Raw genomic sequence first — 57,264 nt, forward strand, 5'->3', positions numbered from 1 at the left:
GCGCCAGGCCGGCGACCAGCTCGACCAGATCCTGGCCGCCTCGCAGAAGGTCTCCGCCACCATCGCCGATATCTCGGCGGCCTCCGGCGAGCAGGCCAACGGCATCGACGAGATGAGCCAGGCTGTCGCACATCTCGACGAGATGACCCAGCAGAACGCCGCGCTCGCCGAGCAGAGCGCCGCCTCCGCCTCCTCTCTCTCCGGACGCATCGGACAGCTCAACGACCTCGTTTCAGCCTTCCGAACAAGGCGCGACGGACCGAGCGATCTTAGCGTGGCCAGAGCTGCCTGAGGCTTTCCAAGCCAAATCCCGCAAGACCAGGCGGCGCCCGGAAGGGCGCCGTTTCCTTTTCAGGTCGCGAGAGGGCACGCGGTGCCGCAGCTTCCGCTTCTCGAACACTGAGCGCGACAGCTTTGCCAAGACTCAAAGCGCGACGCCGGCGCACCCGAAGGCGTTCACCCAAGCACCTCTTAGCTGGGCCAAGATCGCGTATCGATGCTGGGCTTTGGGAGAAGCTGCCGGGGTTTCCTTCGTGGAGTTCTGCGCTCGACGATGTATCGGCCGCGGGGCTTCGCCGCTCGTTCGCGGATGACGGTGCCGCGTTTCTGCGAAGTCAGCATGCTCAGAGCATCCTGCTTTCGCACGGAACCGCCGCGCCGACCCCGGATCAATCGTAGAAGGGGGAGTCCTACGATGAATCCCGGCGCTCCGCCTCGCTACGACCGGGATGACGCGGAGAACCTAAAGGCTCGCCACCACAACCAGCCGCCTCACCTCGCCGCGCAGGAAGGCCTGCAGGAAGCGCTCATAGTCCTTGAAGGAGACGCAGCCATTGGAGTCGCCGCGCGGGCCCAACAGATAGGTGTGGGCCAGCAGGCCGGCCCGGCCGTGAATGGCGCCGCTGCCGCCGACCGGGTTCAGCCGGATGGCGCGCACGCCATGGAACAGCGCCTCGCGCTCGGTCAGGGTGTAGGTATGCGGCGGTGTGACGCCCTTCATCCGGACATGGGAGTAGCGGACGTCATCCATCATCTCGCCGAGACCGGAATGGGCCTCCAGTCTCTCACCGTTCGGCATATGGACCGTCTTCGCGCTGATGTCGTAGATCGCGGTCCCTGCCTCGGCGGTGCGCGGCGGCGCGCCTACCGAGGGGCTCATCCGCGTGATGCGCGAACGGTCGACCACGTCGTCCTGCGGCGCGGCGTAGGCGAGCGCGGCTCCCGGAGGCGGCTTCTGCACGCCGAAGAGCTTCTCGAAGAAGTTGCGGTTGTCCTCCGGCGTCGGCACCGGCGCGGTGGTTGCGTTGCGATTGCTGCGACGGGGCGTCGCCGGCTGGGCCAGGCGCGGCTGCAGCGGCACGGGCGGCAGCAGAAGATCAGAGGGGCGCGGCGCCGGCATTGGCACGGCGCGCGCCAGCGTGACTGGCGCAGGCTGGGGCAAGGGCAAACCGGAATCGGCCGATGCGACTGACGTTGCAGCAGCCGGCGCAGCAGGCTGGAAGGCCGAGCGAACCGGAGCGCTGCCGGAGAACGACGTGGCCTTGCCACCGGACAGAGCGGGATCGAGCAGGCCGCTATAGGCCGGTGCAGGCTGTGGCGACAGGCGGGCGACGGAGGCTTTCCGCTGTGTCGGGGCGGCGGCTTCCTCGATCGAGCCTGGAGCGCCCTGCCCCAGCATCCAGAAGCCGGACATCGCGCCGAGGCCCAACGTGGCGGCGAGGACGATGCCTTTCATCCCGGACCGGCTACGGTTGCGGCGAGGCCTGACATAGGGCGCCCCGCCTTCCCGCACATAGGTCGCATAACTCATTCGCCGCACTCTCGACACGCTACGCTACGACCAGCCGGCATGGACATGGCTTCGCCCTCGCCCTCCCCGAGGAGAGAGCGCGATCTGCGTCGCGATGGAACCTAGTTTGCCGGAGGAGCTCGAAATCCGCTCTGACCGATAAGGCGCTTTGTTGGTTAATCGCCAGTGAACCGCAGCGATCTTTTTTGCCCGATCGCGGCGCCTGAAAGCCATCGAAAGGCGGCGTCATCAAGGCGCGGCACCGGCAAAGCTCCGTATCGTTTTCCGCCCCCCGCCTCGCACCTTGCCCCGATTGGCCCATCTTTTCAGGCGAGGTTTACGTTTCGCGTCCCCGTTTTTTCCAACCCGGCTCTCGAATCGGATATGTCGCAAGATGCGCAGCTGCAGGGATCGCGGCCCCAAGAACCGCCCTCCCGTGGAGATGAGGCCTTCGCAGCGGCTGCGGAGGGGGCGGACAGCAACGTGAGCCAGGCAACCGAGCCGAGGACGAGCTCCATCGCCGCGCTGGGCGCGATCGTAACCGGCGCGCTGATCCTGCAGATCGGCTCGACGACAGTGAACACGGTCGTACCGCTGAAGATGGCGCTGGAGCAGAAGGCGCCGTTGCTGATCGGCATCGTCGGCTCGGCCTATTCCGTCGGCTTCCTCGCCGGCTGCTTCATCGTGCCGGGTTTCATTCGCAGCATCGGCCATATCCGCGCCTTCGCGGTGTTTGCCGCGCTGCAGGCGGTGCTGACGCTGAGCTTTGCACTGACGCCCCTGGACGCCTGGGGCGTGTGGAGGCTGGGCATGGGGCTGGGCGGCGCCGGCCACGCCATCTGCATCGAAAGCTGGATCAGCGGACAGGCCAAGGCCGGCCAGCGCGGAAGGCTGTTCGGGTTCTACCAGATCCTCAACCGATTGGCGCTGATCTCCTCCCAGATCGCCATCGGCTATGTCTCGCTGCAGTCCAACAACATCTTCCTGATCGCCAGTGCGGCCTTCTCCATCGCGCTGATCCCCGTCGCCATGACCCATGCCAAGGGGCCTGAATCGGCCGAGGTCATCTCGGTGCGGCTCAACACGATGTGGCAGTACGCACCGGCTGCCGTCATCGGATGCCTCTATGTCGGACTGATGGGCGGGGCGCTCACCAATGTCGCGCCGGCCTACGGCATCCTGATCGGGCTCGACCAGAAATGGGCGATCCTGCTCACGGCCGGCATACAGATCGGCGCGCTGATGCTGCAATGGCCGCTCGGCCTGCTCGCGGACAGGGTCGAGAGCCGCATCATCATGCTAAGCGCCACGGCCTCGGTCGTGGTCTGCACGCTGGCGCTCGGCGCGGTGTTCTGGCTCGCCCTGCCCCATGGCCGGTTCTGGCTGTTCGGCCTGTTCGCGCTGATCGGCGCCGGCAGCATGCCGATCTACACGGTCGCCGTCGCGCATGCCTATTTCCGGCTCGGGCGCGAGCGGGCGCTCGGCCTTTCGGCGCAGCTCCTGTTCCTCTGGGCGGCGGGCTCGGCGGTCGGACCGATCGTAGCGGCAGCCTTCATGCAGTTGACCGGGCCGAACGGTCTCTTGGCGTATCTCGGCCTGCTCTCGGCCGCGACGGCTGCCTATCTCGCCTTCCGACTCCGGCGGAAGCCTCCATCGGCCGAGCCCTTCGCCGAGCGGCCCGCTACGGCTCCCACGATCCCGGACGTCGCGCCGTCCGGCCGGACGGCGCATCCCGAGCCGAAATAGGCGGCCCTTACGCCTCCACCGCGTGGCGGCTCGGCCTCGCCTTGAGCTTCAGCGCCTCCAGTTCCTCGCGCTCGCGCGGGGTGTTGCGCATCAGCTGGTCCTTGCCCATCGCATATTGAACCGGCTGGGCGAGATCGACGCCATACCAGGCGGCCGCGCGCAGCACGAAGGAGGGGTCGGCCAGATGCGGCCGGCCGAGGGCGACGAGATCGGCGCGGCCGGCGGCGATGATCGTGTTGGCCTGATCGGCCGAGGTGATGTTACCGACGCACATCGTGGCGACGCGGGCTTCGTTGCGGATGCGGTCCGAGAACGGCGTCTGGAACATCCGGCCATAGACGGGCCGCGATTCCTTGACGGTCTGGCCGGTCGAGACGTCGACGAGATCACAGCCCTCGGCGGCGAAGGCCTCGGCGATGGCGACCGAATCCTCGTCGGAAAGCCCGCCCTTTGCCCAATCCGTCGCCGAGATGCGCACCGACATCGGCTTTTCACGCGGCCAGACCTCACGCAGCGCCCGGAAGACCTCCAGCGGGAAGCGCAGCCGGTTCTCGACCGAGCCGCCATATTCGTCCGTACGCCTGTTGGTCAGCGGTGAGAGGAAACTCGCCAGCAGGTAGCCATGGGCGCAGTGAAGCTCCAGCATGTCGAAGCCGGCGCGCTCGCCGCGCTCCGCGGCGGCGAGGAACTCGGACTTCACCCGGTCCATATCGGCGCGGGTCATCTCGCGGGGCACTTGGCTTTCGGGATAATAGGGCAGCGGCGAGGCAGAAACGATCGGCCAGGCGCCTTCCGGTAGCGGCCTGTCCATGCCCTCCCACATCAGTTTCGTCGCGCCTTTTTGCCCGGCATGGCCGAGCTGGAGGCAGATCTTCGCCGCCGAATGGGCGTGGACGAAGGAGACGATGCGCTTCCAGGCGGCTTCCTGCTCGTCATTCCAGAGGCCGGTGCAGCCGGGAGTGATGCGGGCATCCGGCGCGATGCAGGTCATCTCGGTGAAGATCAGCCCCGGCCCGCCGATGGCGCGCGAGCCGTAGTGCATCAGGTGCCAGTCGCTCGGCAGGCCGCCCTCGGCGGAATACTGGCACATCGGCGCGAGCGTCATGCGGTTCTCGACCTGCATCTCGCGCAGTCTGAAAGGCTGGAAGGCCGGAGGGACCGCCGAGCCATCCTTGCGGCGTTTCGCCAGAGGCCCGAGCTCATCCGCGACGAGTTCGTCGACGGCGGCGACCATGTCCGGGGCTCGCAGGGCCAGATTGTCGTAGGTGATTGCCTTGGAACGGGTCATCAGACCGAAGGCGAAGCGCAGCGGCGCGAACTCCCAGAAGCGCTTGAGCTGCTCGAACCAGACCAGCGAGACATCGGCCGCGTGCTGAGTCTTCTCAACCTCTTCGCGGCGCTGCTTCTCAAAGAGGGCGAGCCCGGTGGCGACATCGAGCTTCGCCTGCCCCATCGCCCTGTGCAAGGCGATGGCGTCCTCCATCGCCAGCTTGGTACCGGAGCCGATCGAGAAGTGCGCGGTCGCCTTGGCGTCGCCGATCAGCACGACGTTGTCGGCAACCCAGTGGCGGCAGCGGATCGCCGGGAAATTGCGCCATTGCGAGCGATTGATCTGCAGGCGATGGCCCTGCAGCTCCTCGGCGAAAACACCTTCCAGGAAGGCGGCCGACTGCGCCTCGTCCATGGCACCGAGCCCCGCCTTCTCGAAGGTCTCAGGGTCGGTCTCCAGCACCCAGGTCGAGCGGCCCGCCTCGTATTGGTAGCAATGGGCGATGAAGAGCCCATGCTCCGTCTCCTTGAAGAAGAAGGTGAAGGCGTCGAAGGGGCGGGTCGAGCCCATCCAGGCGAATTTGTTCGGCCTGAGATCGACTTCGGGCTGGAAGCGCTCGCGCCAGTTCTCGCGGATGCGGCTGTTGATGCCGTCGGCGGCGACGACGAGGTCATATTCGTTCTTGAGCGCCTCGACCTCGGCGATGTCCGCGCCGAAATGCAGGCCAACGCCGAGGGCGCTGGCGCGCCCCTGCACCAGCATCAGCAGCGAGCGGCGCGAACAGCCGCAGAAGCCGTTGCCCGGCACACGATGCAGCGTCCCTTTGAAGCGGATTTCGATGTCGTCCCAATAAGCGAAGTTGTCGCGAATCGCGGCGTAGCTCTCCGCATCCGCCGCCTTGAAGATGTCGAGCGTCTGGTCGGAGAAGACGACGCCGAAGCCGAAAGTGTCGTCCGGCTGGTTGCGCTCGAAGACGTCGACCGCGATCTCCGGCCAATCCCGCTTCATCAGCAGCGCGAAATAAAGCCCCGCCGGCCCACCGCCCACGACCGCGATACGCATCGACGTCTCCCTCCACGGAGCGGCCTAACCGGCCTGCGTAAATATTTTAAGTCTGAAATATTTTTTCCCGCAAGCGGTTTTCATAGCGCCCTGACTGCCGCCTTGGAGATTTCGCGATATGAGCAAAAACGCATCATACTGCATTTCAAAACGGCACTATCCGGCTATTTCTACGCCGATCCTTACGCTTGCAAATTACTTCAGACTTGAAATATCTTTTAACTCGGAGGTCGAGCGACCATGGTTCTGCAGGGACAGCATGCGCTGGTGACGGGCGGCGGGCGCGGCATCGGCCGGGCCATAGCCCAGGCACTGACGGGAGCCGGGGCGCAGGTCGCCATTCTCGGCCGCGACGAGGCTGCGCTGCGAGAAGCGGTGACCGCAGGAGCGGCGGCTGATTTCGCGGTCTGCGATGTTCGCGATGCGGCTTCGGTTGCCGAAGCGGTCGCCAAACTGGCCGGAGACAAAGGCTTCGACATCGCGGTCGCCAATGCGGGCGCGGTCGAGACTGGCCCCTTCCTGCGCAGCGACGCCGAACGCTTTCGGCGCATGCTCGACATCAACCTGATCGGCACGGTCAACCTGTTCCATGCTGCGCTGCCGGCGATGCTGGAGCGCCGCCGCGGCCGGCTCGTCGCCATCGCGTCGACGGCGGGGCATCGCGGCTATCCTTACGTCAGCGCCTATGCGGCGGCGAAGCATGCGGTGCTCGGGCTGGTGAAGTCTCTGGCGCTGGAGACGGCGCGCTCCGGCGTCACCGTCAACGCCGTCTGCCCCGGCTATGCCGACACCGACATGGTCGCGTCCGGGCTCGACGCGATCGTAGCCAAGACCGGCAAGAGCCGCGAGCAGGCAATGGCCGAGATGGTCAGGGACAATCCGCAGGGGCGCCTGATCGCGCCTGAGGAGGTCGCGGCGTCGGTGCTCTATCTTTGCGGACCCGGCAGCGATGCGGTGACCGGCCAGTCGCTGCTCATCAATGGCGGGGAGTTCTGAGATGGACAGCGCCGTCTCCGCCCTGCCCCTCGACCGCGAGACCAAGGCGAGCGAGCGGCCGGGCGATCACAAGGATGAGTTGCGGCTCTGGCTCAGGCTGCTGACCTGCTCGACGCTGATCGAGACGGAGATCCGCAACCGGCTGCGCGAGGAATTCCGCACCACCCTGCCCCGCTTCGATTTGATGGCGCAGCTCGAGAAGACCGTTGTCGGGATGACGGTCGGCGAGGTCTCGCAGCGGCTGATGGTCTCGAACGGCAACGTCACGGCCGTCGTCACCGGGCTGGTGGCCGATGGGCTCGTCGACAAGCGCTCCGCCCCGCAGGACCGGCGCGTGCAGATTCTCACGCTGACCCCACAGGGCCGCAAGGCCTTCAAGGCCATGGCCGAGCGGCACGAGGAATGGATCGCCGAGCTCTTCGCCGGGCTCGCTCAACCGGATGTCGCGCAGCTTTTCCGGCTGCTCGGAGACACCAAGACCTCGCTGCATCGCGCCATCGCCGACCGGGTGAAGGACGCAGCAAGCGAGGCGTTGAAGGGAGATGCCTGAGATGACGACCGCCAACGCCACAACCCTGCCGCTGGCGAGCTTCACGCCGCAGCATTTCGGCCTCTCCGTCTCCGGTAAGGTCGCGACGGTGACGCTGAACCGGCCTGAGAAAAAGAATCCGCTGACCTTCGCAAGCTATCGCGAACTCACGGATTTCTTCCTCGCCGCGCAGAAGGAGGAGGAGGTCAAGGCGATCGTCGTCACCGGTGCCGGTGGCAACTTCTCGTCGGGCGGCGATGTCTTCGAGATCATCGGGCCGCTGGTCGCGATGGAGACGAAGGAGCTGCTGAAATTCACCCGCATGACCGGCGAGCTGGTTAAGGCGATGCGCGCCTGCCCGCAACCCATCGTGACGGCGATCGACGGGGTCTGTGCCGGGGCGGGCGCCATTGTCGCCATGGCCTCTGACCTGCGCCTGGGCACGGCGGGAGCCAAGATCGCCTTCCTGTTCAATCGCGTTGGCTTGGCCGGCTGCGATATGGGCGCCTGCGCGATGCTGCCGCGCATCATCGGCCAGGGTCGCGCCGCCGAGTTGCTCTATACCGGCCGCGTGCTGAGGGGCGATGAAGCCCAGCGCTGGGGCTTCCTCAATCGGCTCTGCGCCCCCGAGGCGGTGCTGGCCGAAGCGCAGGCGCTCGCGGCGGAGCTGGCGGACGGGCCGACCTTCGCCAACGCGATGACCAAGCGCATGCTCGAGATGGAATGGGCGATGTCGGTCGAGAGCGCCATCGAGGCCGAGGCCGTGGCGCAGGCCCTGTGCATGCAGACGGAGGATTTCGCCCGCGCCTATCACGCCTTCGCCGCGAAACAGAAGCCGGTCTTCGAGGGTAACTGAGATGACGGAAACCCCGAAGCTCGGCCTCGACATTCTCGGCGACACGCTGGATTGGCCGTTTTTCGAGGAGCGGCACCGGGCTTTCGCCGCCGAGCTCTCGGGCTGGGCCGATTCCTATCTCGCCGACCTGCCACATGACGATGTCGACGAGGCCTGCAGGGCGCGGGTCGCAGCGCTGGGGGCGGCCGGTTTCCTGAAGGCCGCCGTGCCGGCGGAATATGGCGGACTGTCCGATAGGCTTGACGTGCGCACGCTCTGCCTCGCGCGCGAGATTCTGGCGGCGCGCGACGGGCTCGCCGATTTCAGCTTCGCGATGCAGGGACTCGGCACCGGCTCGATCAGCATCGCCGGGTCCGAGGCGATGAAGCGGCGCATCCTGCCGGATGTCGCGGCAGGCAAACGCATCGCCGCCTTCGCGCTCTCCGAGAAGGAGGCGGGCTCCGACGTCGCCGCCCTGGCGACGACCGCGACGCCGGACGGCCCCGGCCATGTCCGCATCGACGGCGAGAAGAGCTGGATATCGAACGGCGGCATCGCTGATCACTACGTCGTCTTCGCCCGCACGGGCGAGGCTCCAGGCGCCCGCGGGCTCTCCGCCTTTCTCGTCGAGGCCGATACGCCCGGTCTTTTGGTCGCGGAGCGCATTGAGGTCATCGCGCCGCATCCGCTGGCGACTTTGCGCTTCGAGGGCTGCCGGGTGCCGCTCGAAAACCGCATCGGCGGAGCAGGCGAAGGCTTCAAGGTCGCGATGGCGACGCTCGACATCTTCCGCTCGACGGTCGGTGCTGCCGCGCTCGGCTTCGCGCGCCGGGCGCTGCACGAGACGATCTCGCACGCCAACGCCCGCAAGCTCTTCGGCGGGACGCTGGGGGATCTCCAGCTCTCGCAGGCCGCCATCGCGGAGAGCGCGGCGGAGGTCGATGCGGCTGCGCTGCTCGTCTATCGCGCCGCCTGGACCAAGGACCGGGGCGCTGCGCGCGTCACGCGCGAGGCCGCGCTCGCCAAACTCATCGCAACGGAGAATGCCCAACGCGTGATCGACCGCGCCGTCCAGATCCATGGCGGGCTCGGCGTCACCAAGGGCGTCAAGGTGGAGGAACTGTACCGGGAGATCAGGGCGCTGCGCATCTACGAGGGCGCCAGCGAGGTCCAGAAGGTCGTGATCGCGCGCGAGCTTCTGAAAGCCAAGAACTGAAAAACGAGGGGTACGGCAATGCACTTCCTGCGCTCGGGCCATATCGACAGTTTCGCGCGGGACAACCTGCCCCCGCCGGAGCTCTGGCCGGAGATCGATCTCGATAAGGCCGGGCTTTGCTATCCCGAGCGGCTCAACGCCGTGACGGAGCTGGTCGACAGGCATGTCGCGGAAGGCCGCGGGGGGAGGCCCGCGATCATCGGCGACCATCTGAGCTGGAGCTATGCCGCGCTGGCGGAAACGATCAACCGCATCGCCAATGTGCTGACGCACGATCTCGGCATGGTGCTGGGGCATCGCGTGCTGCTGCGCGCTGCCAATACGCCGATGATGGTCGCGGCCTATCTCGCGGTCATCAAGGCCGGCGGCGTGGTCGTCGCGACCATGCCAATGCTGCGCGCGGGCGAGCTCGCCTATCCGCTGCGCAAGGCGAAGATCGCACTGGCGCTCTGCGACTTCCGCCTTCTCGACGAGCTCGAAAACGCCAAGGCGCAAGTGCCCGAACTCGAACGCATCGTCGCCTTCGGCAGCGCGGACTGCGAACTCGAAGCGCTGATGGCGCAGCCGGGCTACGAGCATTTCAAGGCGGTCGATACGTCGAGCGACGATGTCTGCCTGATCGGCTTCACCTCGGGCACGACCGGCGAGCCCAAGGGCACGATGCATTTCCAGCGCGACCTTTTGGTGATCTGCGACGCCTATGGCGCCAAGGTGCTGAAGGCCTCGCCCGACGACCGCTTCATCGGCTCGGCCCCGCTGGCCTTCACCTTCGGGCTGGGCGGCATGGTGCTCTTCCCCTTCCGCATCGGCGCGGCCGCGGTGCTGCCGGACAGGACCGGCCCGTTCGACCTGATCGATGCCATCGAGCGCCACAAGGCGAGCGTGATCTTCACGGCGCCGACCGCCTACCGCGCCATGATGGGCAAGCTCGACGGGCGCGACATCTCCTCGCTCAGCATCTGCGTTTCGGCCGGCGAAACCTTGCCGAAGACGGTGTTCGAGGCCTGGGCCGAGCGCACCGGCATCGAGCTGATGGACGGCATCGGCGCAACCGAACTGCTGCACATCTTCATCGCCGCGTCGCGCGGCCGGCTCAAAGCCGGTTCGACCGGCATTCCCGTGCCGGGCTACGAGGCGATGGTGGTGGACGAGGACGGCAAGTCTGTGCCGGATGGCACACCGGGACGGCTTGCCGTGCGCGGGCCGATCGGCTGCCGCTACCTCGCCGACGAGCGTCAGGCCCGTTACGTCCAGAACGGCTGGAACATCACCGGCGACACCTATATCCGAGATGCAGAGGGCTACTTCTGGTATCAGGCCCGCTCGGACGACATGATCGTCTCCGCTGGCTACAACATCGCCGGGCCGGAGGTGGAGGCCTGCCTGCTTGGCCATCCCGATGTGCTCGAATGCGGCGTGGTCGGCGCGCCCTGCCCCGAGCGCGGCGCCATCGTGAAGGCCTATGTCGTGCTGCGCGAGGGCGCGACTGGCGACGAGGCCATGGCGAAGGCGCTGCAGGAGCATGTGAAGGCCGGGATCGCGCCCTACAAATATCCGCGCGCCATCGAATTCGTCCCCGCTTTGCCGAAGACGGCGAGCGGCAAGCTGCAACGCTTTGCGCTGCGCCAGATCGCGCGCGGCGAAGGCTGAGGTTCAATCATGTCCAATTCTTCTTCCGCTCGCGCGATCTTGCCCGAAGGCTGGCCCCAGCCGCGCGGCTATGCCAACGGCATGGTCGCCGAAGGCCGGGTGCTGGTGACGGGCGGGCTTGTCGGCTGGAACGCCGAGGGCGTCTTCGCCGAGGGCTTCATCGGCCAGCTCCGGCAGACCTTCCTCAACATCAGGGCGGTGGTCGAGGCCGGCGGCGGGCACGTCGAGGACATCGTGCGGCTGACCTGGTATGTCACCGACATTCCCGCCTATCGCGCCAGCCTGAAGGAGATCGGGCCGATCTATCGCGAGGCCTTCGGCCGGCATTTCCCGGCCATGGCGGTGATCGGCGTCTCGGAGCTGGTCGAGCCCGAGGCGTTGCTGGAGATCGAAGCGACGGCGGTGATTGGGGGGTAGCGCCGGCTTGTAGGTCGTCATTCTCGGGCGAAGCGAAGCGCAGACCCGAGAATCTTGGGACGAGATGGCGACGGAGCCTCTTTCGGCATGAGATGCTCGGGTCGAGCCCGAGCATGACGAAGCTGTCACCCCTCAATGAAAATCCCGCGATTTCGGCAGGATGCGGACATTGCGTGGGTGGCGGTGGCGGGGTGGCGGCGGGTTCCGCAGTTCGTCGACGACGGGCCGTATCTCGGCGCGATGCGTGTCGGAGAGCGAGAGCAGGTCGGCCGAGCGATCGAGGATACGCTGGGCCATCAGATGCACGACCCCCTCGGGGCTCTTCTGCACCCGCCCCTCCACCAGCATCAACCGCGCTCCCATCACCTCGCGGCGGAAACGCTCGAACAGCCGCGCCCAGATCACGACATTGGTGACGCCGGTCTCGTCTTCCAGCGTGACGAAGATCGCATTGCCGTTGCCCGGGCGCTGGCGCACCAGCACGATTCCAGCCGTGCGGGCGTAAGCCGCATCGCGCTTCGTTTCGGTCTCCGCGCAGCTCAGGATGCCTTCGCGGCTGAAGCGCGGGCGCAGCAGCTGCATCGGGTGGCCCTTCAGCGAGAGCCGGACCGTCTGATAATCGGTGACGATATGTTCGGCGAGCGGCATGGCGGGCAGCGCCAACGTCGACTCCCGCCCCAGCTCGCGCGCCTGAGCAGCCTGGAAGAGCGGTAATACGGCATCGTCCGGCAGGCGTCGCACAGCCCAGAGCGCCTCGCGGCGATCCAGCCCAAGCGAGCGGAAAGCATCCGCGTCGGCGAGCAGGCGCATGGCGCGGGCGGGAAGATCGGCGCGGCGCATCAGTTCCTCAACGCCGTGATAGCCGCCGGCGCGGTTGCGCTCGATGGCAAGCCCCCAATCCTCCTTGAAGCCGTCGATCTGGCGGAAGCCGAGGCGAAGGGCGAAGGGGTGTTTTTTCTTCAGTTCGCCTGCCCCCTTTTCGAGGCAGGCACGGGAAGAACCCCTCTCCTGTAAGGAGAGGGGTAGGGGTGAGGTGTAGGCCCCTGGACCAGTTGAACTCCGCATGTCGGCAGCGCAGCGGTGAGGGCTCGGCAAATCGTCCAGGGGCCTACCTCTCACCCTGCCCTCTCCCTCCGGGAGAGGGTTCCCCGCGCCTCCTTCGGCATCGCTGTTGCTGCAAAGCTCCTCCAAACCATTGTCCCAGCCGCTCAGATTCACATCGATCGCCCGCGGCTCTACGCCGCCGTTCTCCTCCGCCTCCCGGACAATCTGGGCGGGAGCGTAGAAGCCCATCGGCTGGGAGTTCAGCAGCGCGCAGGCAAAGGCGGCCGGATGGTGCTTCTTGAGATAGGAGGAGATGTAGACCAGCTTGGCGAAGGAGGCGGCGTGGCTCTCCGGGAAGCCGTAGCTGCCGAAGCCCTTGATCTGGTCGAAGCAGCGCCGCGCGAACTCGGGATCATAGCCACGCGCAACCATGCGCCCGACCATCAGCTCCTCGTAATTGCCGATGGTGCCGTCATTGCGGAATGTCGCCATCGCCTTGCGCAGGCCGTTGGCTTCGATGTCACTGAATTTGGCAGCGACCATGGCGAGGCGCATGGCCTGCTCCTGAAAGAGCGGGACACCAAAGGTCTTTCTCAGCACCTCATAGAGTTCGTCGGGTGGCCCGCACTCCGGCGATGGCGAGGGATAAACCACGTCCTCGATCCCCGCCCGGCGCTTCAGGTAGGGATGGACCATGTTGCCCTGGATCGGGCCGGGCCGGACGATCGCCACCTGGATGACGAGATCGTAGAATGCGCGAGGCTTCAGGCGCGGCAGCATGTTCATCTGGGCGCGGCTCTCGACCTGGAAGACGCCGAGCGACTTGCCCTCACAGAGCATGTCGTAGGTTGCTTCGTCATTGTTCGGCACATCGGCGAGCCCCCAGTCGACGCCATCGTGCTTGCGGAGCAGATCGAACGCCTTGCGGATGCAGGTCAGCATGCCGAGGGCCAGCACATCGACCTTCATCAGCCGGAGTTCGTCGATGTCGTCACGGTCCCATTCGATGAAGGTGCGGTCCGGCATCGCGGCGTTGCCGATCGGCACGATCTCATCGAGGCGACCGCGCGACAGCACGAAGCCGCCGACATGCTGCGAGAGATGGCGCGGGAAGTGCAGCAGCCGGACGGCGAAATCGACGGCGCGGCGGATCGTCGGGTTCTTCGGGTCGAGCCCGGCCTGACGGATGCGGGCGTCGCCGATCTCGGTGCCCCAGCTACCCCATTGCGTTTCGGCGATACGGGCGGTGACGTCCTCGGTCAGGCCCAGCACCTTTCCGACCTCGCGGATGGCGCTGCGCGGCCGATAATGGATCACTGTCGCGGCGATGCCGGCGCGCTCTCGGCCGTAGAATTTGTAGATCCACTGGATCACCTCCTCACGCCGCTCATGCTCGAAATCGACGTCGATGTCGGGCGGCTCGCGCCGCTCGGTCGAGATGAAGCGCTCGAACAGAACGTCATTGTCGGCGGGGTCGACCGCGGTGATGCCGAGTACGTAGCAGACAGCTGAATTGGCCGCCGAGCCTCGGCCCTGGCAGAGGATGCCCTTGCTTTCGGCGAATTCGACGATCTGGCGGATGGTTAGGAAATAGCGGGCGTATTCCAGCTTCTCGATCAGCGCGAGTTCCTTCGCCAGCAGCCCCTCTACCTTCTCAGGCAAGCCATTTGGGTAGCGGATCAGGCAGCATCGGCGGACCAGTTCCACGAGCCAGTCCTGATCCTTCCAGCCGGGCGGAACGGGCTCGTCGGGATATTCGTATTTCAGCTGACCCAGATCGAACTCGATGCGGGAGAAGAGGGCTTGCGTCTCGGCGATGGCTTCGGGCGCATCGCGGAAGAGGCGGGACATTTCGGCGGGCAGCTTGAGATGGCGCTCGGCATTGGCCTCCAGCCTGCGCCCCGCCCGCTCGATGGTGACGCCCTCCCGGATGCAGGTCAGCACATCCTGCAGGTCCCGCTGCGCGATGGAATCGTAGAGCGCGTCATTGGTCGCGATCAGCGGCGTGCGGGTCGCGGCCGCGATCGCCTTCAGCCGCGCGAGGCGGCGGCGGTCGTCGCCGCGCCGGTGCATGGATGCGCCCAGCCAGATCGCGCCGGGCGCGGCCGCGTCGAGCTGGGCCAACAGTTCGGGCAGGCCCTCAAGGCTGCGGCCCGGCATCAGGATGAGGAGCAGGTCGCGAGCGTCGGCCAGCAGGTCGTCGAGGACGAGATGGCATTCGCCCTTCTTCACGCCGTCCTTGCGGTTGCCATGGCTCAGCAGCCGGCAGAGCCTGCCCCAGCCATCGCGATTGGCCGGATAGACGACGATATCGGGCGTGCTATCGGCGAAGACGAGGCGGGTGCCGGTCGCGAGCCTGAAGCGCTCGGCCTTGGCCTGCATCTCTTCGGGAGTGAAGGGCAGCTCTGCGAAGGCCGGGTTCTCGATCCAGACATATTCGCCGGGACTGCCTCCCTCCCTTACCTTCTCGGGGGCCGGCAAGCCCTCCTCCCGCAACTGCCTGAGGGCAGCCCAAGCGCGAACCACGCCGGCCACCGTGTTGCGGTCCGCGATGCCGATGCCCGTATAGCCAAGCAGGAGCGCCGTCAGCACCATGTTGGGGCCCGGCGAGGCGCCGCGCAGGAAGGAGAAGTTCGTCGCGGCAACGGGTTCTGCGAAGGAGCTGGCAAAGTGATTCATGCGAAGAGCCCGTGCAGGAACCAGCGAGGCGGGCCGCTGCCGGCCTCGTGAAAGCCGATGCGGAAAAGCCAGAACCGGCGCCCTGCAGCATCCTCGACGCGGTAATAATCGCGCATCGGCTCGTCGAAACCGTCGCGCCACCATTCGGGAGCGATGCGCTCCGGCCCCTCGGCGCGGGCGACGTCATGAATCAGGCGGCGCCAACGGAAGCGGATCGGCGGGCCGTCCGGCACCTCGGCGATGGCTTCGACGGGCTGAGGCGGCTCGAAGAGCTGGAGCGGACGAGCTGGCGGCTGCTCCGGCTCGGGCTCAGGCCATGCGGCCTCCGGCGGCGGCGCGGCGGCGGAGATCGCCTTCGCAGCACGGACGGGATGGTGCGTGTCCTGCGCCGCGAAGCGCAGCACCCGGTCACGGCCGAAGCGGGTGACGAGCCGATCGACCAGATCGGCTATCGCATCAGCCTCCACCGCGCGGCCGTCGAGGCTGTGCTGCTGGGTGTTCAGCGGCTCGCAGATGGGCACGGCGAGCTTCACCGCATCGAAGCCGAAGCCGGGATCCAGCGGATCGGCCAGCGCCTCGATGCGCTCGCGATAGAGCCTGATCAGCGCCTTCGCGTCACGCGAGGGGCGGCCGGTCTCGATCATGAGGCGGCGCACCGCGCCATCACTGCGGAAGAAGCCGAGCTCGAAGACGCGACCGCCCTCGCCCCGCGCCTCCAGCACCCGTGCCGCCTCCCCGATCAGCCGGGCCACCACCGCCTCCAGGCTCGCCGTGTCGGCGAAGGGCTCGGCGAAATGGCGCTCGACCACGCAGTCCGGCGGCGGACGCAAGGGCGTGATGCGCCTGTCCTCGCGGCCGAGCGTGCGCCTCAACCGCACTGCCAGCGCCTCGCCGAAGCGCGCCGACAACGTCTCGGAGGGGCGTTCCGCCAGATCGGCCAGCGTCTTCAGCCCGGCCCGCGACAGCGCGATCACGGTCTCGGCCTCGATGTCGAGGCCCGTGACTGGCAGCTCCCGCAGCGTCGCCTCTTCCCGCCCCGGTGCGAGGATGCCGCCCCGCCCGAAGCGAGCATAGGCGCGGGCAGCGTCGGGCGTGCCGGCAATGGCGGTTCTGAGCGCAAGACCGATCCGGTCCATGGCTCGGCCGGCAAGAGCGACGAGCCCCTCCTCGCCGCCGAAAAGATGGGCGCAGCCGGTGATGTCGAGCAGCAACCCGTCGCAGGCATCCAGCGCGACCAGTGGCGTGAAGCGATCGCAGAATCCGGCGACATCTTCCAGGAAGCGCCGGTCGGCCTGAGGGTCTGCCTCCAGCGCGACGAGATCGGGGATACGGGCGCGGGCATCGGCCAGCGTCAGCCCGCGGGTCAGGCCGAGGCCGACCGCCCGCCAGTCGCAATCGACGATGCGCAGCGTATTCTGCTGCGTCTCGACCACGACATGGGACTTCTCATCCCGCCCGCCGAAGGCCGGTATCGCGCCCGTCCGCCGCAACCTGTCCGTCGCCAGATAGGGGAACCAGAGGGCAAGATAGCGGCGCGGCATGGTCTGTCCGGGGAGCCAGTCTGTCGGTTCGGTCGAAAAGGCTGCGTTCCGCGAAAGATCGTCGGTCACGGTCCCACTCCACACGCCACTCACGCTCCGCCGCGCCGCCGCGTTGGCGCAACAATCTCAGGGAAAAGGCCGGGGCACCCGGCGCATTGGCCTCCAGCGCCTGCGAGGCGAGCGCGCGGACCTGCCAACGCGTGCGCGCCGCGCTCGGCGCCTCCCGCGCCGCCACGCGCAGCAGCAGCACCGGCACGCCAGAGCCCTCGGCTGCCAGAGCCAGGCGCCGGCTCGCCGTCAGGTCGAAAGGGCGCGGCTCGCCCCAGGGCTCGATCAGCACGGCCCCCAGCGCGGGGCAGCGCGCGGCTTCCGCACCCGCCCGCAGCACTCCCTCCCCGTCGCGCGCCCGCACCAGCAGCAGGCGCGCCGGATCGAGCCCGAGCTCGCTCAGCCCCGGCGCGTGCAGCCGGCCGGTTTCGGCATCGAGGAAATCCTGCCGCACCCAGAGGATGGGGCGTCCGGACGCCTCCCCTTGCTCTTGCTCCTGCCCGCCCCGCAGCGCGAGGCCAAGCGCGAAGCCGGTCGCGGCGGCGAGATCGGCGGGCTCGGCAGCATGGATCTCGTGCAGCGCCGCGCGCGCGAGCCCGCCGTTCAGCGCCGCATCGAGGGACGGCACGCCGAGACTGATCCGCCCGCTCGCAGCCGGTCCTGCCCGCAGAGCCGCCTCGGCGAGGCTGCGGCGCAGATCGGACAGGGTCGGGATGGCGGCTGCGGTCATGGAAATCGCGATTGTTCACTCTTTGTTCTTTTTATAAGATGCTCTTTCCCCGAAGGCGAGTCGAGTCTGCTCTGATCGATCAACGCGCAGAGCGACCACCCTCAAGGCATCTACGCCGCTGCCGCCAGGGAAATTATCCTCCGCCAAGCCTCTCATAGAGAATTTTTCGACATAAAATGATAAATATTCGCAAGTGCGAGAGATAATAATTTTGATACAAATCCCTGCTCTTGAGAAGATTATTGATACAGACGTCGAATTTTCGAAAACGTCAAAACATCAGAATCTTTTACGTTAGCAGCACGAGTCTTTGACTGGCCTTTAGGACAACCGACAATGAAGCGTCTGATAATCGGCACTCTTGCAATTCTGGCAGCGACGGCCGTGCCTGCACTGGCCCAAGACAAGCTCAAAGTCGGCATTTCCGGCGGCGACTCAGAAATCATTTGGACAGCGGTCAAGGACATCGCCAGGAAGGACGGTCTCGATATCACCGTCGTGGTGTTCAACGATTATCTTCTACCGAACGAAGCGCTCAACGCCGGCGATCTGGACGCGAACGCCTTCCAGCATCGCCCCTTCCTCGAAAACCAGATCAGGACCAAGGGCTACAAGATCACACCCATCGCCGAGACGATCGTCGCCCCGATCGGCCTGTACTCACGGCAGATCAAGTCGATCGGCGAGCTGAAGGACGGCGCATCGATCGGCATCCCCAACGATCCATCCAATGGCGGGCGGGCGCTGCTCCTGTTGCAGGCGCAGAAGCTGATCAAGCTGAAGGAGAATGTGGGGCTCGTCCCGAGCGTGCTCGACATCTCCGAGAACCCGAAGCGGCTGAATTTCAAAGAAATCGACGCTGCGCAGCTTTCTCGGACGCTCGACGACCTCGATGCGGCGGTGATCAACACCAATTACTCGGTCCAGGCGGGCCTGCTCCCCGGTAAGGATTCGATCGCGATCGAATCCTCCGTGAACAATCCCTACAACAACTTCATCGCGGTCCGCACGGCGGACAAGGACAAGCCCGTCTTCAAAAAGCTCGTGGCTGCCTACCAGAACGAGACGATCCGCCAGCTCGTCAAGGACAAGCTGCCGGGCCAGCTCCCGGCCTTCTGAAGCGGGAAGCGCGGCTGCCGCTCTCGCGGCGCCGCCTGACACGCAATTCGGCAAACGCAACCCTGTCCTCGGCCCCGCGGCACTTTCGGCTTTCTCGAACCGCGCCCAAACTGCTGTCCCTATCGCCGCAATGCGATGGGATCGCATTTTCGGGGTCGTCAAGCATCTCCCCCTCCTTCGAGCGCGGATCGTTCCGTTGCCCGCCTGCAAAGGAAATTCTACGATGGCCCCCTCGCATACGCCCCTCCTCTCGCTGCAGAACGCGGCACGAACGCTCGCCTTCGCCGTCGGGCTCGGTCTCGCGGCGCCGGCGTTGGCCGCCGGCCAGATCACCGTCGGCGTCGGCGACAACATCCTCGGCCTCGATCCGACAGACCTGAATGACTCGGTATCGCTCTCCGCCAGCAGGCTGTTCTTCCAAGGCCTGTATGGCTTCGATCGTGATTTGAAGCTCGTCCCGGTCCTGGCCGAAAAAACGGACGTCAACGCCGACTCCACGCAGTACACCGTCCATCTGCGCAAGGACGTGAAGTTCCATGATGGGACGCCGTTCAACGCCGAGGCCGTGAAGATCAATTACGACCGTCTGCGCGACCCCGCCAACCACCTCAAGCGCCAAAGCCTGCTCGAGGCCATCGACAAGGTCGAGGTGGTCGACGAGTTCACCGTCCGCCTCGTCCTCAAGGCGCCTTCCGGCGTCCTCCTGAATTATCTCGCCCATAGCGGCGCATCGATCCTGAGCCCGAAGGCGATCGCGCAATACGGCAAGGATGTTTCGCGCAACCCGGTCGGAACCGGCCCGTTCGTCTTCACCAGCTGGGCGACCGACAATCTCAAGGCCGTGCGCAACCCCAACTACTGGCGCAAGGGCCGGCCACATCTCGACGCGGTGACGATCCGCAGCGTGGGCGAAAGCGGCGCGCGTCTGGCTCTGCTGCGCTCGGGCGAGGCACAGTTCATTTTCCCGCTACCGCAGGAGACCGTCCAGGTCGTGGAGAAGGATAGCCGCCTGGCGATCGACACGACGCCGTCCATCGTGACGCAGTACGTCGCGCTCAACACCCAGAAGAAGCCGTTCGATGACGTTCGCGTCAGGCAGGCCCTGAACTACGCGATCGACAAGACCGCCTTCATCAAGGTCGTCTACAACGGCTTCGGGGTTCCGCAGGATGCGCCGGTCGCCCCTGGCATCGCCTATTACAGCAAGCAGGGCATCTGGCCCTACGACCCCGCCAAGGCCAAGCAGCTCCTTGCGGAGGCCGGCTATCCAAACGGGTTCGAGACCGAAATCTGGAACTTCAGCAACACGCTGAACAACCGCGCCTCGCAGTTCCTGCAACAGCAGCTCGGAGCTGTCGGGGTCAAGCTGAAGCTCAACCCGCTGGAGGCCGGCGTCGCGACCACCCGTCTTTGGGGCGCAAAGACGCCGGAGGAAGCCGAGGTCCGGATGTTCTTCGGCAGCTGGGCGCCTTCGACGGGCGATGCCGACTGGGCGCTCCGGCCGCTGCTCGCCAGCCGCAGCTTCCCGCCGGCGCTCTACAACATCTCCTATTTCAAGGATGCCGAGGTCGATGCCGAATTGCAGAAGGGCTTCGCCACCGCCGATGCCGGCCAGCGCAAGGCAGCCTATGACCGCATCCAGAAGCTCGTTTGGGAAAAGACCCCCTGGATCTTCCTCTCGGTCAACACGCTGGTCGCCGGCCGCGACAAGCGCCTGACCGGCCTCACCCAGATGCCCGACACGTCGCTGACCTACGAGGATGCGGTCCTCCAGTGATCGCATCGCGATGAGCCAGCCTGAACTGCTCGCCATACGGGATCTCTCGGTCAGCTTCCCGGCCGAGAGCGGACGAACCACCGTGGTGCGGGACCTTTCCCTGACCGTCTCGCCGGGCGAGACGGTCGCTCTCGTCGGCGAATCCGGTTCGGGCAAATCCGTCACGTCGCTGGCCGTAACCCGGCTGCTCGACTACGGCCCGGGCCGCATCGATACGGGAGAGATTCTGTACCGGGACCGGGCCGGCACTGTCCGCGATCTCGTCCGCGCGGATGCGGAAACGATGCGCAGGCTGCGCGGACCCGAGATCGCCATGGTGTTCCAGCAGCCGATGAGCTCGCTGAACCCGGTGATGCGCATCGGCGAACAGATCGCCGAAGCCATCGTCCAGCATCGCGATCTCGGATGGTCCGAGGCCGAGGCCGAAGCGCTCCAACTGCTTGAGCGCGTCCGCATTCCCGATGCCCGCCGGCAGCTGAAGCGCTATCCGTTCGAGATCTCGGGCGGCATGAGACAGCGCGTGATGATCGCGATCGCTCTCGCCAGCCGCCCGCGCCTGCTGATCGCGGACGAGCCGACCACTGCGCTCGACGTCACCGTGCAGGCGCAGGTGCTGCGGCTCCTGCGCGAGCTTCGGGACGATCTCGGCACCGGCCTGCTTTTCATTACTCACGACATGGGCGTGGTGGCTGAACTTGCCGACCGCGTCGCCGTGATGCGCGGGGGCGATCGCCTCGAGGAGGGCTCGGTCGCGCAGATCTTCGCTGCACCGGTTCATCCTTATACGCGCAGCCTTCTCGCCGCGGTTCCTGTGTTGGGCAGCCTTGCCGACACGCCCTTGCCCGCCCCTTTCACAATCGCGCCCGAGGAGGCAGTACCCCAGGATACCGTCGTGGCCGGCGCGCCGACTCTTGAACTGCGCGAGCTGGTGACGCGCTTCGACGTGCGCAACGCCTTCGGCATGTTGCGCGCGCATGTCCATGCGGTCGAGCATGTGAGTTTCGACATCCATCCCGGCGAAACGCTCGCGCTGGTCGGCGAGAGCGGTTGCGGCAAGAGCACACTGGGCCGCAGCATCGTCCGCCTGGAAACGCCGCGCTCAGGACAGATTGTCTTCGAGGGGCAGGACGTGCTGGGCCCTGAAGCCGAGACGAACCGTGCATTGAGGCGCGGCATCCAGTATGTGTTCCAGGATCCCTACAGCGCGTTGGACCCGCGACTGACGGTCGGCTTCTCGGTTGCCGAGCCGATCAGAACCCATGCGCTGCGTCAGGGCGCCGCCGTGACGCAGCGGGTCGGCGAATTGCTGGAGCTGGTCGGCCTGCCACCGCATTTTGCAGCCCGATACCCGCATGAACTATCGGGCGGTCAGTGCCAACGTGTCGGCATCGCCCGCGCGCTGGCGTCCGAGCCCCGCCTCATCATCGCGGACGAAGCCGTCGCAGCGCTCGACGTCTCGATCCGTGCGCAGATCGTCAATCTGCTCATGTCGCTGCAGCGCCGGCTCGGGCTGTCCTGCCTGTTCATCTCGCACGACATGGCTGTGGTCGAGCGCGTGAGCCATCGCGTCGCGGTGATGTATCTCGGCCAGATCGTCGAGATCGGGCCCCGTCAGGCCGTCCTCTCGTCGCCGCAGCATGCCTATACGCGCCGTCTGCTCGCCGCAGTCCCGATCCCCGATCCGGCGCGCCGCCGCCGGGAGCTGGCGATCGACGACAGCGAGGTGCCGAGTCCGCTCAGGGCTCCCGACGACATCCCCACGGTCGCTCCCCTCGTCGAGGTCGGGCCAGGCCATTTCGTGGCGCGCCACCCTGTTGGGGGTCTCTACTGATGGTCCCGATTGCAGCTGAACGCGAAGCCGAGGGGGAGACGCGATGCTCTTCTTTCTGAGGCGGCTCGCTGCCGCCATCCCGGTCCTCTTTGCCGTATCGGTGTTCGTCTTCGGCTTCGTCAGGGTCTTGCCTGGGGACCCGGCCCGGCTGGTGGCCGGCGCCGACGCGACAGAGCAGGAGGTCGCTTCGGCCCGGCAGGCGCTCGGCCTCGATCGGCCGATCTGGGAGCAGTATGTCCGCTATGTCGGCGCGAGCCTCAAGGGCGATCTCGGAGTCTCAAGCCGCACCCGCGAGCCGGTTATCGACGTGATCGCGGCGCGCTTCTGGCCGACCCTGTGGCTGACGCTGGCGGCGATGGGCTGGGCGACGCTGGCCGGGACGTTCATCGGTGTCTGGGCAGGCACGCGGCGCGGCCGCTGGCAGGATCAGATGGCGATGCTCTTCGCCATCGGCGGCCTCTCCTTTCCCGGATTCTGGCTGGGCCTGCTGCTCATCAACCTGTTTTCCGTCCATCTCGGCTGGCTTCCGACAGGCGGGTTTGACAGCTGGCTTTCCCTGCTCATGCCGTCCTTCACGCTGGGAGTCGGCGTCGCCGCGGTACTGGCCCGCTTTTCGCGCTCCGCCTATGTCGATGTGGCCGCCGAGGACTATGTCCGCACGGCCCGCAGCAAGGGCCTGCGCGAGCGCCGCGTCATCTGGCGGCATGGCGTCCGCAATGCCCTGATCCCCGTGGTGACGCTGACGGGACTGGAATTCGGAACCTTGCTCGGCGGCGCAATCGTCGTGGAAACCGTCTTCGCCTGGCCCGGTCTCGGCCGCCTCCTCGTCGACAGCATCGCCTTCCGCGACTACCCGGTGATCCAGGCGGAGATCCTGCTGCTGTCGGCCGAGTTCATGCTGATCAATCTCGTGATCGACATGCTCTACGGCGTCCTCAACCCCGAAATCCGGCTTCGGTCATGACGGCTCCGACAATCCGCTCCCCGGCCGGCGAATTCTGGCGTCGTCTGCGCCGCCGGCATACGGCGCTCGCGGCCGGCGTGGTGGTGCTCCTCATCATCCTGATCGCCATTTTCGCGCCGGTCCTTGCGCCCTACGACCCTGCGGCCGCGGATTACGACGCCCTCCTGCAAGGGCCTTCTCTGGCGCATCTCGCCGGCACGGATTCCTACGGCCGGGATATTTTGAGCCGCATCATCTGGGGCGGGCGCATCTCGCTGACCGTCGGACTGGTCTCGGCGTTCGCGGGCGGGCTCGTCGGCACTACACTCGGCCTGCTCAGCGGCTGGATCGGCGGCTGGGTCGACACGGTGCTGATGCGGCTCTGCGACGTGCTCTTCGCTTTCCCCGGCATCCTGCTGGCGATCGCGGTCGTCGCGCTGCTCGGCCCAGGGGTGGCCAATGTCGTTTGGGCGGTGGCCGTCTTCAGCGTGCCGGTCTTCGCGCGCCTGGTGCGCGGCACGACGATGTCCTTGAAGCAGGCTCAGTATATCCAGGCCGGCCGGACCATCGGCGTCTCCGGCGCCAAGCTCATGCTCTATCACATCCTGCCCGGGGCACTCCCGGTCGTGATCGTCTATATGAGCCTGCGCATCGGGTCTGCCATTCTCGTCGGGGCCGCCTTGTCTTTCATAGGGCTGGGCGCGCAGCCGCCGAGCCCCGAATGGGGCGCTATGCTGGCAGATGGCCGGAGCTATCTCGGCGTCGCCGACCACCTCACCCTGTTTCCGGGGTTGGCGATCTTCATCGTCGTTCTCAGCTTCAACGTCCTCGGCGACGGGCTGCGCGATGCGCTGAGCCAGCGCCTTCAGTAGGTCGGGGCGGAGGCAAGGCCGGGCCAGCCTGCTCGGCCGATGCTCCCCAAGCGACATTGCGGAGATTGAACCACCTTCCCATGGCCTTCGGACAGCCAATCCTTGGCTGTATTCGAAAGGTATTTGAAAAGGCATTCGATTGACCGGGAGCCGCTGACCAACGATCATGGGGTCCATCGTCGTTGATCAAATCATGACGATCGCGGGATTTGTTGGAGCAGCTTGCACCGCGTCATCAATGCTAAAAGCACCACGTGCTTTGCCGTGGGCTCCTTTGCTTTGAGGAAGCTCCATGATCATCCCGTTCAATTTCATCGTTCAGGCATTGCTGCGCCTGTCGGCATTCCTGCACTGGACGCGCACCGGCGAAAGCCGTCGCCGCAACGGCAAGTAGTGTCGCGGAGCCGTTGCGCTCCTCCAGCAACACACCAGCCGGTAGGCAGCTGAACGGGCGTTGCCTCAGGGCCGCAGCGGCACGCGAATGCCGCGCTCGTAGGCGGCCTGGTCAAATAGCCCGTCGAGCGAGGGGGCCTTTGAAAAATCGCCGAGTTCGACTTGATAGGCGAGCAGCGCCTCCGTCGCCTGGCGGATCTTTGCGGGATCGTTGACGAAGCTGACTGCCGGCGACACCAGGGCATTGGCGATGGTCGCCTCGGAGACGAGGTCTCCGCCGAGTGCGGCAAGAACGAACGGAGCAGCCTTCTTTGGATCGCTCCGAATCAGTTCGGTTGCGCGGTGAAACAGCGCGACAAAGCGATCCGCCGCATCCGGACGGGCCTTCTGAAGCTCGCCCGAGGCCGCGACCACGACCCCCGGAATGTTTGGAAACATGTCGGGCGAATTCACGATGCGCTTGATCCGCGGGTCGCGTTCGGGAACTAGCGTGGCGGAAGGCTCCAGGAGCGTGCCGCCATCGATGGCGCCTGTCAGCATAGCCTGCTGCACGCCCTCGATGCCCATATTGGCGATCTCGACATCAGCGCGATCGACCTTGCCCACCTTCCAGAGCCAATGATGCAGCGCAACGGTCGGGACACCTCCCGGGGGAAGCGTGCCCAGCTTGGCCTTCCGCCCGGCCGTGGAGCGAAACGCGGCGAAGGCCTTTGCAGGATCGTTGCCGTTATCCGCGAAAGCCTTGGCGAGCGTCGGCCCTGCGAGGAACGCTGTGCCGCCGACGGCGCCCGCGGCGACGACTGAAGCCGCGAGGCCACGAGAGCGGGCGACCGCGACCGGTGCGACGCCGATCACCAGGATATCGATGGTGCCGGACGCAAAGGCCTGGATTGCGTTGGGCCCGGAATCGAACTTGGTGAGCTTGAGGTCGAGGCCAGCTTCCTTCGCCGATCCGTCGCCGGCGAGGACGAACAGCGCGCTCGCTCCGATGACAGGCACATAGCCGACCCGCAGTGGCGCGTTCTGAGAGAATGCCGGCCGGATGCCCGCGGCGCAGGCCGTAGCCAAGGCAAGGAGCGTCCTACGATCGATCATGCCAAAACCCCGCGTGCCAAGCTTGCAACCAGACCGGAACGGTCGGCGCGTTATGACACCGGCGTCGAGGAGAGTGCTTCTCAATAAAGGTCTATCGGGAGACAAAACACATCGAACCCCGAGCTCTCGTCAGAACAATGCTCCACCACATTGCACCTGATCAAAGTGATGCACGTATCGCCGCAAGCGCTGCGTCCAGGTCGGCGGGCTGCTTCCCTGCAAACTGCTTAGCAACGCCGCTTCCTGCCGTCCTCTCCATGACGTCGATCATGGCCTGCGTCATGACGGGCGGGACGCCGGCAGATGACAAGACGGCTGCTGACATCCGCATCTCGTCGGCTCGACGCTCAGCGTGGAGCACGTGTGAGCGAACCAGCATCGCAGCCGTATCAATCGCTGGTCGTTCGTCCAAAAAATCGCAGAAGCTGGACAGGACCCCATCGGCGATTCCGAGCTTGTCGCCGGCCAGCAAAGCCTCGACGTAAAGCGCCTCGAGCCCCTTCGCCAAGACACTACGTACGATCTTGATCGCGGATGCGGCCCCCGTCCGCACCCCAACCGGCTTGATCCGCATTCCATAGGGCACGAAGCGTTCAGCCAGCTCCGCGGCCCGGGCGCCCGACGCGACGATCGAGACCTGGTGGCGCGATGCCGCCGGCGCGCCGACGATCGCCGCATCCACGAAATCGATGCCTTGCGCGGTGATGACATCGGCCACCTCGCCCTTCTCTGTGGGGCCAGCCGAGGTCATATCGACGTACAGTGCCGTCTGGCCGAGGCGATGCGCGTACTCTTTCGCCGCAACCAGTGCCTGTGATGGTCGCACAAGCGAGAACACGACATCTGCCTGGTGCAGATCGGCGGGATCTTCGAGGTGGAGAACCTCAGCAGCAGCAAGGCGTTCCGCCAGCAGCCCGGCAGGCCCCCCAGGACCTGCTCGCGTCACGGCCGCCATTCTGGTTAGGCCTTGCTCGCGCAGGCCCGTGGCGATGGCAGCCGCAGCTTCCCCGAAGCCTACGAAGGCCAGTCGTGGCGAAGCGAGGGGTTCGGTCATTGTCGCGCGTTCACTCGGGCTGGATATCGGCGAGCCGGACAAGCTCTGTCCATTTCTTGAATTCGGCCGCAACGAAGGCGCGAGCGGTTTCAGGCTTGCTGTCCTTGACGAGCACATAGCCCAGCTCTTCGAGCTTGGTGGTGACCTCTCGGTCCGCAAGAGCCTCGTTGAAGGCGCGGTTGAGCTTGTCCAGAATGGGCTGGGGCGTTCCTGCCGGAGCGAAGATAGCACTCCAGAAATAGGTCTCGACCCCGGGAAAGCCTGCCTCGCTCAGCGTCGGAAGGTCCGGCGCGCTCGGGGAGCGCGCCAAGCCGACGGCGGCGAGCTGGCGCAACTGGCCTGCCTTCACGAAAGAGGTCGTGGCGGGAAACGTGTCGAACATCACCGAAACCCTGCCGGCGACGAGATCGACCAGAGCCGGCGCCGAGCTCTTGAAGGGCACGTGGACCAGGTCGGTCCCCGCGACGCGATTGAAGAGAACGCCGCTGAGATGGGTCGGCGAGCCCACACCGGCGGAAGCGTAGTTCACCTTGCCGGGGTTCGCCTTCACATAGGCCACGAGTTCCGGAACGGTGCGCGCCGGGACGTTTGCGTTCACCACAAGCGCCAGGGGCGTTTGCGCCAGCACGATGACGGGGTCGAAACCCTTGATCGGATCGAAGTCCAATCCCTTGAACAGCGCGTGGTTCGCCGCATGGGTGGAGTTGCTGCCGAGGCCCAACGTGTAGCCGTCCGGCGCGGCCTTGGCGACGAGCGACGTGCCGATGTTGCCGGAGGCGCCGGCGCGATTGTCGATGATGACCTGCTGGCCGAGAATGGCGCTCAGTTTCGGCGTGACATGACGGAGGAGGATGTCCTGCCCGCCGCCTGCCGCGAAGGGCACGACGATCCGGATCGGTCGATCCGGATAAGACTGGGCATGAGCTGGCAGAGCGGCGGTCAGCAAAGCCGCGAGACCGAGAAGGTGACGTAGCATGGGCGGGAGTTCCGGTAAGGTTGCGAGGGACGCGGCTATTCCTGGAAGGCGACTTCACGCCCTCGTCGGACAGTCGGCAGAATGGTGAGGAGAAGCAGGATGGCCGCGGCGGCAAGCAGGCCAGCGCTGACCGGCTCCGTCACGAAGACCGAGGGGTCGCCACGGGACATGATCATCGCCCGGCGCAGGTTCTCTTCCATCATCGGTCCCAGGACGAAGCCAAGAAGCAGCGGGGCCGGCTCGAATGCGAGCTTGGTCAAAACATAGCCGAGCACGCCAAAGCCCGCGGCAAGCGCGACATCGACCGTGCTGTTGGAAAGGCTGTAGATCCCGACGCAGCTGAACAGCAGAATGATCGGATAAAGCAGGCGGTAGGGGATGCGCAGCACGCGAACCCAGAGCCCGATCAGAGGGAGATTTAGCAGTAGCAGCATGAGATTGCCGACCCACATGCTGGCGATCACGCCCCAGAACAGGTCCGGCCGCGCAGTGATGACCTGGGGACCGGGCGTGATCCCGTGGATCATCATCGCGCCGATCATCAGCGCCATGACAGCGTTGGAAGGTATGCCGAGCGTGAGCAGCGGTATGAACGAGGTTTGAGCGGCCGCGTTGTTGGCCGATTCCGGCGCTGCAACGCCTTCGATAGCCCCTCGCCCGAAGCGCGAAGGCTCGCGCGAGAGGCGCTTTTCCAGCGTATAGGAAGCGAAGGCTCCCAGCGACGGGCCGCCGCCGGGAAGCACACCGAGAACCGTCCCGATGCCGGTCCCGCGCAAGACGGCCATGGCGCTCTGGCGCAATTCGGCGAGGCTGGGGAGGACGCGGCCATAGGCGGCTATGTGCCCGGCCCCGACATTCCGCTCCAACGACGTCAGGATTTCGCCGATACCGAAAAGCCCCATCGCGACGACGGCGAAATTGAGCCCGTCGGTCAGCTCCGGCACGCCGAAATCGAACCGCGCGACGGACGAGTTGACGTCCGTGCCGACGAGCCCGAGCAGCAGGCCGAGCGCGACCATGGCAATCGCCTTCAGCAGCGAGCCCTGCGCCAGCACGACGGCGCCCACCAGGCCCAGCGTCATCAGCGAGAAATAATCAGCCGGGCCGATCGCTATCGCCAGCCGTGTCAGCGCGGGGGCGAACAACGCAACGACCAGCGTCGCGACCGTGCCGGCGAAGAAAGATCCGATCGCCGATATCCCGAGTGCCGCTCCAGCCCTGCCCTGACGCGCCATCGCATGGCCATCGAGACATGTGATGACCGATGAGGTCTCACCCGGCATGTTGAGCAGGATTGAGGTCGTGGAGCCGCCATACTGGGCGCCGTAGAAGATGCCGCTGAGCATGATCAGTGCGCTGGTGGGCTCTAGCGTGAAGGTGACCGGCAGCAGCAGCGCGATCGTCACCACCGGGCCGACACCCGGCAGGACACCCACGAGCGTGCCGAACACCGCACCCGCGAAGCAATAGAACAGGTTCTGCGCCGTCAGGGCGACCGACAGCCCGAGCAGAAGACCAGTACCGACATCGGACATCAGAAGAACCAGATGCGAAGAGGCATGCCGAGCCCTTTCGCGAAGATGAGGACCGCGACAACAGCCATGGCCGCGGCCAGGATCGGCAATTCAAGGAGTCTGGTCTGGCGCGAGGCGAGGCCCGCGGCCAGGATGAGAACAAGGCTTGCCGCGACCAACCCGAACCGCTCGATTGCCAATGCGAAGAGCAGGATAGCCAGCGGCACCCATGCGAGGGCGCGCCAGTCTGCAGCGGGGATCACGTCCTGCGGCGCGGCAAGATAGGCCTTCACCGCGATGAGCGCTCCCAGCAGAGCAAGCAAGCCGCCGAGCAGCAGAGGGAAGTATCCGGGGCCCATGCGGGCAGCGCCCCCGATCGAGTAGCTCCTAGCCATCGCGATCACGCCCAGGCCGAGCAAGGCCAGCACGATCCCGGCGCAGGCATCACCCTTCCAACGCGCGATCACGACACCAACCCCCGCCAGTCCAGAGCGGGATCCGGCCAGTTGGCGTCGAGGATGGCGAGCGCTTCCTCGAGCGACGGGGCCTGCCGGTCGAGCCGGAGCCCCTCGGTCTCTGAGGTCAGGCGCAGCCGCTCAACGGTAGCGCGGCCCAGGAGGGGGCCGACGCCGACCTGGCGTGCGGTCTCGATCGCCATTTCGACTTCCTTGAGACGCCGCGATGCGTGAACGGCGTGGGACTGAACCAAAAAGTCGACGAAGCTGCGCGTGGGCTTGGCATCCAGAAGGTTGCAGAAGCTGTCCGTCACCTGGTCCGCGAGTCCGTGGCGCCGGGCCACGACCAGGGCTTCGACGAGCGCGTTCTCGATCGACTTGATCAGCAGGCTGCGAATGATCTTGATGCCGGCCGCTGCCCCGGGTTCGTTGCCGACGACTTCGATCCGCATGCCCAACGGATTCAGCAGTTCAGCGAAACGATGCGCCGCTCCGCCGGACGCCAGGATCTGCGCGCGATGCAGATCCTGTATCGGGACGCTCATGATGGCGCCGTCCACGAAAGACGGGCCGCCCTCGGCCAGCATCGCGGCACGACGCTTCACCTCGGGGCTGAGCGAATTGACGTCAGCGAAAATCGTCGTTGCCGAAAGGCTTTGACCGGCTTTGCCGACGACCTCCAGAGCCGCATCCTGCGGGACGGCGCTGAAGATGACCGCACGATCGGCAAGCACGTCGATGCTCTCGACGAGCCGGACGCCGAGTTCCCGCGCCCGGGCGGCCGCCAGATCGCGCTGGCGCTGGCCGGGGCCTTTGTCGAAAGCGAGGATGTCGGTTACGCCCTCCTCGCGCAGGCCGCGCGCGAAGCTCGAACCAACTTCGCCGAAGCCTATGATACCTATTGCGGGTGGGTCGAGAGGCATCCCGCTCACCATTTCTCGGGTGGAAGGATGGCGAGGCTTTCCTCGACCGAAGCACCTTCGGCGATGGAGTTCACCACGACGGTCTCCCGCTGGGCCGCGGCCTGGGCCTTGCCAAGGACCTCGCCGGCGACTGCCGCCGGCACGATCAGCACGCCATCGCTGTCGGCCAGAACGATATCGCCCGGCCAGACCTGCGTGCCGGCGATGTCGACGCTGCCGTTGAACTCGACGAGCTCCAGCCGATGCTTCCCCGTACGCGGAGTCGTGCTCCGCGACCAGACGCCGAGGCCCGCGCGCCGCATGGTCTCGGCATCGCGGACGCAGCCGTCCACGACGATACCCGCCAGTTGCCGCTGCAGGGCTGCGGCCGCCATCAACCCGCCGAAGCTCGAAGCCGCCTCCTCACCACCTGCATCGATGACAAGAACGTCGCCGGCCTGCGTCAGGCTGATCTGGTCGAGGCCGCCAAGGCGCGGCGCCCTATCCGGGCGGCCCGGCAGGCGTCGAACGCGGCTATGCCGGACCGTGACCGCCGGGCCGACGACACGCTGCCCCGGCGCGAGCGGAGCGAGTGCCCCAGTCGGAATTGCGGTATCGAAACCCAGTTCGTCGAGGATATCGGCAACAAGCGAGGTGAGATCAGGCAACGCTCGATAGCCGCTTATCAGGCTCGCCGACGGGCGCTCGATCTCGACGGTTCGGATGAGTTCGGCCGGCAGCAGGCCGACCAGCTTCTCTGCTCGCGCTTCGAGCGCCGCGGCAACCTGCGGATGCACAGCGGGCGTAAAGGGAAGGGCGCTCACTTCGCCTCGATCCCGTTCTTGTCGACGATCGAGGTCCACAGCGCGAGATCGTCCTTGATCGCCTTCGCGAATTCGGCGGATGAGGATCCGATCACGTCGATGCCGGCAGCAGCCAGCTTCGAACGGAAGGCCGGCTCGGAGCCGATCGCAACGATCTCGCGGTTCAGCTTCTGGACGATCGGCTCGGGCGTGCCTGCCGGAGCAAGGACACCGAGCCACCACTGCACGGCGAAATCCTTGATGCCGCCCTCGGCGAGGGTTGCCTGGCCGGGCGCCACATCGGTGCGCTTGGGGCCAGCAATCCCGACGCTGCGGAGCTGCCCGTTGTCGAAATACGGCTTGGCAGAGCTGAACACCAGGAAGCCGATCTGCGAGCGGCCCGAGATCAGTTCCGTGATCATCGGCCCCTGCCCCTGCAGCGGCACATGCACGGCGTCGATGCCGGTCAGCGAGCGCAGGTGCTCGGTCGTCAGATGCTGGGGCGAGCCAACGCCGGCCGTCACATAGTTGTACTTGCCGGGGTTGGCCTTGATGTCGGCGAGCACCTCGCCCAGCGACCCGCCCTTCACGGCGGGCGCAACGGCAAGCGCGATTGGCTGGTCCGCCCCGAGCGTGACCGGAGCCAGATCCTTGACCGGATCAAAACGCAGCTTGCGATTGAGCGCCGGCGCGGTCACCAGCGAATTCGAGGTGACGAGGATCGTGTAGCCGTCAGGCGCAGCCTTGGCGACGAGCTCTGTGCCGATGGTCGCGGAGGCGCCCGGCTTGTTCTCGACGACGAATGGCTGGCCGAGGCGCTGTGCCAGGGCCTGTGACAGTTCGCGTGCGTAGAGATCCGTCCCGCCGCCGGGCGGGAAAGGCACGACGACGCGCACCGGCTTCGAAGGATAGTCCTGGGCGCCCGCGGCGTGAGCGGACAGGACGGCGCCGAGAACGGCGCCGAAGAGAATGCGGCGCGAGACGGCCATCAGATGTCGAACTCCACGCCCTTGCGACGCAGGACGGCGCCCAGGTCGAGCATGTCCCAGGTGGTCTTGCCGGTGAGGAGAGCGGCGCGGAAGCGAGCCTCCTTCTCCTCGCGGGCCTTGCTGGCTTCCAGCACCGCATCGACCTGGGCGAGCGGGATGATGGTGACGCCATCATCATCGCCGATCACCAGATCGCCAGGGTTGACGGTCAGCCCACCGAGCACGATCGGCTTGGCCAGCGTGCCGAGGTTCTCCTTGACGGCGCCCTTGACAGAAATTGAGCGGGAGAAGACGGGAAAGCCGATCTCGCGGATGGTCGAGGCGTCGCGCACGCCGCCATCCACCACCAGGCCGGCAATGCCGCGGCCGACCGCGCAGCTCGCCATGACGTCGCCGAAAAGCCCCTGCTCGGTGAAGCCGGTGGCGTCGCAAACCAGCACGTCGCCCGGCTTGGCGAGCTTGAGCGCCGCATGCAGCGTCAGGTTGTCGAGCGGCGGGCTCGAAAGGGTGAACGCGGCCCCGAGAACGCGAAGGCCCGGGTAGATCGGCTTGATGGCCGAGTCCACCGCGCCGCCGCGATCGAAGGCCTCATGCGCCGTTGCGGCCGAAATCTTGGCGAAAGCCTCGATCTGCGCCTTGGTCGGGCGCGGGAAGTCGATATCGATCTTGCTCATTGGATTCTTCCGATATGTCAGGTCAACGCGTGACGTTGGCGACGCCCCAAACGTAGTTCTTGCGCGGGAATTCTTCCCAGTACTGGCGCATGTCCTTGTGCGGGAAGTCCTTGTAGGGGCGGCTCAGGAGCACGTCCTTGTCGAGATCGACGCCCAGCCCGGGCCCGGTCGGCAGCTCGATGTAGCCGTCCTTGATCTTGAGCGGATTGACCGCGAGCTCGTCGCAGGCCGGCAGCAGGTTGATGAACAGCTCGGCGATCGTGAAGTTGGGGATCACCGCCGAGAAATGGACGGTCGCTGCGAGGCCTACGATCGTGCTGTTGTAGTTGTGCGGGCTGACGGCCACCGCGTGGGGCTGCGCCAGGGCCGCGATGTCCAGCATCGCGCCGATGCCGCCGACAGCGCAGATATCAGGGTTGATGATATCGGCTGCACGCTTCTCGAAGACTCGCTTGAAATCTTCCTTGGTGTAGAGCGTTTCGCCCGTGACGACCGGTGTCGAGATCTGGTTGCGGACCTCAGCGACGAGATCCAGATTGTCCGAGAGGCAGGGCTCTTCGTAGCAGTAGATGCCGAACTCCTCGAGGCGCCGGGCGACGCGTGCCGAGTGGTACGGCGCGACACGGCGATGCGCGTCGATCAGGAGGTCGAAATCCGGCCCCAGCGCCTCCCGCACGGCGCGTACGTTATCGACGGCATAGTCTTCTTCCTGCTGGCTGATGAAGGTCCGCCAAGGACCCGGGAACGGATCCCATTTGAGGGCTGTGAAGCCCATTTCCTTCACTTCCAGCGCCTTCTTCACCGTCGAATCGATGGAATCGACGCCGTACCACCAGCCATTGGCATAGACGCGAACCGCCTCGCGCGAGGCGCCACCCAAGATGTTGTAAAGTGGGAGGTTCGCCTTCTTGCCGACGATGTCCCAGAGCGCGATCTCGATCGCGCTCCAGGCGCACAGGAAATCGACCGAGGACCGCCGAATGGCGAAGTCGTCGAACAGCACCTGGCCGAGGTGGCGAATGTTGAAAGCACTGCGGCCGACCAGGTAAGGCGCGATCGCCCGAAGGTACTGATCGACCACCTTCTCCTTCTTCACGCTGACATAGGATTCACCCCAGCCGTGGATGCCCTCGTCGGTCTCGATCCGAACGAAGAGGAGGTTCTTCCCGCTACCAGGGTGGTAGAAGAAGGTTTCAACGCGAACGATTTTCATGAGGTGACCTGACGAGCGATATCTGGTGTGCGCTTACTTGGGACGGACGTTCTTCAGCGAAGACAGGGCGCCGTCCGGGGCACTGCTGATGCCGGTCAACTTGCTGCTGTAGATCGTGAAGTTGTTGACCTCGAACAGCGTCAGGATCGGCAGATCGGTCTGCGCGAGCCGCTGCAACTGGTGGAACAGCTCCACCCGCTTCTTGCCGTCGGCTTCAAGCCCGGCCTGCTCGATGACGCGGTCCATCTCAGGGCTGGCGTAACCGGAAGCGTTGGTCCACGGAGTTCCGGCCGCGATTGCCTTGGACCAGAACTGGCGAATGAGCCCGAGTTGCGGATCCATATAGGCCGAGAACAGCCCGGTATTCAGGTCGAAGTCATAGGCGCCGTAGATGCGCTTTATGTAGCTTGGCAGGTCGGAGTTTCGCATTGAGACTTCGATACCGACCTGCTTGAGGCTCTGCCGGATGAACTCTGCGCTCTGCTGGTAAGTGTCGCTGAACGGCACGTAGTCGATGTTCAGCGTGAAGCGCACCCCGTTGGCGCCCTTCGGATAGCCGGCTTCATCGAGCAGTGCCGCAGCCCGCTTCAGGTCGAAGGGATAGGACGGTACGTCCTTCGTGTAGAAGTTCGTGAGAGTGGACGGGATCGGGCCCGTGGCGGGCTGGCCGACGCCGAACCAGACGAGATCGATGAGGCGCTGCTTGTCGATCGCATGAGCGATCGCATGCCTGACCTTCGGGTTTTTCAGGTATTCGTTGCGGAGGTTGAACTCCAGGAAGTTGTACTGGGCCTGCCACTCGTAGCCGCGCAGGTTGAAGGCGAGACTCTTGTTCTCGCGCAGCCGCGCGACATCGGCGAGCGATACGGCGTTGTAGGGCGAATACTGGACCTCCCCCGTTTCAAAGGCCGCGGCGCGTGAAGCCGCATCTGGGATGATCCGGAAGATCAGGCGCTGGAAGTGGGGTTTCCCCTTGTCCCAGTATTCCGGGTTGCGTTCGAGCTCGACGGATTCACCCTTCTTCCACTCCTTGAATCGGAAGGGACCCGTGCCGATCGGCTTCAGATTGTACGGGTTCTTGGTGACATCCGTGCCTTCGTAGAGATGCTTCGGAAGCACCTGCGCCTCGAAGGCATTCAACGCGGCGAAGATTACAGGCGAAGGCTGAGACAGCCGCAGCACGGCTGTGTGCGCATCCGGCGTCTCGACATCCTTGACATACTGGAAGGTCAGCCGCCCACGAGCATGAAGCTTCTTCCAGACATCCAGAAGGCTGAACTTGACATCGGCCGACGTGAACTCGTTGCCATCGTGCCACTTAACCCCCTTCCGGAGATGGAAGGTTATCGAAAGGCCGTCCTCCGACGTCTCCCAGCGTTCTGCGAGACTGGGAACCGGCTGCAGGTTTTCGTCATAGCTCGCGAGACCATCGAAGACGTTCACCGAAACCACGCCGTTGGCGTAGGTATTGTTGAAGGTCGAGGTGAGAACCGTCGGCTCGGGCTGTATAACGGCGATCAACGTATCGCCTTGCGCCTGAGCGAGGATCGGAGCAGTTCCAGCTGCTAGCGCGAATGGCACAGCAAGCGCCCCCGCGATGGCTGTACGGCGGGAGATATTCTTCGTCATACCCGTTTTTGCCTTCGAACCAACAATGTCGCGCAAACATCGCCTAACGAAAGTCGAATATCAAAGGAATGTATGATCGAATTTCAATTCGATTATAGAACATCTAAACATAAATTGGTTGTAATTTGGAAAAACATTCTGCCGATCTAAGATATTAATACTTATAATTGCTCGCTTGTCGACAGCGCGTCAACGCGACCGTTCAGTAGTTTGGAATTTGCGTTATGCCTCCCCAAAATGATCGTTCGAGGTCTCGTGGTCGCTCAGGCGTGCTCTCACGGCGCGGGCTATTGCTGACTGGCCTGGCGGCGAGCGCGGCTGCCACACTTCGATCCGGAGGTATTGCCGCCAAGGTAAGCGGCGGGACCCTCCAGGCCGCCATCTGGCCTGCTCCGTCCACGTTCCTGACCGCCGTCGACGTCAATTCGTCGGTCACACTCGTCGCGCCGAATATCATCGAGGGCCTGCTCGCCTATGGCGACGGAATGGAGTTGAGGCCTAGCCTTGCAGAGCATTGGGCCGCCTCTCCCGATGGCTTGAGCATCACGTTCAAGCTGCGCCCCAATGTGCGTTGGCACGATGGCAAGCCGTTCACATCGCGTGACGTGAAGTACAGCCTCCTCGAGGTCTGGAAGAAGATCCATCCTCGTGGGCGTTCCGTGTTCGCCGTCGTCGATGCGGTCGAGACACCTGATGATCACACGGCGATCTTCAAACTGAGCCGTCCTTCCCTCGTCGTTTCACACGCCTTGACAGCCGTGGAGGCGCCCGTGCTGCCGGCGCATCTCTATGAAGGCAAGGATGTGCTGACTAACCCGCACAATCTGCAGCCGGTGGGAACAGGAGCCTTTCGGTTTCGGCAACTACGGCAAGGCGAGTTTCTCGAACTCGAACGCAACTCGGACTACTGGGACGAAGGCCGTCCTTACCTTGATCGGATCGTCTTCAGGTTTCTGCCGGATGCAGCCACACGCTCCGCTGCCTTGGAAGCCGGCGAGGTTCAGTTCGCACCGTGGAGCCCGGTGCCGATCGCCGACGTGGCTCGCCTGAAGGACAACGCCTCGCTCATCGTTGAACGCCGCGGCTATCAGTGGGAGGCCGCCTATTTCCGGGCCGAGTTCAACCTGCGCAATCCGATTCTGGCAGACGTTCGCGTTCGGCGCGCCTTCGCGCATGCCATCAACCGCGAAGGCCTTGCGGATACCGTCTGGTACGGGCTCGTCAAACCGGCAACTGGGCCTGTCGTCTCGACATCGCAACGCTATTACACTGCCGACGTGCCGCGCTATGCGTTCGACCCGGCAGCAGCCAAGTCTCTGCTGGACGAGGCCGGGCACAAGGCAGGAGCAAGCGGGCAGCGCTTCTCGCTGAACCTGCTTTTCCAGCCCCTGAACGATAATTTCCGCGTCACTGCCGAATACATCAAGCAGAACCTCCGGGCGGTCGGGATCGACGCCAAGATCGTGGCCACCGATATGGCCGGATACATCCGGCGGGTCTTTGCCGAGTACGACTTCGACGTGAACATCGGCCAGATGGCCAATTTCCTCGATCCGGAAATCGGGATGCCGCGGCAGTTCCTGTCAAACGCCGCGACGAAGGGCATCCCTTGGGTCAACGCGTCGGGTTACGGGAATCCGGAGGTGGATGCACTCATCCAGGCGGCCCGTGTCGAGCCCGACGAAGCAAGGCGCGCCGACCTCTTCAAGCAGCTCCAGCGTCGCATTCAAACCGACCTGCCAGTCCTGCCGCTGTTCGAGCTCGGGCATTTCTCGGTCCACGGCAAGGCGGTCACTGGCTTCAACACCTCCCCCGACGGTGTGACGACCTCCCTCAAGAATGTCCGCTTCTCCACCTGAGAACGCCCGTCGAGAACGTTCCGATCGATTGATTCCAGTATCATGCGTGTTGGTCTCTACATTCTGAAGCGGTTGGCGCAGGCCGTCCCGGTCGTGCTGGCAATCGTGGCCGTCAACTTCATCCTGCTGAAGCTGATCCCGGGGGATCTCGCCGACGTCATCGCCGGAGAAGGCGGCTCTGCGACGCCAGAATATGTGGCGATGCTCAAGCAGCAGTTCGGACTGGATCAGCCGGACTACGTCCAGTTCTACCGCTACCTGGTGAGCATGCTGAGCCTCAACCTCGGATACTCGTTCCGCTACAACATGTCGGTCCTCACCCTGATCTGGGACCGACTGCCGGCAACGCTCCTGCTGCTCCTGACCAGCATCGGTATCGCGCTCGCCCTCGGAGTCGTTGCCGGCGTGACCGCCTCCCGCAAGCGAGGCGGGATCGTCGACCAGGGCGTCACCTTGTTCTCCTCGCTGATCTTCGCGATGCCGACGTTCTGGGTCGGGTTGCTGGCGATCGTGCTATTCTCGGTGCATCTGCGCTGGCTGCCGGTCGGCGGCATGACGACGACCGGCGCCATCCATCCCGGGCCGTTCGCGCTCCTCGGCGACATCGCGCGTCATCTCGTCCTGCCTGCGACGACCCTGGCGCTGTCCTATGTCGCCCTCTACGCGCGCATGACGCGTTCAGCCATGCTGGAGGTCCAGGATCTCGACTATGTCCGCACGGCGCGTGCGAAGGGAGTGCCGCAGCGGCTCGTGGTGTTTCGACACGCGCTGCGCAACGCCATCCTTCCGATCGTGACGCTGACAGGGCTCCAGCTCGGCTCGATCCTCGGCGGCTCGATCGTGATCGAGACCGTCTATTCCTGGCCGGGGCTGGGGCGATTGGCGTTCGAAGCGGTGGGCGCGCGCGACGTCAACCTGCTGCTGGGATTGTTCTTCTTCAGCTCCGTGCTGGTCATCCTGATGAATCTCGTGGTCGATCTCGTCTATGCGGCGCTCGATCCCCGCATTGAGCTGGAGGGCTGACATGCGTCGCTCGGTCTCGGCAGCCGGCGTGGTGAGCGCGCTGTCGCTCCTGCTACTGCTCGGAATGGTGATCATCGCCGTGATCGCCCACGTCATCTTTCCCGAAGATCCCATGGCCATGGTGGCCCGCCCGACCCAGTGGCCGTTCCAGTCGGCCCGCTATTACCTCGGCACCGACCAGCTCGGCAGGGACATCGCGGCGCAACTAGCCTATGGGGGCCGCGTCTCCCTGCTCATCGGTTTCGGCGCGGCGGCGCTGGCGCTGCTGCTGGGCACCGGGATCGGCGCGACCGCGGGCTACTGGGGCGGCCGAACCGATGCCGCCCTGATGCGTATCACCGAGTATTTCCAGACCATCCCAAGCTTCCTGTTCGCGATGGTGCTCGTCGTGATCCTGCAGCCCTCGATCACCAGCATCATGTTCGCCATCGGCATCACGGCCTGGCCCCAGGTTGCGCGCCTGTCGCGGGCCGAAGTGATGCGGGTTCGAAAGGTCGACTACGTGGCGGCCGCGACGATGATGGGGCTGTCCCATAGCCGAATCTTGCTGCGTCACATCCTGCCGAACAGCATCATGCCCGTGGTGGTCATATCCGCGGCCGTGGTCGCGCACGCCATCCTGGTAGAGGCCGCCCTCGCCTTCCTAGGCCTCGGCGATCCCAATGTCGTTTCCTGGGGCAGCATGATCGGCAATGCCCGCCAGCTTCTGCGGACGGCCTGGTACATGACGGCCCTCCCCGGCCTCGCGATCTTCCTCACAGTGATCTGCCTGACCCTGCTCGGAAACCACCTCGCCGACCGGCTCAACCCACGGCTCGGCGAGCGTTGAGATGCAACATCACCCAATCCAGAACGACTGGCCCATGACCCAACTTGTTCCTTCCAGCGCCGATAACGGCAGCTTTTCCGTGACGCGGCAAATCTTCGATGAAGCGCAGCGCAACCTGCCAAAGCCGATATGGGACTATCTCAGCGGCGGCTCGGAATCCGAGCTGACCTTGCGGCGAAACCGGCAAGCCCTGGACGGCATCGGGCTGCGTCCGCGCGTGCTGCGCAACGTCCAGTCGGTCGATACCGCGACCTCGCTGCTCGGGCTTCCCCTCAGCTTGCCGGTGTTCCTGGCTCCGATCGGATCGTTGGGCGTACTGCACCGGGCCGGCGCGCCGGCCTCCGCACGCGCAGCGACCTCGGCGGGAACCACGCTCTTCTTCGGCGTGCATTCCGAAACGCCTCTCGACGAGGTCGTGCGCCATGCGTCTTCGCCCCTCGTGTTTCAGCTCTATCTGCGGGGCGACCGCGAATGGGCGCTTGCCATCATCGAGCGGGCGGCGAAGCTCGGCTTCCACGCCGTCTGCATCACGGTTGATCTCCCCGTGGTCGGCCGGCGAGAGCGGGATATCCTCAACCGATTCTCGCCGCTCACTGTTCTCGACCGCCCGAATCTCGGCGCCGATCCTACTGTCACGGACGGCCACCTTGCGCGTGCGGACTGGGGTCTGATCGTTGAGATCATCGCGGCATCGCCGCTGCCCGTGATCCTGAAGGGCATCCAGGGGGCAGAAGACGCCGTTCTGGCCGTGGAGGCTGGGGCCAAGGTCGTCTACGTCTCGAACCATGGCGGCCGCCAGCTGGACCATGCCGCTTCCAGCATCGAGATCCTGCCAGAGGTTGTCGCCGCGGTAGCGGGCCGGGCGGAAATCGTCATCGACAGCGGCTTCGTGCGCGGGAGCGATATCGTGAAGGCGCTGGCGCTCGGCGCGCGCGCGGTCGGACTGGGCAAGCTCCATGGCTGGGCGCTCGCAGCCGGCGGGGAGCAAGGCGTCCGCCGGATGCTGGATATCCTGCGCGAGGAGGTGCGAGGGGTCATGTCCCTGCTGGGCGCGACCTCGGTGGGTGAGCTGTCGCCGGCGTCGCTGAGATCGGTGGTGCCGGTGGATGCGTCGCGCCCCTACCAGCCGTTTCCCGACCTCGACAGCGTTGCTCGGGGCCGGCAAGCATGAGCCTTTACAAGATCCGGCGCGGCACAGCCGAGGAGCGCCAGCCGGTTGCAGCACTCCTGCACAGCTTGGACGCGATTGCGCCCAGCGTGCGCGACGCGGTCGTCACGGCCTGGGTGAGTTCCTGGAAATCGAGCGCCTATCAGGACCTGCGCCAGGTCCCGCACTCCCCAATCTCACCCGGCTATTCCCTGATCGACCACGTCAACGACGTCGCGCGCAACGGCATCGATCTGGCGGAGCGTGCGCGCCTCGACTGGGGCTATAGGATCGACGATGACGAGCTCATTCCGATCCTTCTTCTGCACGACATCGACAAGCCCCTGATCTATGCCCGGACGGACGATCGGGTCATCAGCACACCTGTCGGCAAGGCCGTGCCGCACGGTGTGTTGGGGGCGATGCTGCTGCAGGAACTCGGTTTCGCGGACATCGTCGTCACCACCGTCGCGACCCACGCCAACGACGCACCGTTCCGTGGAGAGACCATCCTCGGCCAGATCCTGCACCATGCCGATGCCTTCGCGTCGGACCACGCCTTTGTGCGCAGCGGCGTGAGACCCGGATTCACCAGGCGAACGCTGTGACGGCGCAGGCCGATCCCTCGGCGTCACGCCCGTTCATGGCACCCAGTTCTTGCGAGTCAGACATGCTGCCGCCTCCCGATAGCCCGACCATCTCGACACATTGGGGCACATACCGCGCGCGCTTTGCGGATGGAGCCCTTGCCGAGCTACAGCCGTATGAGCTGGACCCCGATCCGTCGCCCATCGTCGCTTCGATGATCGAAGGACGCACCGCGCCCGCGCGGATCATGAGGCCCGCGGTCCGGCGTTCCTTCCTGGAGCGCGGCGCTGCAGCTGGCGGGCAAGGCCGGGGCATCGAGCCCTTTGTCGAGGTCGAATGGGATGTGGCGCTCGATCTCGCGGCGCGTGAACTCGCCCGCGTCAGTGCCGGGCATGGCAACAAGGCCATCTTCGGGGGATCGTATGGCTGGTCGAGCGCGGGACGCTTTCACCACGCGCAAAGCCAGATCCATCGCTTTCTGAACAGCATCGGCGGATATACCCGCTCCGTTCAGAACTATAGCTTCGCGGCGGCCGAAATCATCGTGAAGCACGTGCTCGGCAGCCTGCAGGGGTTGGCGACGCATCATACGCCCTGGGAACTCATCGTCGGCCATGCGGAGCTGATCGTGATGTTCGGAGGCACACCACATCGCAACGCGCAGGTAGGCTCCGGCGGCATCAGCCGTCATCGCCTGCGCGAGGAGATGGCCGCCTGCCGCCGAGCGGGGGCGGAATTCGTCTCCGTCAGCCCGATCCGCGACGACGCGCTCGCTGAATGCGACGCGCAATGGCTGGCACCGCGACCGGGCAGCGACACCGCCCTGATGCTTGCGATCGCCCATGTGCTCATCACGGAAGGTCTGCATGACGAGGCGGCGCTGGCGCGCCTGACCATCGGTTTCGATCGGCTGCGGGCCTATGTGCTGGGCGAGGTGGACGGCACTCCCAAGGACCCGGATTGGGCCTCAGGCCTGACCGGAGTGGAGCCCGACGTCATCTCGGCTCTGGCGCGGCGCATGGCCGCCAAGAAGACCTTCATCATGATGTCCTGGTCGCTCCAGCGGGCCGACCATGGCGAGCAGCCCTTCTGGATGGCGATTGCGCTCGCTGCCATGCTGGGCGGCATCGGCCTTCCCGGTCGCGGCTTCGGCTTCGGTTATGGCTGCGCCAACGGCGTCGGCAGCGCGATGTATCCCTTCTCGTGGCCGTCCCTGCCCAGCGGAACCAACGCCGTAAGCGACTACATTCCGGTGGCGCGCATCGCCGACATGCTGCTGGCGCCGGGGGCGCCCTACGACTTCAACGGCGAGAAGCGGCGCTATCCCGATATCCGCCTGATCTACTGGTGCGGCGGCAATCCCTTTCACCACCATCAAGACCTGAATCGTCTCGTCACGGCCTGGCGCCAGCCGGAAGTGGTGATCGTGAACGAGTCGTTCTGGAACGGGCTGGCTCGGCATGCCGACATCGTCTTTCCGGCAACGACCCAGATGGAGCGAAATGACATCGCGTGCTCAGCTCGCGATCTTCAGATCGCGGCTTCTCACAAATTGGCGGAGCCGGCCGGGGAGGCTCGGGACGACTTCGGCATCCTGTCGGGTCTGGCCGAGCGCCTGGGCGTCGCTGAGGCATTCACCGAAGGGCGCGATGTCGAAGCATGGCTGCGCCACTTCTATACGATCGCGCGCCAGCGCGTCGCGGAGCAAGGGCTGGAGCTACCGGATTTCGAGGCATTCTGGCGCGCGGGGATCACGGTGCTGCCGCCGCCCACGGATCTGTCGCCGCTCCTGGGGGCGTTTCGCGCAGACCCGGTAGCCAATCCGCTGCCCACCCCTTCCGGCAGGATCGAGCTCTTCTCCGAAACGATCGCTCGCTTCGGCTATGACGACTGCCCCGGCCATCCCGTGTGGCGGGAGCCGCACGAATGGCTGGGCTCGACGCTCACCGCACGTTTCCCGCTCCATGTCATCTCTAGCCAGCCCGCCACGAAGCTGCACAGCCAATACGATCATGGCAGCCACTCGCGCGCCTCGAAGATCAAAGAGCGCGAGCCCGTCCGTATGCATCCCGAGGACGCTGGCAAACGCGGACTGTCCGCAGGGGATATCGTCCGGGTCTTCAATGACCGCGGTTCCTGCCTGGCCGGGGTGGTTCTTTCCGACGCATTGCTGCCTGGCGTGGTGCAACTCTCGACCGGGGCCTGGTACGATCCGCTCGATCCGGCCCGCTCCAATTCGCTGGATAAGCACGGCAACCCCAACGTGTTGACCGACGACCGCGGGACCTCGCGCCTGGCACAGGGCCCCAGCGCTCACTCGTGCCTCGTCGAAATCGAGCTCTTCCACGAGCCCCTGCCCGCACTCACAGCCTTCCTACCGCCTGCTTTAGAGACACAGAACCGATGAATCCGATCTTCTCCGCCCTTTCGACCAGCGTCTTCGAGGTGATGTCGGGGCTGGCGCGTGAAACCGGCGCGGTCAACCTCGGCCAGGGCTTTCCGGACGATCCGGGCCCGATCGACGTGCGGCAGAAGGCCGCCGACGCGGTGATCCATGGCTGGAACCAGTATCCGCCGATGATGGGCATCCCCGAACTGCGCCAGGCGGTCGCCACCCACTACAAGCATTGGCAGGGCCTCGACCTTAATCCCGAGACCGAAGTGATGGTGACTTCGGGTGCGACCGAGGCGATTGCCGGCGCGCTGATGGCGCTGGTCACGCCTGGCGACGAAGTCGTGCTGTTCGAGCCGATGTACGATGCCTATGTGCCGCTGGTCCGGCGCGCCGGCGGCATCCCGAAATTCGTCACGCTCACCCCGCCGCATTTCGGGCTGACGGAGGAGGCGCTGGCGAAGGCCTTCTCGCCGAAGACGAAGGTCGTGCTCTTCAACAATCCGCTCAACCCGACCGCGACCATCTTCAGCCCGGCCGATCTCGATCTCCTTGCCGATTTCTGCGTCCGGCACGATGCCATCGCGATCTGCGACGAGGTCTGGGAGCATGTCGTCTTCGACGGCCACCGTCATGTCCCCGTGCTCGGCCGGCCCGACATGCGCGAGCGCACGGTCAAGATCTCGTCGGCGGGCAAGATCTTCTCGCTGACCGGCTGGAAGGTCGGGCTCGTCATGGCGGCGCCCTCCGTGATGCGGGTGCTCGCCAAGGCGCACCAGTACATCACCTTCACCACCCCGCCGAACCTGCAGGCCGCGGTGGCCTACGGTCTCGGCAAGGATGATGGGTACTTCGAGGGCATGCGGGCCGATTTCCAGCGCTCGCGCGATCGCTTCACGGCGGGCCTGCAGGACCTCGGCTTTTCCGTGCTGCCCAGCGCCGGCACCTATTTCCTCAACGTCGACATCGCCCCGCTGGGCGAGACCGACGACGTCGATTTCTGCCGGCGTCTGGTGACGGAGAACGGCGTCGCGGCGATCCCCGTCAGCGCTTTCTATGCCGAAAGCGCGGTGAAGAACGTGGTGCGCTTCTGCTTCGCCAAGCGCGATGCCACCCTGGACGCCGCGCTGGAGCGGCTGGCGCGCCTGCGCCGCGCCGCCTGATGAGATTCTCGGGCCTGCGCTGCGCTCCGCCCGAGAATGACGCTCCTGCAGGGATGACGCGCAGTTTCACCGCGACACGCCAAGCGCTAGCTTCCACAACATGTGGGAGATTCTCTCGACCTATTGGCCGCATGTCCTTGCCATCATTTCGCTGGCGATGACGGTCGTCGCCAGCGCCCATGCGGTGATGACGAAGGACGAGGTGCGCGCCGCCATCGGCTGGGTCGGCGTCATCATCCTCTCGCCGATCATCGGGCCACTGATCTACGCCATCGCCGGCGTCAACCGCATTCGGCGCGCCACGATCCTGGCCCAGCGCCCCGGCCACGGCACGAGGGGCGACGATTTCCACGCCGATACGGAGGCGGTGGCTGCACACTTCGGCCGGCGCTTCACCGCCCTCAAGACGCTGGGCGACCGCGTCGCGCGCCACCCGCTGACCACCGGCAACGCCATCACGACCCTGCACACGGGCGACGAGGCCTACGCGGCGATGCTCGCCGCCATCGAGGGCGCCCGGCGCAGCATCATCCTCGAAAGCTACATCTTCGACCGCGACCCGGCAGGCCTGCGCATTGCCGACGCGCTGATCGGGGCGCATCGACGCGGAGTCGCAGTGCGGGTGCTGATCGACGCGGTCGGCGCGCGCTATTCGGTGCCGAGCATCGCCGGACATCTGCGCGAGGGTGGCGTAGGGTTCGACGTCTTCAACGGCAACATCATCATGGGGCTGAAGCTGCCCTATGCGAATTTGAGGACGCACCGGAAGATCCTGGTCGTCGACGGGGCGGTCGCCTTCATGGGCGGCATGAACATCCGTCAGGGCTTCACCCGCGAGTTCGCGGGGGAGGATTTCGCGCATGACACGCATTTCCGGCTCGAAGGCCCGGTCGTTGCCGATCTCTTCGCCGTCGCGGCGGAGGACTGGCGCTTCGCCGCCGGCGAAGAACTTACCGGGCCGCCCTGGGAGATCGCGCCGCCGGCGGCCGACCAAGGGGCCCAATCGACCGGAGTTCTGGTGCGGGCCGTGCCCTCGGGACCGGATTCCTATCTGGAGACCAATCACAAGCTGCTGATGGGCGCGCTTTCGGTGGCGCGCCGGTCGGTCCGGATCATGTCGCCCTACTTCCTGCCGGACCAGGAATTCATCAGCGCGCTCGTCACCGCCGCAAGGCGAGGCGTCGACATCGACATCGTCGTACCCTCGGTCAACAACCTCGTGCTGGTCGACCGGGCCATGACCGCGCAATTCGACCAGATTCTCAAGAACTACTGCCGGATCTGGCGCGCGACCGGCCCCTTCGATCATTCCAAGCTGTTCGTGGTCGATGGAAGCTGGGCCTATGTCGGCTCCTCTAACCTCGACCCGCGCTCCCTCAGGCTGAACTTCGAGATCGATGTCGAAGTGCTCGACCACGCATTCGCCGGCGAGATCGACCGCAGGATAGAAGGAGTGATAGCCACGGCCAACAAGGTCACGCTCGCCGCCCTGCGCGCCCGGCCTTATCCGATCCGGCTGCTGGACAGGCTGATCTGGCTCGGCTCGCCTTATCTCTAGGCAGGAAGAGCCTTCCCGGTACCTGTCCAAGGCCTGTGCCAGCCTCTAGAACGATAGCGTCACATCTCTGACGCTATGGATTTTCATCTTCCAACGTTCGATTCGAACGGGTCCGTAGCTCAACCGGCAGAGCGATGCAGAAGAAGAGCCAGAGCCTGCCCGCCAGCATCATCGCCACGCTGCGCCAGCGGAAAAGCCGGCCCGGCAGCGCCGCTCCCCGAGCCGGGGAACGGCCGGCCGGCACGCTGGTCGCATCCTACAACGTGCATAAATGCGTGGGCGTCGACGGCAAGTTCGATCCTTCCCGCATAGCAACGGTGATCCGCGAGATCGCGCCCGACATCATCGCCCTGCAGGAGGCCGACAAGCGCTTCGGCGCTCGCCATGGGCTGCTCGACCTCGCCCGGCTGAAGGACGAGACCGGCCTTGTCCCCGTGCCCATCGAGAGCGCCAACGCCGCCGCCCATGGCTGGCACGGCAATGTCGTGCTGTTCCGGCAGGGGCTGGTGCGTGATGTCCACCAGGTCTCGCTGCCCGGCCTCGAGCCGCGCGGAGCACTGGTCGTCGACATCGACCTGGAAAGCGGCGCGGAGATCCGGATCGTCGCGGCCCATCTCGGCCTGCTGCGGCGCTCCCGCTCGCAGCAGGCGCGCATGCTGATCGACATCATGAAGGCCCGCGACGAGCGTGCGACGCTGCTGGTCGGCGACCTCAACGAATGGCGCCTCGGCGACCGTTCAGCACTCAAAGAATTCGGCCCCGCCTTCGGCGCGCTGCCGATGCCGGTGCCGAGCTTTCCCTCCGGGCTCCCGCTTCTGGCGCTCGACAGGATCATCGCCAACCGGCCGGAGATCGTCTCGGACGTGATGGTCCATGACACGCCGCTGGCGCGCATCGCCTCCGACCACCTGCCGATCAAAGCTTTCGTCGACCCGGACGCGGTGGGGCTCGCCATAGCTCGGCCGCTCCTGCCCGAAGCCGCCCCCTCACTCGCCCCGAACGCCGCAGGCTCGGCCCGCCCGGGGGACCGGCCTCTGCCCATCCCCGTCCCGCCCGAGGGCGAAAGCCGCGAGCGCCGCAACGGCGATCTCGTGCGCAAGGCCGGCGCGCGACTGAGGCGCGCCGTGAAGCGGACGCTGCGGCGGACAGACAGCCCGCATCGGTGAAGGCACGGCCCTTACTGACAGAGCCGTCAGCGGCGTGCTCATGCCGAGCATGCACCGGCGCGCTGGCCCTCGAAGCCGAAGCCTGCTTTCTGGCTTCGTCAGCCGTTCTATGGCGCAGGATCACATGAGGGATGCCTTGGCCGAGCGCCCGAGCGCGCTGCAGCTCTTCCTGATCTTCGCGCGGATCGGGCTGACCAGCTTCGGCGGGGGCTTGAGCGGCTGGCTGCTGCGGGAATTCGTGCAGAGGCGCCGGCTGATGAGCGAGGAGGATTTCCTCAACGGCTTGTCGATCGCGCAGGCGCTGCCGGGCGTCAACGTCACCAACATGGCGATCTGGATCGGCTACAAGCTCGCCGGACGCAGCGGCGCCATCGCCTGCTGGCTCGGCATCGTGGTGCCCGCCGCCTTCGTCATCGTGCTGATCGCGAGCCTCTTCGCCTCGCTCAGCAGCTATGCGCTCACCCATGTCGCTCTCGTCGGAGCGGCAGCGGCGGCGATCGGCCTGTCGCTATCGATGGGCCTGACGGCGGCGCTGCGCGTGCCGCGCCGGGTCTTCCCGCTCACGATCATGGCCGCGACCTTCGTGGCGGTCGCGATCCTGAAATGGCCGCTGCTTTGGACGGTTCTGATCGCGGGCTCGCTGAGCGTCGCGGTCACCTATGCGAGGAACTAAGGCACCGCGATGCCGACCCTGCCGCTCAGCATCTTCCTGGTCTTCCTGCCGCTCTCGCTGGTGACGATCGGCGGCGGGCAGAGCGCCATCGCGGACATGCACCGCCAGATCGTCGAGGTGCATCACTGGCTGAGCGCGGCGCAATTCGTCGACGCCTTCGCCATCGCGCGGCTGGCGCCGGGTCCCGGCTCACTGATCGCGACACTGATCGGCTGGCAGATCGCCGGCTTCTGGGGCGCGATCGCGGCCACCATCGGCATCTTCGGGCCGACAGCGCTGCTGATCTACGGCGTCGCCCATATCTGGTCACGCTTCGAGGGCGCGCGCCTCCTGCTCGCCCTGGAACAGGGACTTCGCCCGGTCGCGGCCGGCATGATCCTGGCCGCAGGCTATGTGCTGATGCAGTCGCTCGAAGGCGGCTGGATCGGCCGCGGCATAGCGCTCGCCTCGACGGCGCTGCTGATGGCGACGCCCGTCAATCCGCTGCTGCTGATCGGCGGCGGGGCCGGCTGCTTCGTCGGCCTGCACATGCTGGGGCTGCTCTGAAAGCCCTCAGGCCGCCCGGCTCGGCGCCTGCTCGGGCGGCATGCCGTCCTTGATGATGCCTTTGAGCTGGCCCCGGAGTTCGGGCGAATCCTTGTGCCCATGCACGGCGACGGCATGCTGCACGGCCGCCTCCAGCAGTTCGCTCTCAGAGTCGGCGCTGATCGCGATCGAGCATTTCATCTCGCTCGGGAATGCGCGGCAATCGACGAACTTGCGTCCCATGGCGTCCTCCTCGCTGGGAGACCTCGAGCACCCTTCCGCCTATCGCGACGAAGGCTGCCGCTGGGACTATACCTTATTCGGCGCATCCCCGCCGTATTCCATCGACATCCCCCGACGCTCGCAGGGAATTTTTATCGACCAAAGCGGATCAGGTCGGCAGCTTTCTCCGCGATCATCAGCACCGCCGCCTGCGTGTTGCGGGAAAAGACCTCCCGGCATGATCGAAGCGTCGGCGATCCGCGGGCCCTCGATGCCGCGGACGCGCAATTGCGGATCGACCACTGCGCCCGGCCCCTGGTCCATGCCGGCGGTGCCGCAGGCATGGCAGATGGTCTGACCGTTATCGCAGGCGAAGGCGATCCAATCCTCGTCACTGATGCAGTCCGGCCCCGGCGCCAACTCATGGCCTGCGGGCGACGGCGCTCATACCCCGATGTCACGTCCGGCACGCTCAAACTGGCGCATGTGCGTCTCCGCCTCCGTGGCCGCAGGGTCAACCCACTGAGGATCGCTTCGGAGAATCGGGCGGATTACTCCTTCCAAGGCCACCTAACCCAAACGGTGAAGAGCACCTTCGACCGTACCGGCCACGGCTGTCAGGCGATCATACCGCCTCCCGATTTGGGGGCCACCAACCGCCAACGCTTGGGGGGCACCGTCGAAATCGGATGAAAATTTCTGTTTAATCTCAATCGATCAAACCACCATGAAAAGGTGGCGCGACCTACGGGAGTCGAACCCGTCTCCCCAGCGTGAAAGGCTGGTGTCCTAACCGATAGACGAAGGTCGCGTGCTCTCGGGACCGTCAGAGGTCCGTCACGAAGCGGGGCGAGGTATAGTGGCAGCCCTGCCGCTCTGCAAGCACCTGTGGCCAAGAAATGTGGACGGCTTCGCTTCTCAGATCTGCCTGGCGAGATCGAGGATGCGTAGCTCCGCTGTTTCGTTGCCGCCCCAGCGGTTGAGCGTCAGGGTCGCGGCCAGGTGAACCGTCTCTCCGCGCGCGGCGAGCAGGGCCTGTCCCAGCGGTTCCTGCGCGGCGCGGAAGGCGATGCCGCCGATGCTCGCGCCGTCGCCCGAGCGCAGCTTGATGCGGACGTGGCCGCCACTGCCGATCTCGATCGCGTCGGTCAGGCGATGCGCCGGGAAGACGAAGACCGGCTCCGGGCTGCCCGAGCCGAAAGGGCCGGCCTTGTCGATCTCGGCGAGGAGGCGCGGGCTTGCTCCGCCGGCGCTGAGCGCGGCATCGACCAACAGCGCCTCGGCCTCGCCCGCAGCGCCGACCTCGCGCGCGAGATAGTCGTTGAGGAAGGCGTGGAAGGGCGCCGCCTGCCCGCCGGCCAGCGTCACGCCCGCCGCCATGGCATGGCCGCCGCCCTTGACGGCGAGCCCCGCCTCGACCGCCGCGCGGACAGCCCGGCCGAGATCGACGCCCGCGACGGAGCGGCCGGAGCCGGTGGCGCCGCCCTCCCCGTTCAGCGCCAGCGCGAAGGCGGGGCGGCGGAAGCGTTCCTTCAGCCGGGCCGCCACCAGCCCGACGATGCCGGGGTGCCAGTCGGCGCTGCCGGCGAGCAACACCGGCAGACCCTCCGCGCCCATCAGCTCGTGCTCGGCCTGCGAGACGGCCTCCAGCACGGCGAGGCGCTCGATCTCCTGCCGCTCCTGGTTGAGCCGATTGAGCTCGGCGGCGATGGTCCGGGCCTCGACCTCGTCATCGGTCATGAGCAGGCGGGCGCCGAGCGCAGCATCGCCGATGCGCCCGCCGGCATTGATGCGCGGGCCGAGCAGGAAGCCGAGATGCCAGGGCTGGATCGGTCCGTCGAGGCCCGAGACATCCATCAGGGCGGCGAGCCCCGGCCGCGCCCGCGAACGCATCATGGCCAGGCCCTGCCGGACGAAGGCGCGGTTCAGGCCCGTCAGGGGCACGACATCGGCGACGGTCGCCAGCGCAACGAGATCGAGAGCCGCCAGCAGGTCCGGTTCGCCACCGCGCTGCGCCCAATGCCCGGCGCGACGCAGCGCGCGGCTCGTCGCGACGAGGGCGAGGAAGACGACGCCGGCAGCGCAGAGATGGCCGAGGCCGGAGAGATCATCCTGCCGGTTCGGATTGACCAACGCCTCGACGGCGGGCAGCCGCTCGGGGGCCTGATGGTGATCGAGCACCACGACATCGAGGCCGAGCCGGCGCGCCTCGGCCAGCGGCTCTTCGCTGGTCGTGCCGCAATCGACGGTGACGAGCAGGGTCGCGCCCTCGCCCGCCAGCATGCGAATCGCTTCGCTATTGGGGCCGTAACCCTCGATCAGCCGATCGGGGATGTGAATGCGCGGATGAGCGCCGGCCTGAGCCAGGAACCCGGCGAGCAGCGCAGAGGAGCAGGCGCCGTCGACATCGTAGTCACCGAAGATCGCGACGCGCTCGCCCTTTAGCCCGGCCTGCGCCAGCCGGGCGGCGGCCGGCTCCATTTCGGTGAGGACATTGGGGTCCGGCAGATGGTCGCGCAGCTTCGGCTCGAGGAAGCGGGCCGCGTCCGCAGGCTCGACACCGCGCGCGGCGAGCAGCCGGGCCAGGATGTCGGGCACGCCCTCCAACTGCGAGAGCGCCTCGGCCCGGCCGAGCCCGGCGATGTCCAGCCGATCGCGCCAGGGCCGGCCGAGCGCGGAGCGGGACACGCCGAGGAACAGGCGGTGCGGATTCGGAATCATCGCGCAAGGGCGTCGCGCGGACAGCCGCCCGCGTCAACCGGCTGGGTCGAGCATTTGCGGCGCGAGACATCATTCGAGCCTCGTCAGGGCCCGACAACCGTTCCCCGCGCGCGCCCGCCAGAAACGCGGCAGGAGCAGCCACTGCCGATCACCGAAGGATCGATCAACTGGCAGGTCCGCACCTCGGTGGCGCAATAGCCGCCGATCTGACCGTAGACCGGCTCCGCATAGACCGGTTCCGCATAGACCGGAGCGCCGTAGACCGGGCGGCCGTAGTAATAGGGATCGCCATAATAATAGGGCGAGGCCACCGCTGCGCCGATGGCCGTGCCGGCGACGAGACCGGCAGCACCCCAGGCCCAGCGATTGCCTCGCCAGCCGCCATAATAGCCGCGATAGCCCCAGCCGGGCCGGCCCCAGCCACCGTTCCAGGCTCCGCTGCGCCAGCCCGCACCGCGCCAGTATCCGCCACCTCCGCGCCAGGCACTGCCGCCCCAGCCGCCGCCTCCGCGCCAGCCTCCGCCACCATGCCACGCTCCGCCAGGCCCGCGCTGTGCGGAGGCATCGTCTGCGGTTGCGATGATGAGGGGAACGACGGCGGCTGCGAGCAGAAGGACGTGACGCATGGCACACTCCCACAACGAGGCGACCACAGGATAACGCAACGCGCGGCAAGAGTATTGTCTTTTGACATCGGCCGACGCCGCTCCCCTCTTGCGCGGAAGCCGCCGAAACGACGATGGCCGGGGCGAGCCCCGGCCATCGAGATATCCTGCCGCGACGGACCGCGGCCCCAGCGGGGTTCAGCTCAGTCGAGCTGGAACTTCGAATATTCGCGGTGCTCGCCATAGATGCGGCGAACGGTGCCGGTGATCGAGCGGTAAACCAGCGTCTCGGTCTCGATGCAGTCCCTGCCGAACTTGACGCCCGAGAGCAGCCCGCCATCGGTGACGCCCGTGGCGCAGACGATGACGTCGCCCGAGGCCATCTCCGACATGTCGTATTTGTGGTTCGGGTCCTTGACGCCCATCGTCGCGGCGCGTTCGCGCTTCTCCTCGGTGTCGAGGATGAGCCGGCCCTGCATCTGGCCGCCGACGCAACGCAGCGCCGCCGCCGCCAGCACGCCCTCGGGCGCGCCGCCGATGCCGAGATAAAGGTCGATGCCGGTCTTCTCCGGCTGGGTGCAGAAGATCACGCCGGCCACGTCACCATCGGTGATGAGGCGGATCGAGGCGCCGGTCTTGCGGACCTCCTCGATCAGCTTGGCATGGCGCGGACGGTCCATGATCAGCGTCGAGATTTCGCTGGGCTTCACGCCCTTGGCCTTGGCCATCGCGTTAACGTTGTCGGCCGGCGAGGCATCGAGATCGACGACGCCCTTCGCATAGCCGGGGCCGATCGCGATCTTGTCCATGTAGACGTCCGGCGCATAGAGCAGGCTGCCGGCGCCGGCCATCGCCATCACGGCGATCGAGCCCGGCATATCCTTGGCGCAGAGCGTGGTGCCTTCGAGCGGATCGACCGCGATATGGACCTTCGGCCCCTGCTTGTTGCCGACCTTCTCGCCGATGAAGAGCATCGGCGCCTCGTCGCGCTCGCCCTCACCGATGACGATCTCGCCGTCGATCGGCAGGCGATTCAGTTCGCGGCGCATCGCATCGACCGCGGCCTGGTCGGCGGCCTTCTCGTTGCCGTGGCCACGCAGCCGGGCGGCGGCGACGGCGGCCCGCTCGGTGACGCGCACGAGTTCCATCGAGAGATAGCGCTCGATGATCTGGTCGGGGGAGATGCGAAGATCGACGGACATGAAAAAGGTCCCCTTAAAACGGAAATCGGGTGTTCGGCAGGATGTGCCTATTCCCGCTCTATGCGGATGACTTGCGGCGGTTCCGCGACATGGCCGTCGGCCGTGACCTTTTCGAGCGCGGCGCGGATCGCGGACTCGGTCGTCGCGTAGGTGATGAGCACGACCGGCACCGGCGCGCCGGAGCGGCCGCCGGGATCGCGCGTCACAGCCTCTGGCGAGCGGCGCTGCACGATGCTCTCCAGCGAGATGTCGGCTTCGGCCATGCGGGTCGCGATCGCAGCCGCCGCACCGGGACGGTCGGCGACAGCGAGCCGCACGTAATAGCCACCCTCATGGCGCTGCATCGGCGCGCGGCGCGCCTCCTCCAGCCGCGAGACGGGAAGGCCGAAGGGCAGGCCTGCCGTGCCGCGCGCGACATCGGCGATGTCGGCGACGACGGCCGAGGCTGTCGGGTCGCCGCCGGCGCCGGGGCCGACCAGCGTGATCTCGCGCACGGCGTCGGCATCGACCGAGACGGCGTTGAGCACGCCCATCACCTGGGCGATGGCGGAGGATTTCGGCACCATGGTGGGGTGCACGCGCTGCTCGATGCCGGTGCGGGTGCGCTCGGCGACGCCCAGCAGCTTGATGCGATAGCCGAGTTCATCCGCCATCCTGAGATCGAGCGGCGTGATCGAGGAAATGCCTTCGACGTGAATCGCTTCGGCGTCGATCCTCGTGCCGAAGGCGAGGCTCGTGAGGATGGCGAGCTTATGGGCGGTGTCGAAGCCCTCGACATCGAAGGTCGGGTCGGCTTCGGCATAGCCGAGGCGCTGGGCGTCCTTCAGGCAGGCCTCGAAGGTCAGCCCCTCCAGCTCCATCCGCGAGAGGATGTAATTGCAGGTGCCGTTGAGAATGCCAGAGATGCGGCTGACGTCATTGCCGGCCAGCGCCTCGCGCAGCGTCTTCACGATCGGGATTCCGCCGGCCGAGGAGGCCTCGAAGGCGAGCGCCGCCCCCTTTGCTTCGGCCAATTCCGCCAGCGCAACGCCATGGGCGGCGAGAAGCGCCTTGTTGGCCGTGACGACATGCTTGCCGGCAGCCAGCGCCGCCTCCACCGCCGCCTTGGCGGGCCCGTCCGAACCACCGACCAATTCCACGAAGCAGTCGATCTCGGGAGATTGCGCGAGCGCCACCGGATCGTCGAACCAGGCGAGCCCGTCAAGGTCGACGCCGCGATCGCGGTTGCGGTCGCGCGCCGAGACACCGGTGACGCGGATCGCCCGGCCGCAGCGGGCGGCAAGCGCGTTCTCGCGCCGGCGCAGGATCTTGAGGACCGAGGCGCCGACCGTGCCGAGGCCGGCAAGCCCGATGCGCAGGGGCGGATTTCCGGAGAGCGGGACGTGCGTGGTCATGGCGCCGGGGTGGCATGCGGCGAAACCTGAGTCAACGGCGGCCCCGCCGTTTCCGGGCCAGAATGAAGCCTCTCAAGGCACGAAAGTTGCTTTCGCTTCTGCCGAGCTGAATTCGCCGTTTCCTGCCCTCTGGATGGAGACCTGCGATGCCTACACCTGCCAGCCTGCCTACCAGCATGGATACGGCCGCCATCGCCGGGCGCATCGCCGCCGATGGCTATGCGGTCATCGAAGACTACGTCGCACCGGACCAACTCAGACGAGCCCAGGATTTCGTGCGGACGGCCGTCGCGCGCAACGGCGGAAATTATCTGGCGATCAACGGAGCGAAGGGGCTCGAAGGCACGTTCCTGCACGATTGGCCGGACGACACCGCGTTCATCGCCCTTTGTCGCGGCATCTATGAGCGAACCTCAGGAAAATCTGCCCCGCAGACCTCCTTCTATCAGGTTCTGCGTTGCCTTTCCGGCGATCTCGCGGCGCGGCACTCTCTCAAGTTCCACTACGATTCCTACCTTCTGACCGCACTGATCCCGATCATCATTCCCGAACGCGGCAAGACCGGCGATCTGCTGATCATCCCGAACTGGCGCAGGCTGCGTTCCCATTACGCCCTGAACTTCCTGGACAAGATCCTGCTCGACAACCCGCTCTCGCAATGGATGCTGCGAAAGCTCTACGAGCGCGGCTATCGCGGCATCCGGCACCTCAAGCTGAAGCCGGGCAATCTCTACCTGTTCAACGGCTATCGCTCGATCCATACCAACGAAGCCTGCGATCCCGACGCGATCCGCTCGACCGCCCTGCTCCATTACGTCGATCCGCATGAGGGCAGCAGCCTCAAGCGCCTGCTGCGAAAGCACTGAGCCCTCAGCCGGAATGGCAGGCAGGCCACATCGGCGGCTTGGGCGCTATGCGCGCTCGGCCGAGACAACGAAAGCGGCGATGCCCCCTTCGATCGGGCCGGATCCGAACCGTCGTTCCAGAGCCCTCGCCACGGCCTCGGTCACGGCCATGAGGCCCGGCGCACCTCGCGCCTCGATTTCGCCTCGGATCGGCGTGCCCTGGCAGAAGCCCGTCGCGACATCGATCGCGGAATCGGCGCGTGAACGCTTCTCGACACGCTCGACCGTCGGCTTCCTGAAGCCACCGGCCACGAGATCGAGTTCTATCGTCCCGATGTCGTGATAGCCATGCGGCGTGCGCTCGATGAAACGAGGCGGATCGGCCGGGAAGACCTCCGCCAAGGCGTCCAGCAGCACCTGGGTGAAGTCGTTGCTGGCAACGGCATCCCAGACGTTGAAGAGGTAGTGCCCACCCGGTCGAAGAACGCGCCGTACCTCGCGATGGCTCTCCGGCTTGTCGGGAAAGAACATCACCCCGAACTGGCAGGCGGCGGCGTCGAAGCTCTCGTCTGCGAAGGGCAGGTCGATCGCGTTCGCCTGCTGCCAGACGACCCTGCCATTGCCCGAAAGATGCGTGGCGGCAACATCCAGCATGGGCTGGTTGAGATCGGTCGCGACAATGCTCGCCCCGTCGAGGCGCGCCGCCATTGCACGAGTCAGCGCGCCGGTCCCGGCCGCAAGCTCGATGATACGCGAGGGTCGCAAGGCCATGACACGGGCGGCCAGGTCCTCGGCGTAGGGGCTAAAGATCAGAGGGACGAGCAGCCGTTCGTAGATCTCGGGAACGGGCCCGGCGAAAACCTTATCCGTGGCGTCCATGGCAGCACCACTTGCTGCGCCCCGCGCACAGAATAGCTCCACGAAGGACGCGGGGAAACCGCGATGTCACGCCGTCCGCGCTCAGCCGAAGTGACAGACCACTTCAGCCGCAACGCGCTTCACCTTGCCCTCCTCGAAGCCGAGATAGATGCGCAGCAGGTTGCTGCCGAAGGCCGTCGCCTTGATCGTGTGCAGAGCCTCGATCGAGGCCCCCTGGGAAACAGTGCTGTTCTCGACCGCAGGCGTCCAGAACCAGGGCCTCGGCGGGTCGATCGTGACCTCGGTGAGGATGCGCTCCGCTTCGGCGCGGCCTGTCCCGATCGGGATGTAGCGGCTGACGATATCGGTGGCATCGCGGGCGCATTCGCGGCCGCCGCTTACCGCCAGAACATCCGCCACCAGAGCCGAGCGCGTCTCCGGAATGCGGCCCTTCGAATAATCATAAGTCGCGACCAGGCAGACCAGAGCGAAGACGGCGAAAGCGACGCCGAGCAGGCGGCCTTTTCGTGACATGGGATAAGCCTCGGACGCGATGCGGAGCGATCCGTCCGCATCGCATCGGTTCCCATGTTTCGCGTTCCCGGTCCAGAGGGCGGTGGCGTGCCTTGCTCCCGCCCTACCCTGCCTTGGGCATCTGGATGACGTTGTGCAGGGTCTGGTCGGCGCTCTTCAGGAAGCGGCC

The 57,264-nt window shown here is 66.0% G+C and carries 47 protein-coding genes, 1 tRNA gene and 3 pseudogenes (1 of these 51 only partly in view); 25 read left to right on the plus strand and 26 right to left on the minus strand.

Annotated features, from left to right (window positions below; translation table 11 throughout):
- Positions 1-292: pseudogene (locus BoBH3_RS19735) on the plus strand (hypothetical protein); the annotation flags it as partial.
- 450 nt (positions 293-742) lie between these two features.
- Here the strand turns inward: BoBH3_RS19735 and BoBH3_RS19740 are convergent.
- Positions 743-1,810, minus strand: a complete 1,068-nt coding sequence (locus tag BoBH3_RS19740; RefSeq protein ID WP_262332569.1) for a DUF2778 domain-containing protein — start codon at positions 1,808-1,810, stop codon at positions 743-745.
- A 462-nt stretch (positions 1,811-2,272) separates the two neighbouring features.
- Between BoBH3_RS19740 and BoBH3_RS19745 the strand changes: the two genes are divergently transcribed.
- The gene (locus BoBH3_RS19745) at positions 2,273-3,535 is read left to right on the plus strand and encodes an MFS transporter (RefSeq protein WP_262332570.1); all 1,263 of its coding nucleotides are present in this window, start codon (positions 2,273-2,275) and stop codon (positions 3,533-3,535) included.
- Between the two features lie 7 nt (positions 3,536-3,542).
- Here the strand turns inward: BoBH3_RS19745 and BoBH3_RS19750 are convergent, their stop codons facing one another.
- Entirely contained in the window at positions 3,543-5,867 is a 2,325-nt protein-coding gene (locus BoBH3_RS19750; RefSeq protein ID WP_262332571.1) for a bifunctional salicylyl-CoA 5-hydroxylase/oxidoreductase, read from the minus strand.
- Between the two features lie 240 nt (positions 5,868-6,107).
- Here BoBH3_RS19750 and BoBH3_RS19755 point away from each other — a divergent pair, with 240 nt between their 5' ends.
- The 6 genes from BoBH3_RS19755 to BoBH3_RS19780 are packed head-to-tail and all read left to right on the plus strand — an operon-like array spanning position 6,108 to position 11,510.
- A complete protein-coding gene (locus BoBH3_RS19755; protein ID WP_262332572.1) occupies positions 6,108-6,863 on the plus strand; it encodes an SDR family NAD(P)-dependent oxidoreductase in 756 nt (251 codons plus the stop codon).
- A 1-nt stretch (position 6,864) separates the two neighbouring features.
- Positions 6,865-7,413: a MarR family winged helix-turn-helix transcriptional regulator gene (locus tag BoBH3_RS19760; protein ID WP_262332573.1), complete on the plus strand. Its 549-nt coding sequence runs from the start codon at positions 6,865-6,867 to the stop codon at positions 7,411-7,413.
- 1 nt (position 7,414) lies between these two features.
- Positions 7,415-8,248: an enoyl-CoA hydratase family protein gene (locus BoBH3_RS19765; RefSeq protein ID WP_262332574.1), complete on the plus strand. Its 834-nt coding sequence runs from the start codon at positions 7,415-7,417 to the stop codon at positions 8,246-8,248.
- A 1-nt stretch (position 8,249) separates the two neighbouring features.
- Positions 8,250-9,443: an acyl-CoA dehydrogenase family protein gene (locus tag BoBH3_RS19770; protein ID WP_262332575.1), complete on the plus strand. Its 1,194-nt coding sequence runs from the start codon at positions 8,250-8,252 to the stop codon at positions 9,441-9,443.
- Positions 9,444-9,461: 18 nt separating this feature from the next.
- A complete protein-coding gene (locus tag BoBH3_RS19775; RefSeq protein ID WP_262332576.1) occupies positions 9,462-11,093 on the plus strand; it encodes a benzoate-CoA ligase family protein in 1,632 nt (543 codons plus the stop codon).
- Between the two features lie 9 nt (positions 11,094-11,102).
- Positions 11,103-11,510, plus strand: coding sequence for a RidA family protein (locus tag BoBH3_RS19780; RefSeq protein ID WP_262332577.1), 408 nt, complete (start codon positions 11,103-11,105; stop codon positions 11,508-11,510).
- Between the two features lie 132 nt (positions 11,511-11,642).
- On the opposite strand, the gene BoBH3_RS19785 is transcribed toward BoBH3_RS19780, so the two are convergent.
- The 3 genes from BoBH3_RS19785 to BoBH3_RS19795 are packed head-to-tail and all read right to left on the minus strand — an operon-like array spanning position 11,643 to position 17,552.
- Entirely contained in the window at positions 11,643-15,233 is a 3,591-nt protein-coding gene (locus BoBH3_RS19785; protein WP_262332578.1) for an error-prone DNA polymerase, read from the minus strand.
- Entirely contained in the window at positions 15,230-16,774 is a 1,545-nt protein-coding gene (locus tag BoBH3_RS19790) for a Y-family DNA polymerase (protein ID WP_262332579.1), read from the minus strand. Before BoBH3_RS19790 ends, BoBH3_RS19785 begins: the two co-directional genes overlap by 4 nt.
- Complete coding sequence (locus BoBH3_RS19795) at positions 16,680-17,552, minus strand: ImuA family protein (protein WP_262332580.1); 873 nt, start codon at positions 17,550-17,552, stop codon at positions 16,680-16,682. The genes BoBH3_RS19790 and BoBH3_RS19795 overlap by 95 nt, the downstream gene beginning before the upstream one ends.
- Positions 17,553-17,888: 336 nt before the next feature.
- Here BoBH3_RS19795 and BoBH3_RS19800 point away from each other — a divergent pair, with 336 nt between their 5' ends.
- From BoBH3_RS19800 to BoBH3_RS19820, 5 genes are all read left to right on the plus strand, one after another.
- The gene (locus BoBH3_RS19800; RefSeq protein ID WP_262332581.1) at positions 17,889-18,671 is read left to right on the plus strand and encodes a MetQ/NlpA family ABC transporter substrate-binding protein; all 783 of its coding nucleotides are present in this window, start codon (positions 17,889-17,891) and stop codon (positions 18,669-18,671) included.
- A gap of 223 nt (positions 18,672-18,894) precedes the next feature.
- Entirely contained in the window at positions 18,895-20,448 is a 1,554-nt protein-coding gene (locus BoBH3_RS19805) for a glutathione ABC transporter substrate-binding protein (protein WP_262332582.1), read from the plus strand.
- 10 nt (positions 20,449-20,458) lie between these two features.
- On the plus strand, positions 20,459-22,279 hold the full coding sequence (locus tag BoBH3_RS19810) for an ABC transporter ATP-binding protein (protein ID WP_262332583.1): 1,821 nt from the start codon (positions 20,459-20,461) through the stop codon (positions 22,277-22,279).
- Between the two features lie 43 nt (positions 22,280-22,322).
- Complete coding sequence (locus tag BoBH3_RS19815; RefSeq protein WP_262332584.1) at positions 22,323-23,243, plus strand: ABC transporter permease subunit; 921 nt, start codon at positions 22,323-22,325, stop codon at positions 23,241-23,243.
- Positions 23,240-24,094, plus strand: coding sequence for an ABC transporter permease subunit (locus BoBH3_RS19820; protein ID WP_262332585.1), 855 nt, complete (start codon positions 23,240-23,242; stop codon positions 24,092-24,094). The genes BoBH3_RS19815 and BoBH3_RS19820 overlap by 4 nt, the downstream gene beginning before the upstream one ends.
- Positions 24,095-24,553: 459 nt before the next feature.
- Here BoBH3_RS19820 and BoBH3_RS19825 read toward each other — a convergent pair whose 3' ends face one another.
- The 11 genes from BoBH3_RS19825 to BoBH3_RS19875 form a co-directional block, all read right to left on the minus strand.
- The gene (locus tag BoBH3_RS19825) at positions 24,554-25,582 is read right to left on the minus strand and encodes an ABC transporter substrate-binding protein (RefSeq protein ID WP_262332586.1); all 1,029 of its coding nucleotides are present in this window, start codon (positions 25,580-25,582) and stop codon (positions 24,554-24,556) included.
- A gap of 160 nt (positions 25,583-25,742) precedes the next feature.
- Entirely contained in the window at positions 25,743-26,636 is an 894-nt protein-coding gene (locus tag BoBH3_RS19830; protein ID WP_262332587.1) for a DUF1932 domain-containing protein, read from the minus strand.
- A gap of 10 nt (positions 26,637-26,646) precedes the next feature.
- Positions 26,647-27,612: a Bug family tripartite tricarboxylate transporter substrate binding protein gene (locus BoBH3_RS19835; protein ID WP_262332588.1), complete on the minus strand. Its 966-nt coding sequence runs from the start codon at positions 27,610-27,612 to the stop codon at positions 26,647-26,649.
- Positions 27,613-27,647: 35 nt separating this feature from the next.
- Positions 27,648-29,147 (minus strand): tripartite tricarboxylate transporter permease, encoded by a 1,500-nt coding sequence (locus BoBH3_RS19840; protein ID WP_262332589.1) that lies wholly within the window; start codon positions 29,145-29,147, stop codon positions 27,648-27,650.
- A complete protein-coding gene (locus BoBH3_RS19845) occupies positions 29,147-29,554 on the minus strand; it encodes a tripartite tricarboxylate transporter TctB family protein (RefSeq protein ID WP_262332590.1) in 408 nt (135 codons plus the stop codon). The genes BoBH3_RS19840 and BoBH3_RS19845 overlap by 1 nt, the downstream gene beginning before the upstream one ends.
- Positions 29,555-29,589: 35 nt before the next feature.
- Positions 29,590-30,504 carry a DUF1932 domain-containing protein gene (locus BoBH3_RS19850; protein ID WP_262332591.1) on the minus strand — a complete coding sequence of 305 codons (915 nt, stop codon included), beginning with the start codon at positions 30,502-30,504 and terminating at the stop codon, positions 29,590-29,592.
- A 5-nt stretch (positions 30,505-30,509) separates the two neighbouring features.
- Positions 30,510-31,307, minus strand: coding sequence for an RraA family protein (locus tag BoBH3_RS19855; protein ID WP_262332592.1), 798 nt, complete (start codon positions 31,305-31,307; stop codon positions 30,510-30,512).
- Entirely contained in the window at positions 31,304-32,275 is a 972-nt protein-coding gene (locus BoBH3_RS19860; protein WP_262332593.1) for a Bug family tripartite tricarboxylate transporter substrate binding protein, read from the minus strand. Before BoBH3_RS19860 ends, BoBH3_RS19855 begins: the two co-directional genes overlap by 4 nt.
- Positions 32,275-32,949, minus strand: a complete 675-nt coding sequence (locus BoBH3_RS19865; protein ID WP_262332594.1) for a 4-carboxy-4-hydroxy-2-oxoadipate aldolase/oxaloacetate decarboxylase — start codon at positions 32,947-32,949, stop codon at positions 32,275-32,277. Before BoBH3_RS19865 ends, BoBH3_RS19860 begins: the two co-directional genes overlap by 1 nt.
- Before the next feature lie 22 nt (positions 32,950-32,971).
- Positions 32,972-34,162: a mandelate racemase/muconate lactonizing enzyme family protein gene (locus BoBH3_RS19870; RefSeq protein WP_262332595.1), complete on the minus strand. Its 1,191-nt coding sequence runs from the start codon at positions 34,160-34,162 to the stop codon at positions 32,972-32,974.
- 33 nt (positions 34,163-34,195) lie between these two features.
- The gene (locus BoBH3_RS19875) at positions 34,196-35,827 is read right to left on the minus strand and encodes an ABC transporter substrate-binding protein (protein ID WP_262332596.1); all 1,632 of its coding nucleotides are present in this window, start codon (positions 35,825-35,827) and stop codon (positions 34,196-34,198) included.
- Positions 35,828-36,081: 254 nt separating this feature from the next.
- Between BoBH3_RS19875 and BoBH3_RS19880 the strand changes: the two genes are divergently transcribed.
- The 11 genes and pseudogenes from BoBH3_RS19880 (at position 36,082) to BoBH3_RS19930 (ending at position 48,735) form a co-directional block, all read left to right on the plus strand.
- The gene (locus BoBH3_RS19880; protein WP_262332597.1) at positions 36,082-37,650 is read left to right on the plus strand and encodes an ABC transporter substrate-binding protein; all 1,569 of its coding nucleotides are present in this window, start codon (positions 36,082-36,084) and stop codon (positions 37,648-37,650) included.
- Between the two features lie 42 nt (positions 37,651-37,692).
- Positions 37,693-38,673, plus strand: a complete 981-nt coding sequence (locus BoBH3_RS19885; protein WP_262332598.1) for an ABC transporter permease — start codon at positions 37,693-37,695, stop codon at positions 38,671-38,673.
- A 1-nt stretch (position 38,674) separates the two neighbouring features.
- Positions 38,675-39,502 (plus strand): ABC transporter permease, encoded by an 828-nt coding sequence (locus BoBH3_RS19890; protein ID WP_262332599.1) that lies wholly within the window; start codon positions 38,675-38,677, stop codon positions 39,500-39,502.
- Positions 39,503-39,536: 34 nt separating this feature from the next.
- A complete protein-coding gene (locus BoBH3_RS19895) occupies positions 39,537-40,673 on the plus strand; it encodes an alpha-hydroxy acid oxidase (protein WP_262332600.1) in 1,137 nt (378 codons plus the stop codon).
- Positions 40,670-41,257, plus strand: coding sequence for an HD domain-containing protein (locus tag BoBH3_RS19900; protein ID WP_262332601.1), 588 nt, complete (start codon positions 40,670-40,672; stop codon positions 41,255-41,257). Before BoBH3_RS19895 ends, BoBH3_RS19900 begins: the two co-directional genes overlap by 4 nt.
- Positions 41,258-41,319: 62 nt before the next feature.
- Positions 41,320-43,644: a molybdopterin guanine dinucleotide-containing S/N-oxide reductase gene (locus BoBH3_RS19905; protein ID WP_262332602.1), complete on the plus strand. Its 2,325-nt coding sequence runs from the start codon at positions 41,320-41,322 to the stop codon at positions 43,642-43,644.
- The gene (locus BoBH3_RS19910) at positions 43,641-44,792 is read left to right on the plus strand and encodes an aminotransferase (protein WP_262332603.1); all 1,152 of its coding nucleotides are present in this window, start codon (positions 43,641-43,643) and stop codon (positions 44,790-44,792) included. The genes BoBH3_RS19905 and BoBH3_RS19910 overlap by 4 nt, the downstream gene beginning before the upstream one ends.
- Positions 44,793-44,892: 100 nt before the next feature.
- Positions 44,893-46,350, plus strand: coding sequence for a phospholipase D-like domain-containing protein (locus BoBH3_RS19915; protein ID WP_262332604.1), 1,458 nt, complete (start codon positions 44,893-44,895; stop codon positions 46,348-46,350).
- 134 nt (positions 46,351-46,484) lie between these two features.
- Positions 46,485-47,297, plus strand: a pseudogene (locus BoBH3_RS19920) (endonuclease/exonuclease/phosphatase family protein); the annotation flags it as partial.
- A 355-nt stretch (positions 47,298-47,652) separates the two neighbouring features.
- Positions 47,653-48,189, plus strand: coding sequence for a chromate transporter (locus BoBH3_RS19925; RefSeq protein WP_262332605.1), 537 nt, complete (start codon positions 47,653-47,655; stop codon positions 48,187-48,189).
- A gap of 9 nt (positions 48,190-48,198) precedes the next feature.
- Positions 48,199-48,735 carry a chromate transporter gene (locus BoBH3_RS19930; RefSeq protein WP_262332606.1) on the plus strand — a complete coding sequence of 179 codons (537 nt, stop codon included), beginning with the start codon at positions 48,199-48,201 and terminating at the stop codon, positions 48,733-48,735.
- A gap of 6 nt (positions 48,736-48,741) precedes the next feature.
- On the opposite strand, the gene BoBH3_RS19935 is transcribed toward BoBH3_RS19930, so the two are convergent.
- From BoBH3_RS19935 to BoBH3_RS19965, 7 genes and pseudogenes are all read right to left on the minus strand, one after another.
- Complete coding sequence (locus BoBH3_RS19935) at positions 48,742-48,957, minus strand: DUF1059 domain-containing protein (protein ID WP_262332607.1); 216 nt, start codon at positions 48,955-48,957, stop codon at positions 48,742-48,744.
- Between the two features lie 131 nt (positions 48,958-49,088).
- Positions 49,089-49,359: pseudogene (locus BoBH3_RS19940) on the minus strand (GMC oxidoreductase); the annotation flags it as partial.
- Between the two features lie 313 nt (positions 49,360-49,672).
- Positions 49,673-49,747 (minus strand) — tRNA-Glu (locus BoBH3_RS19945).
- 107 nt (positions 49,748-49,854) lie between these two features.
- The gene (recJ, locus tag BoBH3_RS19950) at positions 49,855-51,657 is read right to left on the minus strand and encodes a single-stranded-DNA-specific exonuclease RecJ (protein ID WP_262332608.1); all 1,803 of its coding nucleotides are present in this window, start codon (positions 51,655-51,657) and stop codon (positions 49,855-49,857) included.
- Positions 51,658-51,740: 83 nt separating this feature from the next.
- Entirely contained in the window at positions 51,741-52,283 is a 543-nt protein-coding gene (locus BoBH3_RS19955; RefSeq protein ID WP_262332609.1) for a hypothetical protein, read from the minus strand.
- 182 nt (positions 52,284-52,465) lie between these two features.
- Positions 52,466-53,464: a class II fructose-bisphosphatase gene (gene glpX, locus BoBH3_RS19960; RefSeq protein ID WP_262332610.1), complete on the minus strand. Its 999-nt coding sequence runs from the start codon at positions 53,462-53,464 to the stop codon at positions 52,466-52,468.
- Positions 53,465-53,511: 47 nt separating this feature from the next.
- The gene (locus BoBH3_RS19965) at positions 53,512-54,858 is read right to left on the minus strand and encodes a homoserine dehydrogenase (RefSeq protein WP_262332611.1); all 1,347 of its coding nucleotides are present in this window, start codon (positions 54,856-54,858) and stop codon (positions 53,512-53,514) included.
- A 146-nt stretch (positions 54,859-55,004) separates the two neighbouring features.
- Here BoBH3_RS19965 and BoBH3_RS19970 point away from each other — a divergent pair, with 146 nt between their 5' ends.
- Positions 55,005-55,724, plus strand: a complete 720-nt coding sequence (locus tag BoBH3_RS19970; RefSeq protein ID WP_262332612.1) for a hypothetical protein — start codon at positions 55,005-55,007, stop codon at positions 55,722-55,724.
- A gap of 45 nt (positions 55,725-55,769) precedes the next feature.
- Here BoBH3_RS19970 and BoBH3_RS19975 read toward each other — a convergent pair whose 3' ends face one another.
- The 3 genes from BoBH3_RS19975 to BoBH3_RS19985 form a co-directional block, all read right to left on the minus strand.
- The gene (locus BoBH3_RS19975; RefSeq protein WP_262332613.1) at positions 55,770-56,582 is read right to left on the minus strand and encodes a class I SAM-dependent methyltransferase; all 813 of its coding nucleotides are present in this window, start codon (positions 56,580-56,582) and stop codon (positions 55,770-55,772) included.
- 81 nt (positions 56,583-56,663) lie between these two features.
- Positions 56,664-57,095, minus strand: coding sequence for a hypothetical protein (locus tag BoBH3_RS19980; protein WP_262332614.1), 432 nt, complete (start codon positions 57,093-57,095; stop codon positions 56,664-56,666).
- A gap of 103 nt (positions 57,096-57,198) precedes the next feature.
- Positions 57,199-57,264 carry the final stretch of an LL-diaminopimelate aminotransferase gene (locus BoBH3_RS19985; RefSeq protein WP_262332615.1) on the minus strand. Its footprint extends 1,155 nt past the window's final position, so 66 of the gene's 1,221 nt are visible here — the last part of the coding sequence; its start codon lies off the right edge, out of view; the stop codon is at positions 57,199-57,201.

It is taken from the genome of Allobosea sp. BH3 (assembly GCF_025499465.1).
Lineage (GTDB): Bacteria > Pseudomonadota > Alphaproteobacteria > Rhizobiales > Beijerinckiaceae > Allobosea.

What these genes read in the sequence shown, in the direction of transcription:
- BoBH3_RS19750 (WP_262332571.1), bottom strand. Translation starts at nt 5,867, where the DNA reads ATGCGTATCGCGGTCGTGGGCGGTGGGCCGGCGGGGCTTTATTTCGCG.
- BoBH3_RS19785 (WP_262332578.1), bottom strand. Translation starts at nt 15,233, where the DNA reads ATGAATCACTTTGCCAGCTCCTTCGCAGAACCCGTTGCCGCGACGAAC.
- BoBH3_RS19865 (WP_262332594.1), bottom strand. Translation starts at nt 32,949, where the DNA reads ATGAGCAAGATCGATATCGACTTCCCGCGCCCGACCAAGGCGCAGATC.
- BoBH3_RS19915 (WP_262332604.1), top strand. Translation starts at nt 44,893, where the DNA reads ATGTGGGAGATTCTCTCGACCTATTGGCCGCATGTCCTTGCCATCATT.
- BoBH3_RS19970 (WP_262332612.1), top strand. Translation starts at nt 55,005, where the DNA reads ATGCCTACACCTGCCAGCCTGCCTACCAGCATGGATACGGCCGCCATC.
- BoBH3_RS19780 (WP_262332577.1), top strand. Translation starts at nt 11,103, where the DNA reads ATGTCCAATTCTTCTTCCGCTCGCGCGATCTTGCCCGAAGGCTGGCCC.
- BoBH3_RS19800 (WP_262332581.1), top strand. Translation starts at nt 17,889, where the DNA reads ATGAAGCGTCTGATAATCGGCACTCTTGCAATTCTGGCAGCGACGGCC.
- BoBH3_RS19740 (WP_262332569.1), bottom strand. Translation starts at nt 1,810, where the DNA reads ATGAGTTATGCGACCTATGTGCGGGAAGGCGGGGCGCCCTATGTCAGG.
- BoBH3_RS19850 (WP_262332591.1), bottom strand. Translation starts at nt 30,504, where the DNA reads ATGCCTCTCGACCCACCCGCAATAGGTATCATAGGCTTCGGCGAAGTT.
- BoBH3_RS19815 (WP_262332584.1), top strand. Translation starts at nt 22,323, where the DNA reads ATGCTCTTCTTTCTGAGGCGGCTCGCTGCCGCCATCCCGGTCCTCTTT.
- BoBH3_RS19835 (WP_262332588.1), bottom strand. Translation starts at nt 27,612, where the DNA reads ATGCTACGTCACCTTCTCGGTCTCGCGGCTTTGCTGACCGCCGCTCTG.
- BoBH3_RS19860 (WP_262332593.1), bottom strand. Translation starts at nt 32,275, where the DNA reads ATGGCCGTCTCGCGCCGCATTCTCTTCGGCGCCGTTCTCGGCGCCGTC.
- BoBH3_RS19755 (WP_262332572.1), top strand. Translation starts at nt 6,108, where the DNA reads ATGGTTCTGCAGGGACAGCATGCGCTGGTGACGGGCGGCGGGCGCGGC.
- BoBH3_RS19810 (WP_262332583.1), top strand. Translation starts at nt 20,459, where the DNA reads ATGAGCCAGCCTGAACTGCTCGCCATACGGGATCTCTCGGTCAGCTTC.
- BoBH3_RS19965 (WP_262332611.1), bottom strand. Translation starts at nt 54,858, where the DNA reads ATGACCACGCACGTCCCGCTCTCCGGAAATCCGCCCCTGCGCATCGGG.
- recJ (WP_262332608.1), bottom strand. Translation starts at nt 51,657, where the DNA reads ATGATTCCGAATCCGCACCGCCTGTTCCTCGGCGTGTCCCGCTCCGCG.
- BoBH3_RS19885 (WP_262332598.1), top strand. Translation starts at nt 37,693, where the DNA reads ATGCGTGTTGGTCTCTACATTCTGAAGCGGTTGGCGCAGGCCGTCCCG.
- BoBH3_RS19935 (WP_262332607.1), bottom strand. Translation starts at nt 48,957, where the DNA reads ATGGGACGCAAGTTCGTCGATTGCCGCGCATTCCCGAGCGAGATGAAA.
- BoBH3_RS19980 (WP_262332614.1), bottom strand. Translation starts at nt 57,095, where the DNA reads ATGTCACGAAAAGGCCGCCTGCTCGGCGTCGCTTTCGCCGTCTTCGCT.
- BoBH3_RS19930 (WP_262332606.1), top strand. Translation starts at nt 48,199, where the DNA reads ATGCCGACCCTGCCGCTCAGCATCTTCCTGGTCTTCCTGCCGCTCTCG.
- BoBH3_RS19820 (WP_262332585.1), top strand. Translation starts at nt 23,240, where the DNA reads ATGACGGCTCCGACAATCCGCTCCCCGGCCGGCGAATTCTGGCGTCGT.
- BoBH3_RS19890 (WP_262332599.1), top strand. Translation starts at nt 38,675, where the DNA reads ATGCGTCGCTCGGTCTCGGCAGCCGGCGTGGTGAGCGCGCTGTCGCTC.
- BoBH3_RS19870 (WP_262332595.1), bottom strand. Translation starts at nt 34,162, where the DNA reads ATGAAAATCGTTCGCGTTGAAACCTTCTTCTACCACCCTGGTAGCGGG.
- BoBH3_RS19900 (WP_262332601.1), top strand. Translation starts at nt 40,670, where the DNA reads ATGAGCCTTTACAAGATCCGGCGCGGCACAGCCGAGGAGCGCCAGCCG.
- BoBH3_RS19905 (WP_262332602.1), top strand. Translation starts at nt 41,320, where the DNA reads ATGCTGCCGCCTCCCGATAGCCCGACCATCTCGACACATTGGGGCACA.
- BoBH3_RS19790 (WP_262332579.1), bottom strand. Translation starts at nt 16,774, where the DNA reads ATGCCGCGCCGCTATCTTGCCCTCTGGTTCCCCTATCTGGCGACGGAC.
- glpX (WP_262332610.1), bottom strand. Translation starts at nt 53,464, where the DNA reads ATGTCCGTCGATCTTCGCATCTCCCCCGACCAGATCATCGAGCGCTAT.
- BoBH3_RS19825 (WP_262332586.1), bottom strand. Translation starts at nt 25,582, where the DNA reads ATGATCGATCGTAGGACGCTCCTTGCCTTGGCTACGGCCTGCGCCGCG.
- BoBH3_RS19795 (WP_262332580.1), bottom strand. Translation starts at nt 17,552, where the DNA reads ATGACCGCAGCCGCCATCCCGACCCTGTCCGATCTGCGCCGCAGCCTC.
- BoBH3_RS19910 (WP_262332603.1), top strand. Translation starts at nt 43,641, where the DNA reads ATGAATCCGATCTTCTCCGCCCTTTCGACCAGCGTCTTCGAGGTGATG.
- BoBH3_RS19830 (WP_262332587.1), bottom strand. Translation starts at nt 26,636, where the DNA reads ATGACCGAACCCCTCGCTTCGCCACGACTGGCCTTCGTAGGCTTCGGG.
- BoBH3_RS19760 (WP_262332573.1), top strand. Translation starts at nt 6,865, where the DNA reads ATGGACAGCGCCGTCTCCGCCCTGCCCCTCGACCGCGAGACCAAGGCG.
- BoBH3_RS19775 (WP_262332576.1), top strand. Translation starts at nt 9,462, where the DNA reads ATGCACTTCCTGCGCTCGGGCCATATCGACAGTTTCGCGCGGGACAAC.
- BoBH3_RS19975 (WP_262332613.1), bottom strand. Translation starts at nt 56,582, where the DNA reads ATGGACGCCACGGATAAGGTTTTCGCCGGGCCCGTTCCCGAGATCTAC.
- BoBH3_RS19895 (WP_262332600.1), top strand. Translation starts at nt 39,537, where the DNA reads ATGACCCAACTTGTTCCTTCCAGCGCCGATAACGGCAGCTTTTCCGTG.
- BoBH3_RS19765 (WP_262332574.1), top strand. Translation starts at nt 7,415, where the DNA reads ATGACGACCGCCAACGCCACAACCCTGCCGCTGGCGAGCTTCACGCCG.
- BoBH3_RS19840 (WP_262332589.1), bottom strand. Translation starts at nt 29,147, where the DNA reads ATGTCCGATGTCGGTACTGGTCTTCTGCTCGGGCTGTCGGTCGCCCTG.
- BoBH3_RS19770 (WP_262332575.1), top strand. Translation starts at nt 8,250, where the DNA reads ATGACGGAAACCCCGAAGCTCGGCCTCGACATTCTCGGCGACACGCTG.
- BoBH3_RS19955 (WP_262332609.1), bottom strand. Translation starts at nt 52,283, where the DNA reads ATGCGTCACGTCCTTCTGCTCGCAGCCGCCGTCGTTCCCCTCATCATC.
- BoBH3_RS19805 (WP_262332582.1), top strand. Translation starts at nt 18,895, where the DNA reads ATGGCCCCCTCGCATACGCCCCTCCTCTCGCTGCAGAACGCGGCACGA.